Annotated in this window: 56 protein-coding genes (2 of these 56 only partly in view); 23 read left to right on the top strand and 33 right to left on the bottom strand. The window is 48.6% G+C overall.

Features of this window, described 5'->3' with window-relative positions:
• The 4 genes in view from H141_RS0105760 to H141_RS0105745 are tightly spaced (at most 6 nt apart) and all read left to right on the top strand, a layout consistent with a single transcriptional unit that may run on beyond the window.
• Positions 1 to 809, top strand: the 3' portion of a protein-coding gene (locus H141_RS0105760; RefSeq protein WP_019675296.1) for a hypothetical protein. 397 nt of this gene lie to the left of the window's left edge; the window shows 809 of its 1206 coding nt (coding positions 398–1206); its start codon lies off the left edge, out of view; the stop codon is at positions 807 to 809.
• Positions 800 to 1813, top strand: coding sequence for an HlyD family secretion protein (locus H141_RS0105755; RefSeq protein WP_019675295.1), 1014 nt, complete (start codon positions 800 to 802; stop codon positions 1811 to 1813). Before H141_RS0105760 ends, H141_RS0105755 begins: the two co-directional genes overlap by 10 nt.
• A 6-nt stretch (positions 1814 to 1819) precedes the next feature.
• The gene (locus tag H141_RS0105750) at positions 1820 to 3361 is read left to right on the top strand and encodes a DHA2 family efflux MFS transporter permease subunit (RefSeq protein ID WP_019675294.1); all 1542 of its coding nucleotides are present in this window, start codon (positions 1820 to 1822) and stop codon (positions 3359 to 3361) included.
• Positions 3358 to 4413, top strand: coding sequence for a carboxylate-amine ligase (locus H141_RS0105745; RefSeq protein WP_019675293.1), 1056 nt, complete (start codon positions 3358 to 3360; stop codon positions 4411 to 4413). Before H141_RS0105750 ends, H141_RS0105745 begins: the two co-directional genes overlap by 4 nt.
• Here H141_RS0105745 and H141_RS0105740 read toward each other — a convergent pair.
• Positions 4410 to 5051, bottom strand: coding sequence for a response regulator (locus tag H141_RS0105740; RefSeq protein WP_019675292.1), 642 nt, complete (start codon positions 5049 to 5051; stop codon positions 4410 to 4412). The genes H141_RS0105745 and H141_RS0105740 overlap by 4 nt on opposite strands.
• A 72-nt stretch (positions 5052 to 5123) precedes the next feature.
• On the bottom strand, positions 5124 to 7436 hold the full coding sequence (locus H141_RS0105735; protein WP_019675291.1) for a TonB-dependent receptor: 2313 nt from the start codon (positions 7434 to 7436) through the stop codon (positions 5124 to 5126).
• A 154-nt stretch (positions 7437 to 7590) separates the two neighbouring features.
• Here H141_RS0105735 and H141_RS0105730 point away from each other — a divergent pair, with 154 nt between their 5' ends.
• From H141_RS0105730 to H141_RS19890, 4 genes are all read left to right on the top strand, one after another.
• Positions 7591 to 8892, top strand: coding sequence for a GntP family permease (locus H141_RS0105730; protein ID WP_019675290.1), 1302 nt, complete (start codon positions 7591 to 7593; stop codon positions 8890 to 8892).
• 10 nt (positions 8893 to 8902) lie between these two features.
• A complete protein-coding gene (locus H141_RS0105725) occupies positions 8903 to 10072 on the top strand; it encodes an E22 family MetX-like putative esterase (protein WP_019675289.1) in 1170 nt (389 codons plus the stop codon).
• Between the two features lie 163 nt (positions 10073 to 10235).
• Entirely contained in the window at positions 10236 to 10988 is a 753-nt protein-coding gene (locus H141_RS0105720) for a substrate-binding periplasmic protein (protein ID WP_240473095.1), read from the top strand.
• A 101-nt stretch (positions 10989 to 11089) separates the two neighbouring features.
• Positions 11090 to 11992 (top strand): hypothetical protein, encoded by a 903-nt coding sequence (locus tag H141_RS19890; RefSeq protein WP_019675287.1) that lies wholly within the window; start codon positions 11090 to 11092, stop codon positions 11990 to 11992.
• Positions 11993 to 12239: 247 nt separating this feature from the next.
• Here the strand turns inward: H141_RS19890 and H141_RS0105710 are convergent, their stop codons facing one another.
• The 10 genes from H141_RS0105710 to ilvC form a co-directional block, all read right to left on the bottom strand.
• Positions 12240 to 12713: a type II toxin-antitoxin system YhaV family toxin gene (locus tag H141_RS0105710; RefSeq protein ID WP_157610774.1), complete on the bottom strand. Its 474-nt coding sequence runs from the start codon at positions 12711 to 12713 to the stop codon at positions 12240 to 12242.
• A gap of 2 nt (positions 12714 to 12715) precedes the next feature.
• Entirely contained in the window at positions 12716 to 13048 is a 333-nt protein-coding gene (locus H141_RS0105705) for a type II toxin-antitoxin system PrlF family antitoxin (protein WP_019675285.1), read from the bottom strand.
• 388 nt (positions 13049 to 13436) lie between these two features.
• A complete protein-coding gene (locus H141_RS0105700) occupies positions 13437 to 13859 on the bottom strand; it encodes a hypothetical protein (protein WP_157610771.1) in 423 nt (140 codons plus the stop codon).
• A gap of 2 nt (positions 13860 to 13861) precedes the next feature.
• Complete coding sequence (locus H141_RS0105695) at positions 13862 to 21826, bottom strand: RHS repeat-associated core domain-containing protein (protein WP_083923034.1); 7965 nt, start codon at positions 21824 to 21826, stop codon at positions 13862 to 13864.
• Between the two features lie 561 nt (positions 21827 to 22387).
• Positions 22388 to 23425 (bottom strand): ABC transporter ATP-binding protein, encoded by a 1038-nt coding sequence (locus H141_RS0105690; protein ID WP_019675282.1) that lies wholly within the window; start codon positions 23423 to 23425, stop codon positions 22388 to 22390.
• 2 nt (positions 23426 to 23427) lie between these two features.
• Positions 23428 to 25062, bottom strand: coding sequence for an ABC transporter permease (locus H141_RS0105685; protein WP_019675281.1), 1635 nt, complete (start codon positions 25060 to 25062; stop codon positions 23428 to 23430).
• A 42-nt stretch (positions 25063 to 25104) separates the two neighbouring features.
• Positions 25105 to 26124, bottom strand: a complete 1020-nt coding sequence (locus H141_RS0105680; RefSeq protein WP_019675280.1) for a Fe(3+) ABC transporter substrate-binding protein — start codon at positions 26122 to 26124, stop codon at positions 25105 to 25107.
• A 93-nt stretch (positions 26125 to 26217) separates the two neighbouring features.
• A complete protein-coding gene (locus H141_RS0105675; RefSeq protein WP_019675279.1) occupies positions 26218 to 27030 on the bottom strand; it encodes a TlpA family protein disulfide reductase in 813 nt (270 codons plus the stop codon).
• A gap of 11 nt (positions 27031 to 27041) precedes the next feature.
• Positions 27042 to 27473, bottom strand: coding sequence for a methylglyoxal synthase (locus H141_RS0105670; RefSeq protein ID WP_019675278.1), 432 nt, complete (start codon positions 27471 to 27473; stop codon positions 27042 to 27044).
• A gap of 166 nt (positions 27474 to 27639) precedes the next feature.
• On the bottom strand, positions 27640 to 29121 hold the full coding sequence (gene ilvC, locus H141_RS0105665; protein ID WP_019675277.1) for a ketol-acid reductoisomerase: 1482 nt from the start codon (positions 29119 to 29121) through the stop codon (positions 27640 to 27642).
• Positions 29122 to 29343: 222 nt separating this feature from the next.
• Here ilvC and ilvY point away from each other — a divergent pair, with 222 nt between their 5' ends.
• Positions 29344 to 30228, top strand: a complete 885-nt coding sequence (gene ilvY / locus H141_RS0105660) for an HTH-type transcriptional activator IlvY (protein ID WP_019675276.1) — start codon at positions 29344 to 29346, stop codon at positions 30226 to 30228.
• A gap of 66 nt (positions 30229 to 30294) precedes the next feature.
• Here ilvY and H141_RS0105655 read toward each other — a convergent pair whose 3' ends face one another.
• The 8 genes from H141_RS0105655 to zapE form a co-directional block, all read right to left on the bottom strand.
• A complete protein-coding gene (locus tag H141_RS0105655) occupies positions 30295 to 30705 on the bottom strand; it encodes a ClpXP protease specificity-enhancing factor (protein ID WP_026349261.1) in 411 nt (136 codons plus the stop codon).
• An 8-nt stretch (positions 30706 to 30713) separates the two neighbouring features.
• Positions 30714 to 31352 carry a stringent starvation protein SspA gene (sspA, locus tag H141_RS0105650; RefSeq protein WP_019675274.1) on the bottom strand — a complete coding sequence of 213 codons (639 nt, stop codon included), beginning with the start codon at positions 31350 to 31352 and terminating at the stop codon, positions 30714 to 30716.
• A gap of 77 nt (positions 31353 to 31429) precedes the next feature.
• Positions 31430 to 32167, bottom strand: a complete 738-nt coding sequence (locus tag H141_RS0105645; protein WP_019675273.1) for a cytochrome c1 — start codon at positions 32165 to 32167, stop codon at positions 31430 to 31432.
• Positions 32167 to 33441 (bottom strand): cytochrome b, encoded by a 1275-nt coding sequence (locus H141_RS0105640; RefSeq protein WP_019675272.1) that lies wholly within the window; start codon positions 33439 to 33441, stop codon positions 32167 to 32169. Before H141_RS0105640 ends, H141_RS0105645 begins: the two co-directional genes overlap by 1 nt.
• Positions 33441 to 34031, bottom strand: a complete 591-nt coding sequence (petA, locus tag H141_RS0105635; protein ID WP_019675271.1) for a ubiquinol-cytochrome c reductase iron-sulfur subunit — start codon at positions 34029 to 34031, stop codon at positions 33441 to 33443. The genes H141_RS0105640 and petA overlap by 1 nt, the downstream gene beginning before the upstream one ends.
• A 274-nt stretch (positions 34032 to 34305) precedes the next feature.
• Positions 34306 to 34698 carry a 30S ribosomal protein S9 gene (gene rpsI / locus H141_RS0105630; RefSeq protein ID WP_019675270.1) on the bottom strand — a complete coding sequence of 131 codons (393 nt, stop codon included), beginning with the start codon at positions 34696 to 34698 and terminating at the stop codon, positions 34306 to 34308.
• Positions 34699 to 34710: 12 nt separating this feature from the next.
• Positions 34711 to 35139, bottom strand: a complete 429-nt coding sequence (rplM, locus tag H141_RS0105625) for a 50S ribosomal protein L13 (RefSeq protein WP_019675269.1) — start codon at positions 35137 to 35139, stop codon at positions 34711 to 34713.
• A 216-nt stretch (positions 35140 to 35355) separates the two neighbouring features.
• Complete coding sequence (zapE, locus tag H141_RS0105620) at positions 35356 to 36447, bottom strand: cell division protein ZapE (RefSeq protein ID WP_019675268.1); 1092 nt, start codon at positions 36445 to 36447, stop codon at positions 35356 to 35358.
• 123 nt (positions 36448 to 36570) lie between these two features.
• Here zapE and H141_RS0105615 point away from each other — a divergent pair, with 123 nt between their 5' ends.
• From H141_RS0105615 to H141_RS0105605, 3 genes are all read left to right on the top strand, one after another.
• Positions 36571 to 37017: a Z-ring associated ZapG family protein gene (locus H141_RS0105615; protein WP_019675267.1), complete on the top strand. Its 447-nt coding sequence runs from the start codon at positions 36571 to 36573 to the stop codon at positions 37015 to 37017.
• Between the two features lie 91 nt (positions 37018 to 37108).
• Complete coding sequence (locus H141_RS0105610; protein ID WP_026349259.1) at positions 37109 to 38461, top strand: Do family serine endopeptidase; 1353 nt, start codon at positions 37109 to 37111, stop codon at positions 38459 to 38461.
• A gap of 92 nt (positions 38462 to 38553) precedes the next feature.
• Positions 38554 to 39639, top strand: a complete 1086-nt coding sequence (locus H141_RS0105605) for a trypsin-like peptidase domain-containing protein (protein ID WP_026349258.1) — start codon at positions 38554 to 38556, stop codon at positions 39637 to 39639.
• On the opposite strand, the gene murA is transcribed toward H141_RS0105605, so the two are convergent.
• Genes murA through mlaF form a run of 7 tightly spaced genes read right to left on the bottom strand, consistent with a single transcriptional unit; the run spans position 39636 to position 44190 of the window.
• Positions 39636 to 40895 carry a UDP-N-acetylglucosamine 1-carboxyvinyltransferase gene (murA, locus tag H141_RS0105600; RefSeq protein ID WP_019675264.1) on the bottom strand — a complete coding sequence of 420 codons (1260 nt, stop codon included), beginning with the start codon at positions 40893 to 40895 and terminating at the stop codon, positions 39636 to 39638. The genes H141_RS0105605 and murA overlap by 4 nt on opposite strands.
• An 8-nt stretch (positions 40896 to 40903) precedes the next feature.
• On the bottom strand, positions 40904 to 41161 hold the full coding sequence (locus H141_RS0105595; RefSeq protein WP_019675263.1) for a BolA family protein: 258 nt from the start codon (positions 41159 to 41161) through the stop codon (positions 40904 to 40906).
• 8 nt (positions 41162 to 41169) lie between these two features.
• A complete protein-coding gene (locus tag H141_RS0105590) occupies positions 41170 to 41463 on the bottom strand; it encodes an STAS domain-containing protein (protein WP_019675262.1) in 294 nt (97 codons plus the stop codon).
• A gap of 4 nt (positions 41464 to 41467) precedes the next feature.
• Complete coding sequence (locus H141_RS0105585) at positions 41468 to 42151, bottom strand: MlaC/ttg2D family ABC transporter substrate-binding protein (RefSeq protein ID WP_019675261.1); 684 nt, start codon at positions 42149 to 42151, stop codon at positions 41468 to 41470.
• Between the two features lie 2 nt (positions 42152 to 42153).
• On the bottom strand, positions 42154 to 42618 hold the full coding sequence (mlaD, locus tag H141_RS0105580; RefSeq protein ID WP_026349257.1) for an outer membrane lipid asymmetry maintenance protein MlaD: 465 nt from the start codon (positions 42616 to 42618) through the stop codon (positions 42154 to 42156).
• Between the two features lies 1 nt (position 42619).
• A complete protein-coding gene (gene mlaE, locus H141_RS0105575) occupies positions 42620 to 43399 on the bottom strand; it encodes a lipid asymmetry maintenance ABC transporter permease subunit MlaE (protein ID WP_240473097.1) in 780 nt (259 codons plus the stop codon).
• Entirely contained in the window at positions 43399 to 44190 is a 792-nt protein-coding gene (mlaF, locus tag H141_RS0105570) for a phospholipid ABC transporter ATP-binding protein MlaF (protein WP_019675258.1), read from the bottom strand. The genes mlaE and mlaF overlap by 1 nt, the downstream gene beginning before the upstream one ends.
• Positions 44191 to 44477: 287 nt before the next feature.
• On the opposite strand from mlaF, the gene H141_RS0105565 reads away from it, so the two are divergent.
• The 11 genes from H141_RS0105565 to H141_RS0105515 are packed head-to-tail and all read left to right on the top strand — an operon-like array spanning position 44478 to position 52214.
• The gene (locus H141_RS0105565; RefSeq protein WP_019675257.1) at positions 44478 to 45455 is read left to right on the top strand and encodes a calcium/sodium antiporter; all 978 of its coding nucleotides are present in this window, start codon (positions 44478 to 44480) and stop codon (positions 45453 to 45455) included.
• Positions 45456 to 45481: 26 nt separating this feature from the next.
• Entirely contained in the window at positions 45482 to 46450 is a 969-nt protein-coding gene (locus tag H141_RS0105560) for a KpsF/GutQ family sugar-phosphate isomerase (RefSeq protein WP_019675256.1), read from the top strand.
• 1 nt (position 46451) lies between these two features.
• Positions 46452 to 47006, top strand: coding sequence for a 3-deoxy-manno-octulosonate-8-phosphatase KdsC (gene kdsC / locus H141_RS0105555; RefSeq protein WP_019675255.1), 555 nt, complete (start codon positions 46452 to 46454; stop codon positions 47004 to 47006).
• A complete protein-coding gene (lptC, locus tag H141_RS0105550) occupies positions 47003 to 47560 on the top strand; it encodes an LPS export ABC transporter periplasmic protein LptC (RefSeq protein WP_019675254.1) in 558 nt (185 codons plus the stop codon). The genes kdsC and lptC overlap by 4 nt, the downstream gene beginning before the upstream one ends.
• Complete coding sequence (lptA, locus tag H141_RS0105545) at positions 47547 to 48041, top strand: lipopolysaccharide transport periplasmic protein LptA (RefSeq protein WP_019675253.1); 495 nt, start codon at positions 47547 to 47549, stop codon at positions 48039 to 48041. Before lptC ends, lptA begins: the two co-directional genes overlap by 14 nt.
• The gene (gene lptB / locus H141_RS0105540) at positions 48038 to 48760 is read left to right on the top strand and encodes an LPS export ABC transporter ATP-binding protein (RefSeq protein ID WP_019675252.1); all 723 of its coding nucleotides are present in this window, start codon (positions 48038 to 48040) and stop codon (positions 48758 to 48760) included. Before lptA ends, lptB begins: the two co-directional genes overlap by 4 nt.
• A gap of 46 nt (positions 48761 to 48806) precedes the next feature.
• Positions 48807 to 50303: an RNA polymerase factor sigma-54 gene (locus H141_RS0105535; protein WP_026349255.1), complete on the top strand. Its 1497-nt coding sequence runs from the start codon at positions 48807 to 48809 to the stop codon at positions 50301 to 50303.
• A 26-nt stretch (positions 50304 to 50329) separates the two neighbouring features.
• The gene (hpf, locus tag H141_RS0105530) at positions 50330 to 50617 is read left to right on the top strand and encodes a ribosome hibernation promoting factor (protein ID WP_019675250.1); all 288 of its coding nucleotides are present in this window, start codon (positions 50330 to 50332) and stop codon (positions 50615 to 50617) included.
• Positions 50618 to 50624: 7 nt separating this feature from the next.
• Positions 50625 to 51098, top strand: coding sequence for a PTS IIA-like nitrogen regulatory protein PtsN (gene ptsN / locus H141_RS0105525; RefSeq protein WP_019675249.1), 474 nt, complete (start codon positions 50625 to 50627; stop codon positions 51096 to 51098).
• Complete coding sequence (gene rapZ, locus H141_RS0105520) at positions 51095 to 51952, top strand: RNase adapter RapZ (protein WP_019675248.1); 858 nt, start codon at positions 51095 to 51097, stop codon at positions 51950 to 51952. The genes ptsN and rapZ overlap by 4 nt, the downstream gene beginning before the upstream one ends.
• On the top strand, positions 51942 to 52214 hold the full coding sequence (locus H141_RS0105515) for an HPr family phosphocarrier protein (RefSeq protein ID WP_019675247.1): 273 nt from the start codon (positions 51942 to 51944) through the stop codon (positions 52212 to 52214). The genes rapZ and H141_RS0105515 overlap by 11 nt, the downstream gene beginning before the upstream one ends.
• Before the next feature lie 11 nt (positions 52215 to 52225).
• On the opposite strand, the gene H141_RS0105510 is transcribed toward H141_RS0105515, so the two are convergent.
• The 6 genes in view from H141_RS0105510 to H141_RS0105485 are tightly spaced (at most 10 nt apart) and all read right to left on the bottom strand, a layout consistent with a single transcriptional unit that may run on beyond the window.
• Complete coding sequence (locus H141_RS0105510; protein ID WP_019675246.1) at positions 52226 to 52627, bottom strand: Na+/H+ antiporter subunit G; 402 nt, start codon at positions 52625 to 52627, stop codon at positions 52226 to 52228.
• A 10-nt stretch (positions 52628 to 52637) separates the two neighbouring features.
• The gene (locus H141_RS0105505) at positions 52638 to 52907 is read right to left on the bottom strand and encodes a K+/H+ antiporter subunit F (RefSeq protein ID WP_019675245.1); all 270 of its coding nucleotides are present in this window, start codon (positions 52905 to 52907) and stop codon (positions 52638 to 52640) included.
• Positions 52901 to 53437, bottom strand: a complete 537-nt coding sequence (locus H141_RS0105500) for a Na+/H+ antiporter subunit E (protein ID WP_019675244.1) — start codon at positions 53435 to 53437, stop codon at positions 52901 to 52903. The genes H141_RS0105505 and H141_RS0105500 overlap by 7 nt, the downstream gene beginning before the upstream one ends.
• Entirely contained in the window at positions 53434 to 54957 is a 1524-nt protein-coding gene (locus tag H141_RS0105495) for a monovalent cation/H+ antiporter subunit D (RefSeq protein WP_019675243.1), read from the bottom strand. Before H141_RS0105495 ends, H141_RS0105500 begins: the two co-directional genes overlap by 4 nt.
• Entirely contained in the window at positions 54957 to 55310 is a 354-nt protein-coding gene (locus H141_RS0105490) for a Na+/H+ antiporter subunit C (protein WP_019675242.1), read from the bottom strand. The genes H141_RS0105495 and H141_RS0105490 overlap by 1 nt, the downstream gene beginning before the upstream one ends.
• Positions 55310 to 57671: the 3' portion of a monovalent cation/H+ antiporter subunit A gene (locus tag H141_RS0105485; RefSeq protein WP_019675241.1), read on the bottom strand. It continues 434 nt past the right edge of the window; the window shows 2362 of its 2796 coding nt (coding positions 435–2796); the start codon falls outside the window, past its right edge; its stop codon occupies positions 55310 to 55312. The genes H141_RS0105490 and H141_RS0105485 overlap by 1 nt, the downstream gene beginning before the upstream one ends.

Genomic DNA, 57671 nt, shown 5'->3' with positions numbered 1-57671 from the left:
TAGCCCAACGCCAGCAGCTTTGGCAACAAATGCTGCACCCTGAACAGAGCAGCAACCCGGGCAATACCGGTGGAACAGGTGAAATAATTATGCTGGACTACCAGCCATTGGTGCAGCGCACCGCCATGAGCTTTATTTTAACCGCTCAGCTTGGCGTGCAGCCGCTCTGTGTTAGTGCTTTGTACCGCAAAGGCCGTCAGCTGTTTTATCGGCTGGATGGCCGTGAGCGCAAAGTAAATCGAATATACAACCGGCTCATTTTGGCGGCCCTGCCTCAGGCCGTTGCGCAGCAAGCCAGACGATTGCTGACCGATGCCGACGTTAGCTGGCTCGGCCACCCGGACTGGTATTATTTTGTCTCCAAAGCCAGCATGCTGTTTATGCAAGGCCCCTGGTTACCGCCGGTCAGTCTTGTTAACAGTCCGGCGCCTGACACCTTGCTGGCAGACCATGTTTGTAAACCCTTATTCGATTTTGCCGGTCGCGGCGTAGAGCTGTCTCCCACTGTGGCCTATCTGGCGTCCCTGCCATCTGCAGCTTATATGCTGCAACAAAAAGTAAACTATGCGCCCTGTGTTACCACACCGCAGCAGCACCAGCTGAAAACCGAGATCCGGGTAATGAGCTTGTGGCCAGACAACGCAGCAGAACCGGTGGCAGTAGCAATGATGGCGCGTTTAACTGCCGGGGGTTACATCGGCATGAACCACCAGCAAACCGAGCAGCACACAGCAGGCGGTGCCACTGTAGCACTGTGTGCTCAGGAAGCTGGGGAAGCTGGGGAAGCTGGGGAGAAAGTATGCGCATAAAATGGTGGCTACTGCCAACGCTGCTGGCAAGCCTGATGTTAAGTGGTTATGCCCTGTGGGAGCAACAATGGCGCCGCACGCTTCGCACTGACATGGCTTATGTTGAAGCCGATCTGTTGTATATTAAAGCTCAGCAAAGCGGCATAGTGTTGGCACGTTACGCGCTGGAACTGAGCCAGATCGCAGCCGGCCAGCCCTTGCTGCAACTGGACGATGCCACCGAGCAACACCAGTTAGCCAAGCTGCAGGCTGAGCAGTTGCAATGGCAACAGCAACTGGATGCCAATGCCAACCAACAGGCGATAATCCGCCATCAGCTGCAGCAGTTAAAGTTTGATATTGCCCTGGCCCAATCAGAACTCGAGCTGGCGGAAGCCGATTTATATCGCCAGCAGCAACTGCAGCAACAAGGTCTGGTGCAGCAGCGCGACTTGCAGCAAGCCTCGCATCGCGTGCAACGGGCCAATATAGTGCAACAAAAGCTGCAGGGGCAGCGACAGGGCCTGACATTGCAACAACAGCAATGGCAACTGCAGGCTGCCATTCTGCAGCAGGACCTGGCAAAAAACAGCCTGGCCCAACAAGACAGCAGCAGACGGATCAGCCAGTTCCGACTGTTAGCGCCAGCCAGCGGTACTTTATCCAGCATTAGCGTTCAGGCCGGCGAACTGGTTAACGCCGGCGATAATATTGCCACACTGGTGCCCACAGAGGCGATCTGGATTGAAGCCTATTTCAAAGAAAGTGTTATCGCCGGCATCACGCCGGGCCAACGCGCCGAAGTGCGGATCGACGCTTTTCCTGAGCAACGCTTTGCCGGCGAAGTGATTGCGGCCTCACCACTGGCCGGCGCTAAACTCAGTTTAATCAGCCCTAACTATACATCGGGAAATTTTATTCGGATTGAACAACGGGTACCGGTGCGGATCCGGCTTAGCGACAGCGAATTGCCCGTGCTGCGCCCGGGCTTATCAGCCCGGGTTACTCTGACCAGAGCTGATTAACTGCCGATGCAACTATCCCGTCAGAGTATTGCTGCTGTTGCCATTATGCTGGGTGCCTTTATGGCGCTGGCCGGTATTAATATTACCAATACAGCTACTGAACTGTTGCAAGCCCGGATAGGGGCGACGCTGCGTGAAATGACCTTAATCACCTCCAGCTACATTATTGCCGAAATTGCCGCTATGCCGCTGATGCCATTGCTGATGCGCCGCCTTGGCCTGAAACGGCTGGTCGTGCTGGTGTTGTGTGGTTTTATGCTGGCATCCATTGCCTGTGCTCATGCCAACAGCCTTAATACCTTAATTGCCAGTCGTATTGTGCAGGGTGCCTTTGGCGGCATTTTGCTGCCGCTGGTTCATACCTCTATTAAGTTGCTCCTGCCGCAGCAGCAACATGCTGCTGCCTTCGGGGTATTTTCTGTGTTTGCCTCACTGGCACCGGTCGCCGGCCCCTCCTTTGCCGGCTTACTTAGCGCCGCCGACTATCCCTGGTTATTTTATATTAACATTCCACTTGGGATGGCAGCGTTAACCGGCCTGCTCTTCGCACTGCCCGGACCAAACAACCATGGCCAGGTGACAGAGCACCGTAACAACTTTCTGGATGCCTTTGGCATAGGCTTACTCTCACTGTCGCTGGGTAGCCTGGTGTTTGCGCTGGAGCACGGTGTTGAACGTGAATGGCTTAGCGACCAAACGATTCGCTTCAGCCTGGTATGTGGTTTTGTCGGCCTGATTTACATTTGCTATCTGCAAACTCAGCTGCGCCAGCCTGTATTAAATGTGCGCTTGCTGGCCTCGTTCCGCTTTGCATTAATCTGCCTGGCCAGCTTTATGGCCGGTATCGTTATTTACGGCTTTGTTTACCTGATCCCTTATTACCTGATCTCAGTGCACAGTTACAGCCCGGCGCAGGTAGCGCAGGTTATTTTAATGGCAGCAGTGCCACAACTACTGATGTTACCACTGATGATTAAGTATGCACCGCGGCTAAACCCCTGGCTGGCTATCGTAGCAGGTGCTTTGCTGTGTGCAGTCAGCACTGCATTATGCAGTCAGATGACCACAGACTTTGCCGGTGAGCAATTTCTCTGGCCCCAGCTAATTCGTGTTGTTGCCGTACCATTACTTATTATGCCACTTACTCTGCTATCAATGCAGGTGGTGTCTGATCAGGACGCGCCTTCTGCTGCTATTTTGTTTAACGTTGCCCGGAATCTGGGCGGCGCGGTTGGCGTGGCAGGGCTGGTTACCTATGTCGAACATTATAAAGTGGTATTTTTTCAACAAAGTCTGCTGTTGTTTAATCAGCATACAATGGCACTGAGTAACCACCAGCAAAAGGATCCAACAGCATCTCAGCTGACAGAGCAGCTTAGTCAGCACAGCAGTATCTGGGCTTTTAATGGCGCCTTTGCCCTGCTCAGTATCAGCCTGCTATTAATGGCAACGTTGTTTCTGGCGCTATATCTGTTTGGCCGCAAACACAACTCACTCTCACTTTCCCCACAACTCTCTCCGCCTCAGGCAAGGACCGGCAGCACATGAGCGTACAATTCACTTTTGGTAATGAGGAAGAGTTTTTACTGCTGGCGAATAAGCAGCCCTTTGTTATGCCGCTTAACCAATTGCGGGCAGAGCCAGACTGCCCGGCCGGACAATGGTCGCACGAGGCTCATCAGGGCATGCTGGAGCATGCCACGCCGGTTTGTTTTAGTCTGCAAAGTTTGCATCAGCATATTCTGCAATCGCGCGCGTTTCTGGCGCGGGTTAGCCAAAGCATGCAGCTGGAGCTTTACTGTGGCGGTACCCACCCCAGCCTGGACTGGCCCGCGCTGCAAATGACCCCGGACTATCAGGCAGTAGTTGATGAATATCAGGATACGGTAAAGGCGCTAACCTTATTTGGCATGCACACCCATATCGGTATCAGCGATAACAGCTTGCTGGTGCAGGTGTTTAATGGATTGCGGCCTTACCTGGCACCGCTGCTGGCGTTAAGTGCTAACTCACCGTTTTATCGTGGCCGCGATACCGGCTTATGCTCTTACCGTGCCATGCAATTTCTGCTGATGCCACGCACCGGCACACCACCACTCATCCGTTCGGTACAGGCCGAGCAGGCCCGGATCCAAGAATTACTGCAACGCGGCTGTATTCATAAAGCGGCCAGTATCTGGACCGACGCCAGGCTGCATCCGCTATACAATACTATTGAGGTTCGTATATGTGATATGCAAACTGCGCCGGAAGACGCCGCCGCCCTGGCGGTTCTCACTGCCGCTATTGCCATCTGGCTGGCACAACAGCTTGCAAACGGCCAGCAGCCTGATCATGGCGATGACTGGTTGCTACGTGAAGATCGTTGGCAGGCAGCAAGGCGAGGATTAGCTGCAACTCTTCAGCATAAAGACGCCGCCGAGGCCGTCACAGTGTTTTGGCATCGGATGCTGGATAAGCTAATGCCATTGTTGCAGCAACATCAGGTAGCACTGGTGGCAGATACCATTAAAAGCATGCTGCAGCATGGTGGGGGCGCGGCGATCCAGCGTCAAAATATGAAAACTAACCAGCAACCCCAGATGGCACTGGTTACTTAAGCAGGCAAGCGCAACTTTTCGAACATAATACCGGCTAATGTACGATTATTGACGTTAAGCTTGCGCAAAATAGCCGATACATGCTGCTTAATGGTGGTTTCCTGCACGTTCATTTCGTAGGCAATTTGTTTATTCAGCAAACCATCGGCAATCATTTTTAATACACGAAACTGCTGGGGGGTCAGCTGCTCTAACCGCTGGGCAAAATCGTTGTCGATAAGTGGCTTAGCATTTTTAACATCGTCTGCAAGGCCAGGCGGTAGCCAGGTGTCACCATTTAATACGGTGCTGATAGCATCAGATAACAGTTCTAATGGCACTGACTTAGGAATATAGGCGGCAGCACCTAACGTCAACGCCTGCTTAATAATGACCGGGTCTTCTTCAGCTGACACCATAATCACCGGTACGTCAGGGTATTCAGTGCGAAGCGCACTCAGGCCGGTAAAACCGTCAGAGCCCGGCATTTTTAAATCAAGAAATATAAAGTGGGTATCAGGGTGCTGGCGCAGTAATGGCCAGATTTGTTCCATAGTCTGAGCCTGCAGTAACAAAGCTTCGCTGCCTAGTATGGCTGAAGAGGCCTGGGCTAAGGCAACCCGGAATAAAGGATGATCATCGGCGATGATAGCTATCATAACGTTTACTTCTGAGCACTCGGGCCCACTATAATGAACCGGGGCTTACGCCCCGGCAAGGTTTTTAGCTTATCAGAAGCGGTAGGCTACCGTTAAGCTGATTTCACGTGGCGCACCATAATAACCAATCAGGGTATTATCACCACCTAAGCCCGGAATAAAACCACCCGGATTAGCTGGATCTGGTGCGATAAAGGCATAGTTACCGATTAAGTACTGCTCATCGGTCAGGTTCTTACCATGTAAGCCCACCCGCCACTGGCCATCCTTGCTCAGCCAGGTCACACCCAGATTCAGCAAGCCATAAGCATCCTGCGATAACAGGTTGTCCAGCTCCACCAGATCATAGTCACTGCGATAAGCATAGTTACCATTAAAGACGATATCACCAATATCGGTAATCATATCGTAACTAAAGCCCACTGTAGCGGTGGTTTCCAGCGTATTGGTGATGGTAAAACGATCAGAAATATCGACTGCACCTGCAACCGGGTCAAAAGTGAGCGCTTCTTTAAACTTAGCGTCGATCAAACCAACGTTGGCATAGATATTCAGATTGCGGCTGGCTAACCACACCACTTCCAGTTCTGCACCAGTCGCTTCTGAGCGGCCTATATTACCCAGGCGCTGGTTCAGCGCCGAAGCATCGTCAGGGTCCGGAATAACTGAGATGTACTGGCGATCTTTATGGTCCAGCATAAATAAGGTAGCGTTTACCCGCAGATTATCGTTCCAGTCACTCTTAATACCAATTTCATATGAATTAACCGTTTCAGGATCTGCTGCCGGCTCGGCAACGGTTGCCCGCGGGTTAAAGGTACCGGATTTAAAGCCCTGGCTAAAGCTGGCGAACAGCATCATATCGCTGCTGTGCTGATATTCGACCCCAATTTTTGGTGTCAGCTTGGTCCAGCTTTCGTTGTCATCCAGCACCACTGGCGTGGTTAAGCCATCTGGCCGCACATAGCCTGGGATCCAACCTGACTCAGGATACACCGTAGCGAAAATCAAACCATTGCGCACTGTGGCCTCTTTTTCATCTTTGGTGTAGCGTAAACCAGCGGTAACTGACCATTTGTCATTTAAGTCATAACTGCCCTGAGCATAGGCCGCGGTGCTGTCGCCGTTACTGCAACCACCCACCTCGCGGGTCAAACCCGGCAAACCCAACGATTGGCCTAAAACTTCCAAAACAGCATCGAATACGCCGCAAGAATCAGAAGTGTAGTAGTACAAACCTGAGACCATTTTAAAACCGTCAGTCTGATAATTTAACTGCAGTTCCTGGGTAAAACTTTCATCATCATAAATTGCCGGTACATCAAAAATTTTCAGCGAGGTATTGTCAAAATCGATGTTGGTTGGCGAATAACTGGTCCGCTTCGAAGTTATCGACTTCAGAGTATAGTTATCGTTGATATCCCATGAAGCAGTTAAACTGATGCCATCCGTCTCAACTTTATTCCCGGTAGGCATACTGGTGTATGAATCGTAGACGCTGTCTGGCACCGGCGCATCGGTTAACAAACTGGGCAGTAACCGGTAGCCGCCTTTGGCGTTGGAATCGTCTTCTGTTTTATCGTAGTTAAGCCGGAAAAATAAATTATCCTGCGGCCGGTATTCCAGGGTCAGACGCAGTGCCTGTAAGTCTTTGTTGTAATTCTCACCGTCCTGGCCGGGCAAGGCCGAGGTCAGAAAATTACCGTAGCCGTCACGTTGTAAATTAGCATAACCCACGCCCAGGTAAAGGGTATTGGCAATCAGTGGGATCTGCCCCGTAACTTTTACATCCCGCTGATTATAACTACCGACGGTGCCGCTTACCGAAAACTCAGTATCACCGGTCATCTCGCGGGTAACATACTTCAAGGCACCGCCAATGGTATTTTTACCATACAGGGTACCCTGGGGGCCGCGTAGCACTTCAATCCGTTCAACGTTCAGGATATCCAGCACTGCACCTTGTGGCCGGGCCACATAGACATCATCAATATAGATACCGACGCCCGGCTCATAACCCCACAATGGGTCTTCCTGGCCGACACCACGGATAAATGCAGTCAGAGTAGAGTTGGTACCCCGACTGGCCTGCAAGGTGGTATTTGGCGAAAACTGCTGTATTTCAACTACTGAGGCCAAACCGCGCTCTGCAATATCAGTAGCACCTATCGAAGTAACCGCCACCGGCACTTCTTGCAGGCTTTCCACTGTGCGACGGGCAGTAACTTCAATACGTTCCAGTTTTAATTCAGCTTCAGCTCCGTCCTGTTGCTGTGCCATCGCCGGCACCGCCAGATAGCTGCTGATAGCCAATGCTAACAGGCTGGGTTTAAGGGCCGAACGGGTAAACTTGTGCTGTGCATCATTGTTATAGTTATTGGCCATCTTTGGCTCTCCTGCTGATTGATTGCAAAATGTGGTACTAACCAGTGGTGTTACTGTAGGCCTAAACGCAGAATTTTTAACCTGTACCTTAGTACTATGGTGACAATCGCCAAGCTGTATCAGACTAGCTGAAAATGATAACAAGGATTTGCCGATGTTAAGTATCTTTGGCTTGCTACTGGGTTTAGGTCTGCTGATCGTGTTCACCATGCGCGGTTTTAATTTATTTATCACAGCACCGTTGTGCGCCCTGCTCGTTGCGGTCACCAATGGTATACCATTTTGGCAAGTTGCTGATAAAATTGATTTTGTTCATGGCTATATGAATGGTTTCGCCGGGTTTGTTGCCGCCTGGTTTCTGATGTTTCTGCTGGGTTCTATCTTTGGAAAACTGATGGAACACACCGGTGCAGCCGACGCGGTGGCGCTGGCGATTGTTAAGCGGCTGGGCCATACCCGGGCGGTACTTGCCATCGTGCTGGCCTGTGCAGTATTAACCTATGGTGGAGTAAGTTTGTTTGTGGTGGCTTTTTCCGCCTACCCGATGGCGGTCAGCTTGTTTAAAGGCGCCAATTTACCCCGGCGTTTTATTCCGGCCGCGTTAGCGCTGGGTTCGGTAACTTTTACCATGACATCAGCCGGCTCGCCGGAAATCCAGAACTGGATCCCAATTGCTTACCTTGGCACCACTCCTTATGCTGGCTGGCAGGTCAGTATAGTGGTGGCGTTGTTTATGGCGGTCGGCGGTTACTTCAGCCTGATGTGGATGATTAAAAATGCGGTGAAAAATGGCGAGCAGTTTATTCAGCGCGCCAGTGACCCGACTCTGACCGATAAGCCACTACCCCATTGGATAACCGGGTTAATTCCATTGCTGGTGGTGCTGGTTACCTCATTTTTACTGCACGATGCTTTGCAACAAGCAGCATTAATCATTGCGCTGGCGGGGGGCGTGGTCAGCTTATATCTGCTGAATTTCCGCTTTCTGGTTAATCCGGCCGCCGCCACCAATGAAGGTGTGCTGGGCGCTTTACTGGCTATTGGTAATACCGCGGCGGTGGTTGGCTTTGGCAGCGTGGCCAAATTAACCCCGGCCTTTAGCAGCGTAGTTGATTATATGACTCATCTACCCGGCCCTGAATTAGTCGGCGCAGCAGTAGCCGTCAGTGCTATTGCCGGTTTAACGGGCTCTGCTTCGGGTGGTCAGGCGATTGCCCTGCCGGAAATTGCCCCTACCTATCTGGATCGCGGCGTCGATGCCGAACAGCTGCACCGGGTAGTTGCTATTTCATCAGGTGCACTCGACTCTCTGCCGCATAATGGCTACGTGGTAACCACTATTCGTGCTATCTGTGGTGAAACCCATCAGAACGCTTACTGGCCGATGGCGGTGGTAAGTGTGCTGATGCCAGTGCTGGGTGTAGTGCTGGCCATCGTGTTGTTTCAATGGTTTTAAGGATTAAAGAATGAAACTATTCAGTACATTTTTATTACTGACGTTGTTGCTCGCTGGCTGTGACAGCCAGGCCATGCTGGTAAATAAGCAGGCTTTTGAAATTGAGCATTTTAAAACAGAAAATGGTGCAATAATCAGCCCGGTCAAAGTCGGCTGGGAAGCCTATGGCAAACTTAATGATGATAAATCGAATGTCATTCTGGTTACCCACTTTTTCTCAGGCAGCTCGCATGCAGCCGGTAAATATCAGGCAGCTGACGCTGCACCCGGTTACTGGGATGCTATTATCGGCCCCGGTAAAGCCATTGATACCAACAAATATTATGTGCTGAGTGTCGACACTCTGGTTAATGCCAATGTGTTTGATCCCAATGTCATTACTACCGGCCCGGCTACCATAAACCCGGCAACCGGCAAGCCTTATGGTTTAACTTTTCCGGTGGTAACCATCGGCGATTTTGTTGAGGTACAAAAAGCGCTGCTCGACAGCCTGGGTATTGACAAGCTGCATGCGGTAATCGGCGGTTCAATGGGTTCGTTTCAGGCAATTGAATGGGCCAGCCGCTACCCACAGCGGGTTAAGCGGTTAATACCAGTCATAGGCACTGCTTATATTGATGCCTGGGCAGCAGTGCGTTTAGAACGCTGGGCCTACCCGATTAAACAAGACCCGGCCTGGCATGGCGGTGATTATTATCAGCATGGCCAGCCAGAGCAGGGGTTAACCACGGCATTGGCTTATATTATTCAGGACGCGGTCTACCCCACCGGCTTTAATATGCGCTATCCGGCGCCGGCAACCGATAAAGCACCACATCAGGATATTCTGGCCAGTTTTTCTGCCTGGGACCAGTTAATGGCTCACGCTAAACTGCGTGCTCAGATGCAGGATGCTAACCATATTTTATACCTGGTGCGTGCCTCCCAATTATACCGGGCCGGTATGGGCGATAACTGGCAGCAGGCCCTTAGCCGGGTGCAGGCCAAAACCCTGTTTCTGCCAGCCACCGGCGATCAATTATTACTGCCTGAGATGGCTCAGGCCAGCGTCGAAGCTATGCGCGCCGCCGGCAAACAAGTGGAATATGCTGAAATACCGGGTATCTGGGGTCACCTGGATGGCGTAGTCGGCATTACTGCGGTAGCCGACAACATCCGTTCATTCCTCGAGCAAGAATAACCCCACAACCCATTACCGTTCCTGGATGGGATGCCGCTTCGACAGGGTGTCCCTTTTTTAATCTGATAAATAATTGATATTGTATTGATTTATTAAAACAGCCGCTTATTTTGGCAAATATCTATGTAACACTCTAATTATATTCAGTAATTAAGAGTGTTTAATGGTGATGTTTTGCAGGCTTTTGCTGGTTTTTTTGCTGGTACCCCTGATGGTTGCCGCCGGTGCCAGAGCCGAAGTTATCCGGCTGGCCAGTAGTAATTATTATCCGCATTATGGCGAGCAACTGGCCCAGCAAGGAGCCACTATCGAAATTATCCGCCAGGCCTTTGCATTGCAAGGCGTGCAGCTGGAAATAGAGTTCTTACCTTTCGCCCGGGCTTTATATGAAAGCCAGCAAGGCAATTACAGCGGTTTGGTCGCTGCCTGGTACAGCGATAAGCGAGCCGAGCATTTCTATTTTTCCCAGCAGTTATACGCTAACCAGATTGTTTTTTTTAAGCGTAAAAATGACAAAATCAGTTATCAGAATTTTCTTGATCTTGCCAGACAACAGCGGCGGCTGGGTGTGGTTCAGGGTTATGCGCAACCGGCCGGATTAATGGAAAGCGGTATCAAAACTATCCAGGTCGCCACCGACCAGCAGGCGCTTGCCATGCTGGCGTTGCAACGGGTAGATTTAGTGCCGGCTGACTTGCTTAATGCTTTATATTTACTGGAAAATAAGCTGCCACAACATCGCCAACAACTAGACTGGTTAACCCCGGCACTGGAACAACGGCCGATGTATTTGGTGTTATCCAAAAAAGACCCGGCCAATCAGCAGCGGATAGAGCGCTTTAATCTGGGGTTGCAGCAATTAAGAGCGTCTGGCCAGTATCAGCAAATTCTCGACTCCTTGCTGCCGCAATATTAAGCGTGGTGGCTCCCAGCCCCTAAAATTCGGCAGACTTTGCTTGCTCTGCAGCAACCTTTTCAACTATAAGAGTAATTGACGGCGCCAGCAGGAAATTTTTTATGAATCGAACAGTCCGGATTTTGTGCTGGCTAACCCTTTGCTGTCATCTGCAATTAGCCGCGGCAACCGAGCTGGCAATTACCGTACCCGGACCACGCTCAGAGTTCGACATTTCCCACGATTATCACATGCGGCTATTAGACATTGCACTTACCAATGCAGATGTCGATCTTAGCAAAGTCGTGATTCAGCAGATCCCGGCCCTGTCCGAGGGCAGAGCTAAAATCGAATTAAAAAAAGGCACCTTAATAAATGTCTATTGGTTAGGAGCTGAACAATCATTAGCCGAAGATTTAATACCTATTGAAGTACCAACTACCCGCGGCCTGATTGGCTTTCGAAAATTCATTATATCCAAAGATCAGCTGGCCGATTTTAGCAGAATTAACTCACTGAGAACCCTTAGCAATAAAGTGGCATGTCAGGGCCAGCACTGGGAAGATACGGCTATTTTGAGCCAGGCAGGTCTGCAGGTTACCACCTCTGTAAATTATGAAGCGCTGTTTAAAATGGTTGCGCTGGGTAGGTGTGATTATTTTCCGCGCGGCTACCACGATGTGTTACTGGAGCTTGAGCAAAGAAGCGCGGCCTACCCGCAGTTGATGCGTTTTGACGATATTATGTTGCACTACCCTTTCGCTGTGTTCTTTTATGTGTCGAAATCAGCCCCGGAGTTAGCAGCAAAACTGCAACAAGGTATGGTAATGGCAGCACAACAGGGGCAAATCAGCGGCTTAATGCGCCAGCATCCACTAACAAAATCAATTTTTCCGCTGCAAAACGGTAAACCGAAACTCTATCTGAGCATACCCAACCCAACCATGAAGTTTCACGATATCAATAATCCGGATTACTGGATAACGCCCGCCGACTTTGGGATAACAGAGTTAGAGACTAAATAGCGTCAGCGACATTAAAGGAAATATCGGGGCGGAGCTAATAACATGCTGCGCGACCAGGCAGATAAAGACGGGGCAAGCGGGCCATCAGGTTTCCTCCTTGAAATACCTGATAAAAGCTCGCCTGCTAAGAGCCCAAAATCAATGTCACTGGCCCATTGATCGCGATTAATTAGCTACGAATTAAACTTTAGTTCAGCTGTTGAAAAAGGCAAAAGGCAAGACTTGACCCCATGCCCTGTTTAGGTTTCTAAGGCGAGAGTTGCGCGTCCTTGGCAGCTTTTAAAAGAGCACCCCAATCATCCGGGGGATTACCTGACCTTAGCATTTTTGCGAACACTTTGTAAGCATCCGTTTTACTGTCGTAGGCTCGCTTATTTTCTTCATCATTGACCCACGCATAGACGATAATTTTGGATTCAAGATGATATCGAAAAAATAGCCGATACTGCTGAAAAAACTTGGCCCGAAACCAATGCTTATTATTACCGCCTAAGGTCTTCCCCTGGCGATAATCGGCTAGCGTTGGGTCTTGAGGTATAATCTCAAAGGCCAGCTTATAAATAGCCGCTAACCGCTTAGCGTCATTTTTCTTGGTGTAGCCTTGCGGATCTTTTGCTTTTAATGCCTCTACTTTATCTGTCAGTGTCTGGTACTGCTCTGCAAAAAGAGGGTGGGTAAAGAGCGTCCAGCCGTTAACTACCATCGGGACCTTATCAGACAAGTTTATTCATCTTTATCGGCTAGCGGTGCATCCAAATCAATATCAACATCTGCAACCAGCGACGCCACCCTTTGGCGCATACTGGTGGTCAGCGGTTGTAACTTCTCAGGATGTCTCTGCATATCAACAGCCAGAAATGATAAAAATTGGTCAAGAACCGGATCAGCTTCAACCGTTTCGGCACGCTGCATAAGCACACTGCCATCAGATTGGATGACATATTTAATCTTGTCTTTTTTACTCAGATGCAACGCCTGACGAACAGGACCCGGTACTGTTGTCTGAAAACGGTCAGTCAGTGTTGATTCTGCTTCCAAAGCCATTTGTGCATGCATAATGCTCTCCACGTTGGTTAATAGAGTTATCTTAGTCGGAAAACGAGGGTAATGCAAATGCATTACCTTTTGGTGGTGAGCTTGAAAATACTCTGGTCACTTAATGCTGAAGGATAAAACTTACCATAGACCTCAGCCAGTTTTTGAATGCGAGACATGGGAATAGATTTGCGTTGTCTAAATATCAGCATGTCCCGTTAGGGCGTAGTACACCGGGGGCAACTCTAATGCTTTTTGCTATTCTGCTTACCCGAGAATACTGCAAGCCAAGTAATCACGAGATTCCTTAAGAAAAGGCAAAACGCAAGACGCGACCCCATGCCTCCCTAAATCAGGATTGGAGGCGAATTATCACCTTAGACTTGACCAATACTTCGGCCCAAACATCTTAATCACTCAACACTAATCGAATACTCGGATAACCATTATTGCCAATTATCGGCGTAATCGAATTAAAACAGTCTCGATCACTAGGTGGCTTACTGTTACAAGACTCAAATACACCCACAATACTGTATACCCTATGATGTGTAATATTCAGTTGCTCAGCAAACTTTTCGGGAATATCTACTTTCACCATATTAGCTGGTTCAAAGTAATCATTTGAAAGGGACAACCAATATTGTCCATAATACCCTCTACTTTTGGTATCCAAATATCCTGTCACTATTACTACTTTTTCATGATAGCGCTCAGGCGTCGCAACCAGATTTATCACAGATACCATACATCTCTGCTCATCAAGGCCGCCACATCCATCCCCTAACGTGTAAAATGAAGTAACTAATAGAAACGATAGTAATATTCTCATAATTAATGGCACCCTTGACCTGGATATGTGATGTTTGAACAGTGTAGCGATGTACCTCTCCATTCAGGTGGTGTTCTTAAATAGCCCGCCGTATTAAACTTAAGAACACCATATTTGCCAGGAAGAGCGAGATACCCTCCGATTGGCCGTTGAAGCAATTCACTCTTGTTTAAATAGTAGTTATAGTCGTCATTACTAAACGTTAAATCGCTAAGAGCTGGAGTACCATGGGTATGAGCCAAGGCCGTTGCATCTTTGTCGTTCAGATAACGTGATGCCACCCCACCTCGTTGATAATCAGTATATATTTTACTGATACCAATCACACCATCGCGATTAAAGATTGTAGCACCCAATTCAATATCGTATTTAGCTGATAAATCCGCTACTGCCAAGCCAAAAGCTTTCGCTGCATCGTCTTCATGTTTCCATTCAGCAGCTTGTGCCGCTAATTGTTCATCAGCACTTTTAATTGCGTTGTCGAGCTTATTTCTTCGCTCACCATTAAACGCCTGCGAGAATGCGCCAGTTACTGCACCATTAGCAAACTTTCCGCCACTGATCTTTGACGCTGTACCACCTATAGCTGCAGCGGCAACAATGCGATGTGCTGTATGCGATGCCTCACCGCCACCTATTTTATTGATGCCTCGTTTAAACGCCGCGCTAAACCCTGCTGCAAAGAAGCCATGACCAAACTTACCTCCTTGCAGGCTATTCATCATGCCGCCTACCACTGCGTTGCCCATTACATTACCAAAAGAGCCTGCAGGCCAGGCCTCTCCAACTCCGCTAAAAGCTGCAGCGCTAAATGCCCCAATAACCGCACCTTGCAGAATGTTACCACCATTGGCCGCAGCGCCTGCCGCCCCCGCTATCGCACCTATCAACATTGGCGAACAGGCTGGACAAGCTATAGAGCCTACGACTGCAACTATAGCGCCGATAAAAGGCTTAATATCGTTCCAGAGTTTCTTCCAAAAATACCCACTAGGGTCGGTATAACTTAGCGGATTATTTAGCACATAACTATAGCGGTTATGGCTTTGGCTATTGCTGGGTGCCTGCACAAAGGGGTCGGCTTGCAGGAAGCGGCCGATATGGCTGTCGTATATTCTGCCGCCCATATGGACAATACTGGCGTGGTCTACCTGCAAATGCCCGGTAAAGCCACGGCTGGTGCGGTTTAAAATATTAGCTAGCGACAGCGCTACCGGTTGGTGCGCTGCGGTGTAAACCTGGCGCCGTTTACCAAAGGCATCAAAGCTTAGCTTTTCCAGCTGCAGCCCCGCCGTATTAGTTATTACATCAACACTGCCTAAATGGTCGGTGTATACATAGCTGGTATGCAAGGTATTGCCGCTGCGCTCAACAATGGCATTACCCAGGGTGCGCCGGTAACGTCTGGCGCCGTCTTCCACTATCAGCTCTACCCCGCCATGCTGGTAAAAGATTTTGGTACTGCCTTGCTCTGTTACATGGCGCTTTACCAGGCTGCGGCTACCGTCGTAACTATAAAAGCTATCACCCGGTGAGCTGCCATTGGCTGCATTGGTGTTGAAGCTGCGAATACGTGATGCCTTGCCGGTGGCGTCGTACTCTATTTGCCGCACCAGTGCACCATTATTGTACTGGTGTGTCTGGTTGCCCATGGCGTCGTAACAATAGCCCTGAGTACCTATTTGGCTTACCGCCCGCGGGCCACTGTTCCGGCCACACTGGCCGGCTTTGGTGCCGTATTGGTAGGCTGCGCCGCCTTGCACATCCGACTTGGTTTTAATATTGCCATTGGCAAAATAGCTCAGGCTTAAGGTGACAACGTTATTGTTTTCAACCTGTTCCAGCCGGTTCAGGCTGTCATAGCTAAAGCTCTCAGCAAAGCTTACCGGCGCGCCGCCATCCAGTGGCAGTAGCTTATGGTTTTCGTCGCGACGCGAACGTAAATTACCCATACCATCAAACTCGTATTCCCAGGCTTGTAACCCACCTTCAGTAGTGATAGTTTCCAGCATGCCCGATGCATCATTGTGCGTGCGCCAGGTGGTGCGGTTATTCCCTGCCACAGTTTCAGTAACATTGCCCAGTGCATCCATCGCCACAATATTCTGAAAGCGTACACTGTGCTCGCCACTGGTGCCGTAGCGCGCTTCCCATTTCGCTTTTAAATAACCGTTCTGATATTCATACTGCACCCCGAAGTCGTTACCGCTGGCGTCAAATACCTGAAATACCCGGCTGAACTCATCATAAGTGGTGCGCTCGACCAGTATTTCACCATCTATATATAATTCACTGCGCTCCAGCCGGCCTAGATTGTCGTAATCCATTAGCCGGGTTGGGCCGTTGGCAACTGTTTCAGCCACCACCAGGTTGCGCACAGTATGCCCGGTTTGATCACTGTAGGCCCACTGGGTATCACGCAGGGTATTGGTGCCATGGGTAATGGTTTCCTGCATCTTACGGCCAAAATTATCATACCAGGTGGTAGTAAGGTGATTTCTCGGGTTAGTTTGGGTTTTCAGCTCGCCCAGTGCGTTATACGTATATTGCCAGTTACCACTGTCGGGATCTTGCATGGTTTGTTTATGACCACGGCTGTTGTAAGTCATTATTACAGCTTGACCATCGACGCCGCTAACTCGAAGTAAATTACCGGTAGCGTCGTAGTAGTAACCTAAGCTACCTGCTGCATCTGTTGCCCTGACCAGCTGGCCGAATGCGTCTTTGGTTTCAGTTTTGGTTTGCGCCTGTTCACCGCTCCAGAAGTTACTTATAGTAGAGGTTACAGCCAACTTATGATAAGCGATGTCGGTTCGGGTGTTATCTGCGGCCAGCAGTTGCACCGGGCGACCAAAGTCATCATAGGTGGTAGTGTGCCACTGGCTAGTGGCTGAACTAAACGCTGGCTGCGATACCCGGTACGGCCGGCCCATGGCGTCATACTCAGTGCGTTTTACTACGTAACTACCGCTGGCAAAGGCTTCGACTACACTGGCTAATTCACGGCCGGCGGCATCCGCAATTTTCCACTGGGTCGGTGCGCCGCCTTGTTTTACGCGCTGGTAGCTGTAGCCCGTTACGCCTACAGAGGGTAAACCAACCGCAGCAGCAGTATAACCACGGGTAATTATGCTGTAACGGCCACTAACCTGATTACTGTCTGTTTGCTCACGGCTAAATACCGGCTGGCCAAAGGCGTTATAGCGCAGCACGGTGCGAATACCGTTTTCGGTTACCGTTTGCGGTTGGCCTAAGGCATTAAAGTTACTGTAACTGGCAACCTCTACACCATTAATCTGTTTAGCCTCTAGATAACGGCCGGCGGCATCGTACACATTAGTGCTGCTACGCGAAAATTCGAATGCTTTTTCAGCACCAACTTTACTGCTAATGGTGGTCGTTTGTATATTGCCAAACGCATCATAGCTATAGCTGGTTTTGCTGTACTCCTGCTCTGTGCCCTCCGGCTCAGTAATTTCGTACTCCAGTAAGCCATTACTGAAATAAGAAAACTCTGCCACCCTGCTAACGCTGGCAGCGGGATCTGGCGTCATATTTACTGATACATTAAAAGGGCCACCCGGCTCAGTACAGGTAACACAAATATCAGAAGTGTACAGGTTGCCTGTGCCTTGTTCATGCCTAACCGTGGTTTCAGAGACCCGGTTTAACAACCACTTATCTATATTTTCATGCCGGAACTGATTGCTGGTGGTTACCGTTCTGACCAGCCCTGTGCCGCTATCAGAGGTTGCCACTAAGCTTTGCTCCAGCACAGCGTAACGGCCATCACTCTTGGCTACATAGCTATTGTCCGTGGCCACCGTTGAAACATACTCGGCGTTGCCATAACCATATTCATCGTAGCTAACCACGTAGCGAGATTCAGCTGAGCGCTTAAGGTAAGGAAACACTGTTTTGCCGTCATTTAACAGCAGGTTTTCGTACATGTTCTTCGCCAGGCTAAGCGTTTTATCACCGTATTGTTGTTTGGTGTATAACGGCATACCTATGTACGGATAACGTTGCGAATATTTGGTGGTGGTTTTTACCCCGGTTTGTAAATCGGTGGTAATCAGCTTTTCAAAACCGAGCATGCCACGGCCACTGGCCTGAATGCGGCCGGCTTCATATTGGTAGGCAACACTCACCTTACCCTGCCCGGTATCTGAGGACACATGAGACACTAACGGGATGCCGCCGGAAAGCTCAAAAATAGGCGCACTGGCAGTTGATTCGGTCGCATAACCAATGCTGTATACCGCGCCATTGGTCATATAGGCATAGTCTATTTCTGTCGCTAAACCATGGCCTGACACTATGCGTTTTAATTTACCTTCCCGCCCGTCTAACACCTCGAAACTGGTCTCAACAGCATATTGCTCCGCCGTGACGGATTGAATGATGTTGCAGGGTCTGTCATCAGTTGGTTTGCAAGGGGGCAGACAATCTGGCTTACAGGGCTCACCTGCAATCGTTACACCATAGTCGTGCCAATATATATGGCCTTTGTCGAAGTCAGTTACCACCATCGCAGGTTGCGCCCAGCCACGCATATCGGCGAACAGCACACTCTCTGAAGCAACAGTAATTGCCGGGCCGTCAATAGCCACCGGTGCGCTGGTATAAGGGTAACTTAACATGCGCCAGCGGGTGTCGTAATAAACGATATCGCTTACGCCATTACCAGTAATATCAACCAGTTGCATAAAATGTACATCTTCAGGCAACGGCACACTACTTGGCAGTACTGTATGCTGTTGTTTCAGTTTGCTTTGCGAGTTGTATTCTATGCGCCAGTGGTAAGGTGCGCTATGGGTAGCGTAATACAGAAAGTCGGAGATACCATCACCATTCAAATCGCCAATTTGCAAATTAGTGGCGGTATTGTGGCCGGTACGTTTATCACCAATATCTTGGTCTGCCAGGGTTAAACGTAATTTGCCAGCGGCTGTTCTTTCGGCAATGAAAATACCCCAATAATCAAATACTTGAGTTTTGTTGTCATCCATGTGCCTATCACGCATTCTTACCAGCAAGTCGTTAAGTCCATCACCATTTACATCGTATGAAATTGAGCTTTCAATATTTTTCGAATTCTGCATACATACGAACGAACCCAGTGCCGTTGAGCCGCAATCACTGCTGAGTCCGGTATTAAATTCAACCGTTTCAGGCGCACTAAAGCCACCTTTGGTGTTAGTAAGCAGGGTAAAATCGCCTGTTAAGATATCCAACAGCCCATTGCCGTTAAAATCATGCAGCGCTATTTCTTTAGTGGTGACACCGATCGCCGTACAGTCACTAATGGCTTCGGTGCATAAATACCACTCGGTGGTGTAATACAACAGGTCGGCTTTGCCATCAGCATTCAGATCCGCAATGCGGAACACCGGTGCTTCAGTGCTGCTGCTGAAGGAAATACTTTTATATAATTTATCGGTGTCAAAGCTATGCCCCCGATTTTCTTTATAATATACCGTGTATAAACTATTCTTTTTATTGATATAGACCCAGTCTGCCAGGCCGTTGCCTGTCATATCTGCCGGTTGGCTAAACACAATACCATCTTCTTTGGTTAACGAAGATCCGGCGGATGCTGTTGTTTTAAAAGCAGGGCTGTTTTCAGCAGCATCAAACCACTCCAATAACAGCGGTTTTAAGCAGTTCGATGTATCAGTGCCGCATTCGGTTATCTGGTAAATACGCTGCATACCCGATAACGGTGCGGTTTCATAGGCCAACGAAACCTGGTACACCTGCTGATTGTTGTGATTTTTTACTGTTACGCTATTAAGTTGCGATGTTGGCGTGATAGCCCTGTCGAAAATATAGATTTGCGGCCGGTCGGGTTGTTCCAGAGTGTCGTAACTAAAGGATACGGTATTGCCACTGTAGGTTACCGTACTTAACAGCTGCTCGTTGCCGGCAAACTGATACTGATATTTAATCTTGTTACTGGCAACGTTGAGTAAATCAGTTACTTCGCTAATGGCCCAGCTGATGGCAGGGCCACTTTCAGCAGTAAAACGGCTATTTTCTGTATTGCCATAAAAGCTCACTGAACCATCTGGCCGGCGCACTTCAAAATATTCCGGACCGCCGTATAAGTCGCCAAGTGCAGTAACTTTAACCTGGGTATCAATCTCAGTTGCATAAACTGAGCCCGTTTCACCATAGTTACCTTCTACCACTATTAAACGCTGGCCATCGAGACAAAAGCGATCGTTGTCAGCTAAGGTTATCGCTTTAAATTCGCCATCCTGTATTGGTGTCTGCCGGCAGCGCGAGATACTCGACATGCCGCCAATACTCCAACCCGCCCCCAATGGCCCATTTCCAGCGCTGGAATGATAGTTAAGAGACAGTTCAGGTGTATTCCCTGCGATACCTGTCGGCAGTTGCACCGGCAGGCTGTAGGTTGCCGCACCGCTCTCATCAACCCTGAATGCACCTGAGGTACCACCAATAACGGTGGTATCGGCAACAATAGCTTGTGTTGATGGTGCCACGGGATCATCGATTGAAGCTTGCGGGAGGGATGATGCAGCTTCAACAATTCGAGTCGCTTCCAAAAAGGAATTAGGATCAGCTGGAAAACGCTTGCCAGCTAAATCTGTGCAGTGCCACTTTGTTAAGTGCTCGCGAGGTTCTAAATAAGTCCAGGGCCCTGAACTACCGGAAGCTGCTCGGTTTGGATCTGAGTCCACTCCCGCAGTTACTGCTGTGCAGGCAGACACATTACTTATATCCCAGTAAAATGAGGTTGGTTTGCCAATTTCAACCGTTGCCGGTACCCATTCAAAACGGTTTACCACAGGCTGGGGTATCGCTTTTATTGATTGATTAGCTGTTATAAATTCATTGCTGTTCGCAGGAAAACGATTACCTGCTAAATCAGTGCAATACACCTTACTAGTATGTTCTCTGGGTTCAGCGTAAGTCCAGGGGCCCGACTCACCGGAGGCCGCTCGATTTGGGTCCGCCCCCACACCAGCCGTAACGGCATAGCAGCCTGTAACGTTCTCTATATTCCAGTAAAATGTCGTGGATTCCCCGACATATACCGTTGCCGGGATCCATTCAAATTGGCGAACCACCGGTTGTGGAATAGCTTTTACAGAGTGCGGCGCAGTTAAAAACTCGTTGCTATTTGCTGGAAAGCGATTACCTGCTAAATCTGTGCAATACATCTTACTAGTATGTTCTCTGGGTTCAGCATAAATCCAGGGCCCTGACACACCGGATGCCGCTCGATTTGGATCCGCACCTACTCCCGCCGTAACTGCATAACAGCCCGCTACGTTTTCGACTTCCCAGTGAAATGAGGTTGGCTGCCCAACATATACTGAGCTTGGTTCCCAGGCAAACTTAACAACTTTGGGTAATTTTACGTAGCTAACATTCACCGCACAATTCGCTGTAACCGGGCCTGTGGTATAGCTATTACCTGACAGACTGCCATTACAGCCTGTGACGTTGGCAATTTTATATCCAGCTTGCGGTGTTAAAGAAAATGTAGCTTTTGCACCGTAAAACAGGTTACGTGACATAGGTGAAATACTGCCACCACTACCACTTTTAGCAGATATTGAATAAATAATTGGACTGAAATCAGCGCCAACGAAACAGTTCGCTGTTATAGGGCCAGTGGTATAGGTGTTGCCAGAAAGAATACCGTTACAACCGCTGGTACTGGATATTTGATATCCAGGCTGCGGTGAAATCGTGAATGTGGTTGTATTACCTTGATTTACAGTACGGGAAGTTGGTGAAATGCTGCCGGCGCTACCAGATCCCGCTGATACCGTATAGCTTGGTTCCACTACTGTACGGGTAGCTGTTAGAAACTGTGAAGCATTTGCCGGAAAACGCCCTCCGGCCATATCAATACAGTACCATTGGGTAGTGTGGGTACCTGCAGTGTTATATGTCCAGGGGCCCGACACCCCACTTGCAGCTCTCATCGTACCAGGCTCATGGCCAGTCCAAGGGTAACAACCCTGCACGTTTTTTACATTCCAGTAAAAAGTGGTTGACTGCCCAACAGTAATCCGGCTTGGTGACTACTCAAATCGCTCAACTACCGGCGCTGCGTAAGCATTAGATAGCCCTGCAAAAACGGTATTATTTAGCGCAAACAGTGATACTGCTATGACTAGCAGCCAACTCTTTTTAATCAACATAAACCTGGCGAACCCCATCGTATTTAGTTAACTGATGATTAATAAAACACCATCAACGCAAAAAAAAGCAGCATCATACACTTACTTGCCAACATAAAGAAGCAACTTAATAACATTAAATGCATTTTATGTTACTAAATGATATTTATGTTCTGAAGCACCTACAAAAGGATTGATAGAGCAAATAACCAGTAGTGTTGGGCTTAAAAAGAAAGAGTATAAGCTGGAACCTTTAGAGGCAGATCCATATGTTAACGAATCTAAAGGCTAGTGGCATTGACTAAAACTATTGCAAACTATCGCTCCCCTGCTGCTGCCGCATCAGTGCGGCCGGGATCTTTACTAAATACGCGGAAACAGTACTAAATGGTCTAAATCGAGGCGGATACCTATTTGCTCACCAATGGCATGGTTGTGATGGCTTAGCGCGAGGCAGTAGACCTGCTCGCCGCCGCTGAGCGCCAGGGTATACAGGATATGGGAGCCGCGGAATGACTTTTCCAGCACTTTGGCGGTAATGCCGCTGGCATCGTCATGCACAATATCATCTGGGCGAATCAACACATCAACGTTGTCGCCGCTAGCGGCATTTTGCAAATATCGCTGGGTAAAAATACCGAGGCAGGTTTGTACCCTTGTGCTATCTAGCATTTCCCCGGGTAACATTACCCCACGGCCGACAAAATCAGCGACAAAACGGCTGGCGGGCTTGTGATACAACTCATAAGGAGTGGCCCACTGTTGTAACTTACCGTGCTGCATTACGCCCACCATATCGGCCATGGTAAAGGCTTCGAACTGGTCGTGGGTTACCATTACCGCGGTAATTTTCAGCTGTTGTAATATTTGCCGGATGTCGCGGGCCAGCGCTTCGCGCAGTTCTGCATCCAGGCTGGAAAAGGGTTCATCTAATAATAATACTTTAGGCTCTGGCGCCAGGGCCCGGGCTAACGCTACCCGCTGCTGCTGGCCGCCCGACAATTGGTGCGGATAGCGGTTGGCTAAATCCGGTAAACCCACCAGTTGCAGCAGTTGTTTTACTTTAGCCTGTTTTTGGTTGCTACTCTGGCCCTGCAAGCCAAAGCTGATATTGTCGGCTACAGATAAGTGCGGAAATAGCGCAAAGTCCTGAAATACCATGCCCACCCGGCGCTGCTCAGTGGCTAACTGCCTTTGCTGATCGCTGACAATTTGCTGTTGCAGGCTTATACTGCCGCTGGCCGCAGGCTCAAAGCCGGCTATTGCCCGCAGTAAGGTGGTTTTACCACAGCCAGAGGGGCCGACTAAACAACCAATCTGCCCTTCGGCGAGCGCCAGGCTGACATCTTTGACAACGACATGCGGGCCATAGGCGACTGCCAGCTTATCCAGAACTAACATGCTTAAGATCCTCTGCTGGCATCCAGCGTCCGCGACAACAAAATAACCGGAATAATACTAACACAAACAATAGCCAGCGCTGGTAAGGCGGCGTCGGCCAGCCGCTCGTCTGACGCCAGTTCATAGGTTCGCACTGCCAGGGTATTAAAATTAAATGGCCGTAAAATAAGGGTTGCCGGCAGCTCTTTTAACACATCAACAAACACCAGCATTAACGCGGTCAGCACGCTGCCACGCAGCAACGGTACATGCACCCGGCGCAGCACCTGCAACGGGCTGGCACCGAGCGAGCGGGCTGCATTATCCATACTGGGTTTAATTCGCTCCAGCCCCGCCTCCACGCTGTGTAACGATACCGCCAGAAAACGCACACTGTAAGCCAGTAACAACGCAAATAAGGTGCCCGATAACAGCAAACCTGTGCGGATATCAAACCATTGCTCGGCCAGTAAATCGATATTCCGGTCCAGCCAGGCCAGCGGGATCATCACGCCAATAGCAATAACGGTGCCCGGAATGGCATAACCGAGCGCCGCCAGGCGCACCGGCAGACGCACCAGCGGGTCGCGGCGCAGCCGGCTGGCGTAACCAAACAACAGCGCCAGCAAAACTGATAACACCGCTGCCAGTGCCGCCAGACTAAAGCTATTCCAGATCAGCCGACCAAAATCTGTGGTAAACAAAGTTGGCCAGTTTGGTAAGGCCCAGCTGGCCAGCTGGCTGGCCGGTACAATAAAGCCCAATAACACCGGCAATAAACAGCTAAGTGCCACCAGCAACTGCCGGGAGATGGATAATGGCCGCAACGGACTGATTTGCTGGCGCTGGCCCTGAAAAAAATAGCGGATTTTACGCCTCGACCATTGCTCCAGCACCAGTAATACCAGCACAAAACTACTCAGCAACGCGGCTAACTGGGCAGCCCCGCCCTGGCTCCCCATGCCAAACCAGGTTCGGAAAATACCGGTGGTAAAAGTCGCGATACCAAAATACTGCACTGTGCCATAGTCGGCAAAAGCTTCCATCATAGCCAGTGCAGCTCCGGTAAGCAGCGCCGGCCGGGCTAAAGGTAATGCTACTTTCCAGAAATGCTGGCGCGGGCTGAAACCCAGGGTGCGGCTGGCCTCCAGCATACTGCTGGATTGTTCGCGAAAGGCGCTGCGGGCCAGCATATAAACATAGGGATATAGCACCAGCGATAACATCAGGATGGCGCCGGTTAATGAGCGGATCTCCGGAAACCAGTAATCGCCATAAGCCCAGCCAAAATAATCGCGCAACCCGCTTTGCACCGGCCCGGCAAAATCGAGCATGCCAGTGTAGGTATAGGCGATAATATAGGCCGGCATCGCCAGCGGTAGCAGCAACAACCATTGCAACAGCCGACGACCAACAAACTGATACTGGCTTACCAGCCAGGCGGTACCAGTACCAATAAGCAGCGCACCAGCGCCTGTGCCAAAGGCCAGCAACAAAGAATTGATAATATAGTCGGCCAGTACAGTTTGGCGTAAATGGCGCCAAACCTCGACGTCCGGACTGAACACACTGCCAAAAACAACTAAAACCGGCATTGCCAACAGCAATGCCGGGATCAATATTGACCAACGCCAGATATCCGCTTTTAATGGCAGCATACTACCTCTTTGCTGAACCGCTGTACTGAACCTGACTGCTGATTAACGCCAGCCAGCCCGGTCCATTACCCGGATAGCTTCACCATTTAGCTCACCCAGTTTATCCATATTCAACTTATCTGCTTTAAACTCACCCATCTGTTGCAGTAAATCACTGGCTTGCACACCGGCAACAACCGGATATTCATGGTTTGTTTCGGCGTACCACTGCTGCGCCTGTTGACTCACCATATATTCCAGTAAACGCACTGCGTTTGCCTTATTTGGCGCATGAGCAGCAACACCTGCCCCTGAAATATTAATATGGGTACCCTTACCATCCTGGTCAGGCCAGAATACTTTTACTTTCTCTGCAGTTGCGCGTTGCTTTGGGTCTGCCAACATGCCACCCAGATAATAGGTATTGGCGATTGCGATATCACATACGCCATTAGCCGCTGCACTTATCTGGTCGCGGTCACCACCGCTAGGTGGCCTGGCAAAGTTGGCCACCAGGCCTTTAACCCACTGCTCTGCGTCTGCAGCACCTTTATGCGCAATCAATCCTGCAATCATCGACTGATTATAAATGTTGTCAGATGAACGAACACAAATACGGCCACGCCATTTTGGGTCAGCCAGGTTGGCATAAGTAGAAAGTTCTTCTGGCTTAACTTTACCCGGTACATACATTATCGGCCGGGCACGCATCGTTAAGCCATACCACTGTCCTGCCGGATCCCGCAATTCTTCTGGGATCGCGCTACTAAGTGCAGCAGATGAAATGCTTTGTAAAACGCCCTGGGTTTTAGCGCGGTATAAACGGCCAACATCCGTGCTTATTAATAAATCGGCCGGGCTGTTTCGTCCCTCGCTAGCCAAACGGCTAATCAATTCATCAGGCTTACCGGTAATTAAATTTACGGTAATGCCGGTGTCGCGGCTGAAATTATCCAGCAAGGGTTTAATAAGCTCTTCCTGCCGGGCAGAGTAAATATTAACTTCATCAGCAAAAACTTCGGCAGTACTGAATAATGCACTACCAAGCGCAGCAATGACTAATAAGGATGGTTTAAATCGCATAAAGGCCTACTCCAGCTTCAGGGATGTCCAAGGCTGCTATATAACCACAAACGCGAATTATTCTCAATGCGTTTGCGATCTATATTTTTGCAATTATTTGGTATTGATCCCCATTTGCTGCAGGCTTTGCGCCAGACTGGCAGCAGAAAGTTCTCCCATATGACTTTTCAGCAGCCGGCCATCGGCGTCAAAATACAAGGTTACCGGCAAACCATGAGCGCCTAGCTGGGTTGCAACCTCACCTTGTCTGTCCAGCAGTAAATGGTTAAATTGCAGCCCGGTTTGTTGCAAGTATTGCTGCACAATCTCCGGATGCTCACGCTGATTCAGCAACACAAACCGCACATCAGAATATTGCTGCTCAGCCTGCTGTAGAACCGGCATCTCACGCCGGCATGGCGGGCACCAGGTCGCCCACAAATTCACTACTGTTAACCGGCCTGCGCCTAGTTCGGCCAGGTTGACGCTGTCACCATTAAGTTGCTGAAAACTGATAGCAGGCAATGCTGCCTTTTGCTGGCCGACATAAATAACTGAACTAAAAGCACCAAACAGCATGGTTACCGTTAATACCCCGGCCAGCAACGCCTGGCGCTGGTGCCGACGGCGCCATAACAACCACATCAGGATCAGCACTGCCGCCAGCAACGTAGCCCCACTATCAAAACCACGGTCGCGGATATCCAACATCTGCCAGATGGAATCGTAACTGTCAGCGAAACGGGCCACAAACACTAAGCGGCCAAACAGCAGGCTACCCAGTAAAATAGTTAACAGCGGATCGGTAACCGATACCTTATATTTGCGCGCCACCAGGGCTGCTACCAGCAAGCCGATTAGAACACTTATTAACAATAATAAAGGTGAAAGGGGTAACGCCAGGGGGCCAACGGTTACAGCGGTCATATCGTTATCACTTATTGTTTGTTTAAACGTTGATTATGGGCAGAAAAGTCCGGCACTTCGCGCTGGTAATCTTGCTGATATAAACTGGAGTGAATAATAAAATCCGCAGTAGCGCGGTTACAGGCCACCGGAATATTCCATACTACGGCTAAGCGGATTAACGCTTTTACATCGGGGTCATGCGGCTGGGATGATAGCGGGTCCCAGAAGAAAATCAGCCAGTCAATTTGCTGCTCTGCTATTAAGGCGCCTATTTGCTGATCGCCGCCCAGCGGACCACTGGCCATGCATTGCACCGGCTGCTGCAAGGCATCACTAATCAGCTTGCCGGTAGTGCCGGTAGCAAATAAATTCTTGTCGGCAAAAAACTGTTTGTGTTTACCAATCCACTCTAACAAGGTGGCTTTTTTGCCATCGTGGGCCACCAGCGCAATATTTTTCATAGCTAATCCTGCAGTTTGTCTGCTATTGACCTTACACCCAAAAAAAAGCCCCGACAAGCGGGGCAAAACAACCAAGGTCCACGTATAACATCGTTATTGGTCTGGTATTGGCCGGGGCACTGCCCAATGCTAATCACCATTAACCACATCATTCTTCAAAGGCAGTCTAGCTTGCCTCGACAATTCGTTTCATCGCGGTCATATAACCACGTAATTTTTTACCTACTACTTCAACTGGGTGTTGCCGGATAGCATCGTTTACCGCTATCAGCTTTAAGTTATCTACGCCGGTCTGGCTTTGGCTCAACCCTTTGCCGATATACTCACTGCTTAAGCTGTTTACCTTATCGCGCAGCAATGGCACAGCAGCATGAGCAAACAGGTAGTTGCCGTATTCAGCGGTGTCAGAAATAACCACATTCATCTCATACAAACGCTTACGGGCGATGGTATTAGCAATAAGTGGTGTTTCGTGTAATGACTCATAGTAAGCAGACTCAGCGATAATGCCGGCATCTACCATGGTTTCAAAGGCCAGCTCTACCCCCGCCTTCACCATCGCTACCAGCAAAATACCGCGGTCAAAATATTCCTGCTCAGTAATTTTCTCTTCCGATACCGGCGCTTGCTCAAAGCCGCTGTCACGGGTTTGTTCACGCCAGGTCAGCAGGTTTTTATCATCATAAGCCCAGTCAGCCATCATGGTGCTGGAGAACTCACCACTGATAATATCGTCCATATGCTTTTCAAATAATGGCCGTAAAGTAACTTTTAACTCTTCTGCCAGGTCATAAGCTTTAATCTTGGCCGGGTTGCTCAGCCGGTCCATCATATTGGTAATGCCACCGTGCTTCAGTGCTTCAGTTACCGTTTCCCAGCCATACTGAATAAGCTTAGCGGCATAACCGGCTTCTGTACCTTCAGCAACAAGTTTATCGAAGGCCAGAATAGCGCCGGTTTGCAACATGCCACACAGGATGGTTTGCTCACCCATTAAATCGGATTTTACTTCGGCAATAAATGACGACTGCAATACGCCAGCACGGTCGCCGCCGGTAGCCGAAGCATAGGCTTTCGCTACCGATAAACCCTGCCCTTTAGGATCGTTTTCAGGGTGCACTGCAATTAGTGTTGGTACACCAAAGCCACGTTTATATTCTTCCCGCACCTCGGTACCCGGGCATTTAGGTGCCACCATTACTACGGTGATATCAGGCCGGATTTGTTTGCCTTCTTCAACAATATTAAAACCATGCGAATACGCTAAAGTTGCACCTTGCTTCATCAGTGGCATTACCGCATCAACCACACTGCTATGCTGTTTATCCGGTGTCAGGTTTAATACCAAATCAGCCTGCGGAATCAATTGCTGATAAGTGCCTACGGTAAAACCATTGCTGCTGGCTTTTTCAAATGAAGCACGTTTTTCGCTAATCGCTTCTGCCCGCAGGGCATAGCTGATATTTAAACCAGAGTCGCGCATGTTCAGGCCCTGGTTCAGGCCCTGGGCACCGCAACCAACAATAACGATGTTCCAGTCTTTAATAAAATTACAACCGTCACTGAACTCGCTCTTATCCATAAAGCGACACTGGCCCAGCTGTTGTAACTGCTGGCGTAAACTTAAGGTATTAAAATAATTGCTCATACTATTTCTCAAAATTCGGTTTCGCGGATAAGCCAAGCTTACCTTACGCAACTCTGGCTTACCCATCTTTCGCTTACTCAGCATAGTGAGGTGCCATGACAAACAGATTACGTCGATGGCTCAGCAGATTGCGTTAATGAAGTAATAGTAGCCGCTGCATTTCATTGCGTGAAGTGATATATTTACAAGTCTGTATTTCACTTTTTGCAATTAAGGCAGATAATGGATATTCGCAGTGCTCAATTATTCCTGCATTTGGCATCCAGTCTTAACTTCGCCAAAACCAGCGAGCAAATGTATGTCAGCCCGTCTACCCTGACCCGGGTGATCCAGCGCCTCGAAGATGAGCTGGGTAGCTTGTTGTTTAACCGGGATAAAAGATCAGTGCAGTTAACCACTGCCGGAGTGAGGGTACAGCGGTTTGTTCGGTTATGGCTGGATGAATGGCACCAATTACAACTTGATTTACAACTGGCCAGTGCGGAGTTAACCGGTGAAATCCGTTTATTCTGTACCGTTACCGCCAGTTACAGTCACTTACCGGCCATTATGGACAAGTTCCGGCTACAATGCCCGAAGGCCGAGATTAAACTGACTACCGGCGATGCGGCAATGGCCTTTGAAAAAATTAAAGCCGGTGAAGTGGATATAGCACTGGCGGCCTACCCGGCACATTTACCTGCCACCATGATTTTTCAACGCATTGCCCAGCTACCGGTTTGGCTGATTGCCCCGGTTATCCCCTGTAAAGTTAATGATTTACTGGCCGGGGCGCCTATTAACTGGCATGAGATACCGCTGGTCCAGTCGGACCATGGCCCGGCCCGCTCCCGCTCTGACCAGTGGCTGAGCGATTGCAATATCAAACCTAAAGTAGCCGTCAAAGTAGATGGTCATGAGGCAATGGTATCGATGGTGGCGCTAGGTAGTGGTGTCGCCGTGGTGCCCGAACCGGTGATCAACCATAGCCCGGTGCGTGATCGGGTACGTATTCTGGATATCAGTTACCAGTTTCAGCCGTTCGAGCTGGGTGTCTGTATGCTTAGCAAAAAATTAGAGCAACCTTTGCTACAAGCATTCTGGCAATTGGCGGCGGCCAAAAAATAAAGCTGCCAGTGGCAGCTTTATTTATCGCGTCAGTTTAAGGCTTAACTAACCTCTGCAGATAACAATCTACTTAACAACTTTCAGATGGCTGCCTTTTTTTGGTTTCGGTGGCTCTGGCGTATCTTCATCATCAAAGGGCTCAGCGAACAACTCCGCGTCGTCTTCTTCTTCTTCCAGAGTAAACACCGTACCTGCACCATTCTCCTTAGCGTAAATGGCTAATACCGCCTTTACCGGAACATATAACGCAAACGGCTGACCACCAAAACGGGCATTAAAGGTAATAGCATCATTACCCAGTTGCATATTACCCACCGCTGAGGGCAGCACATTCAATACTATCTGGCCATTCTGGACAAACTGTTGTGGTACTTTTACTTGCGGATAGCTGGCATCTACCACCAAATACGGCGTACAGTCGTTATCAACTATCCATTCGTAAAACGCCCGCACAAGATACGGGCGGTTTGGTGACATTGCCGCCATTACAGCCGCATCCCGCGCCGGATTTCCCGCTCAGCTTCAGTAAGAGACGCCTGAAACGCATCGCGTTCGAAAATACGGGCCATGTAGTTTTTTAACTCTTTGCTGCCAGGTCCCTGAAATTCAATGCCCAGGGTTGGTAGCCGCCACATCAGCGCTGCCATATAGCAATCAACCAAACCAAATTCATCACTCATGAAAAATGGGGTTTCATTAAACAATGGCGCCAGCGACAATAAACCTTCTTTTAATTCCTGGCGGGCGTTAACAGCGTCATCTGCATTAGTCAGCACTTTCTCAGCCAGGCTGTACCAGTCGTTTTTAATCCGGTACATCATTAACCGGGCCTGGCCACGGGCTACCGGATACACCGGCATTAATGGTGGATGCGGAAAACGCTCATCCAGATATTCCATAATAATATCGGCCTGATACAGGGCCAGTTCACGGTCAAGTAATGTCGGTAAGCTGCCGTACGGGTTAACTTCGTACAAATCTTCTGGCAGGTTATCCTGAGCTACCTGAAGGATATCAACAGTTACGCCTTTTTCGGCCAGTACAATACGCACCTGGTGGCTGTACATATCATCAATGGCTGTGAATAATGTCATCACAGGGCGTTTATTGGCAATGATCGCCATTTATTCCTCCGGTAAAATAAAAAACGGCAAAGGGGCGCTAAGGCCCCTGGTATCTCAATACTAGTTAAATCAACTAATTAGTGAACATCTTTCCAATATTCTTTCTTCAATAAGTAAGCAAGTACAAAGAAGATTAACAAGAATATCATTACCTTGTAGCCAAGGGCATGGGCTTCCAGTTTGGTTGGCTCACCAACATATTCCATGTAGTTTACCAGATCCGCAACGGCTCTATCATATTCTTCTTCGCTTAACTCACCACTACCATCAGTTTTAATGCCGACATAAACCTCTTTAGGCTGACCATCGACCAGGCGGGTTTCAAAAGTTTTGCTGGGCACACCCTGCAATTCCTGTAGTACATGTGGCATAGCAACAAGTGGAAACACCTCATTGTTGACGCCAAACGGACGGGTATCATCGGTGTAAAACGCACGCAAATAAGTATATAACCAATCAGGACCACGCACCCGTGCCACGTTAGTTAAGTCCGGAGGTGCTACGCCAAACCAATTCTCACCGTCTTTTGGTGCCATATTATTAGTGATATGGTCACCGACTTTCTCGCCGGTAAACATCAGATGTTCCATACCCAGCTCTTCAGGAATATCCAGATCAGAGAATGTTCTGGAGTAACGCTGATATTGCATCTGATGACAGCCCAGACAATAGTTCTGGAACAGACGGGCGCCATTTTGCAAAGAAGCCTTGTCCGTTAAATCAATAGGTGCTTTATCCAGCTGCACAGCCGGACCGGCAGCCATTGCCAGCGAAGAGGCTAATAATGCAACAGCAGACAATAACGTTTTCATCATCAGGTAACCCTCACTGGTAATGGCTTGGTTTTTTCGTTCTTACTGTAGAAAAACAGCAGCACAAAGAAAGCAAAATACGTAAACGAGAAAATCTGAGCCAATAAGGTATAAATCCCTACAGCAGGTAATACCCCTAACACACCCAGCGCAACAAAGCTGACACAGAAATTAATCAGGTTAATTTTGTGCAAGCCACTACGGTAACGTACTGACCGTACTCTGCCTCTGTCCAGCCATGGCAGTAAGGCCAGCGCAACTATCGCAGCGAACATGGCAACGGCGCCCATAAACGGATGAGGAATAGCCCGCAAAATGGCGTAGAACGGCGTGAAGTACCATACAGGCGCAATGTGAGCCGGGGTCTTAAGTGGGTTTGCTGGCTCGAAATTTGGTGGCTCGAGGAAATAACCACCGCCTTCTGGCAGGAAGAAAATAACCCAGGCAAAAATTAACAGGAAGCCGGCAACACCCACTAAGTCTTTTACCGTGTAGTAAGGGTGAAATGGGATAGCATCCACAATCACTTTCTTGCCACCGCGGGTAAAGTACTGGTGGAAAGTAAATTTCTTATCAGCTTCAGTTTGCTCTACCGAACCATCGTTGTCTTTCTTAATATCGATACCATCCGGGTTGTTAGACCCCACTTCATGCAGTGCCATAATGTGCAGAAATACCAGGATTACCAGTACCAGCGGCAACGCTATAACATGTAGCGCAAAGAAACGGTTAAGCGTAGCGCCTGAGATAACGTAATCACCGCGGATCCACAGGGTTAAGTCTTCACCGATAAAAGGAATGGTACCGAAGATGCCGATAATAACCTGGGCCCCCCAGAACGACATCTGGCCCCAGGGTAATAAGTAACCCATAAAGGCTTCAGCCATTAATACCAGGAAAATCAGCATGCCAAAAATCCACAGCAGTTCCCGTGGCTTCTGATATGAGCCGTACATCATACCGCGTAGCATATGCAGATAAACCACGACGAAAAAGGCCGATGCACCGGTTGAGTGCATATAACGCAGCAACCAACCGTACTCAACATCCCGCATGATGTATTCAACTGAGGCGAACGCCCCTTCAGCTGACGGTTCGTAATTCATAGTTAACCAGATACCGGTAACAATCTGGTTAACCAGTACCAACATGGCCAGTGAGCCAAAAAAGTACCAGAAGTTAAAGTTTTTTGGTGCCGGATACTGCATAACATGCAGATTCATCTTATCCATAAAGGGTAAGCGGTACTCAATCCAGCTCATCAGATTTTTAAACATCAGACAGCCCCCTCATCTTCACCTATCACTATGGTGTTATCGTCGATGAACATATGTGGTGGCACCACTAAATTGGTTGGTGCCGGTACACCCTGGAATACCCGGCCAGCCATATCGAATTTAGAACCATGACACGGACAAAAGAAGCCAGAAATGATGCCTTCAACTTGCTCAGAGAAGTCGTTTGGCAGATAAGTAGGTGAACAACCAAGGTGGGTACAAATGCCAACCGCAACAAAAATATCAGGTTTAATTGAGCGATGACGGTTTTGGGCATACACTGGCTGTTGTGCCACGTCTGAACCCGGATCGCGCAGATTCTCTTCTGTTAACGCTAACTGCTCGAGGGTTTGCGACGTGCGTTTTACTATCCACACTGGCTTACCCCGCCACTCTACCCGGATTAATTGCCCTGGTTCGAGTTTGCTTATGTCTGCAGTAACTGCAGCACCGGCTTGTTTAGCCCGCTCACTCGGATTCCAGGACGCAATAAAGGGCACAGCCACTCCAACAGCACCCACGCCTCCCACTACTGAGGTAGCAATGGTAAGGAAGCGGCGGCGACCATGATCTACAGGCGCATTGCTCATCCACTCATCTCCACATTAACGCTTAACTTAAAATAAATTTAAGCGGCTGAATTCCAGCAATTATTATAAGTTTAAAAAATAACGCCGATCATAATGAAAAGCCCTGCTTTACACAAGGTTTAAGGTTAGATGAATAACTAATATATCAGGTTGCCACTGGTCTAAACAGCAACAAAGCGTTACAGTTCAGGGCTTACAGGCTTTCTGAATTCAGAAAAACAATAATTATAAAAAAACCCGGCATAAAAGCCGGGTTTTTGGTACCAGAAGCGAATTAACGCTTTGAGTACTGTGGACGTTTACGTGCTTTACGCAGACCCACTTTCTTCCGTTCAACTTTACGTGCATCACGCGTTACAAAGCCTGCTTTACGCAGTGCCGGACGCAGTGATTCGTCAAACTCCATCAGTGCACGGGTGATACCGTGACGGATAGCACCGGCCTGACCGCTGATACCACCACCTTTAACAGTGATGTACAGGTCGAACTTCTCAACCATATCAACCAGTTCTAATGGCTGCTTCACTACCATACAGGCAGTTTCGCGGCCGAAGTACTCGGTCAGAGCGCGCTGATTGATAACAATGTTACCTGAACCAGCTTTTAAGAAGACGCGGGCCGTTGAGCTTTTACGACGACCAGTTCCGTAGTATTGATTCTGTGCCATGTTATGCTCCGATTAAATATCTAAAATTTGCGGTTGCTGAGCAGTGTGTTGATGCTCTGCGCCAGCGTAAACTTTTAACTTACGGAACATAGCGCGGCCTAATGGGCCTTTTGGCAACATACCTTTGATGGCAGTTTCCAGAACCATTTCAGGTTTTTTCGCGATCAGCTTCTCGAAGCTGATTTCCTTAATACCGCCTGGGAAACCAGTGTGCGAGTAATACATTTTGTTTTTCGCTTTGTTACCAGTAACAGTTACTTTCTCAGCATTGATAACGATGATGTAATCACCGGTGTCAACATGAGGTGTATACTCTGGCTTGTGCTTGCCACGTAAGCGAGCAGCGATTTCAGTTGCGATACGACCCAGTGTTTTACCGTTTGCATCAACAACGTACCAGTCGCGTTCTACGCTTTCTGGCTTTGCAGTAAAAGTTTTCATCTAAACCTATTCCAAATAAACTTAAGTTACACCTGACATTGCGCAGGGCTGTTGCTAACAATGTCGTAATCGCACCCCTTCGAGTACAAAAACTACCGGGCTAACGGCAGTATGAGGCTGTAACGTAGGCCGGGCGCGGATTATATATTAAACAATTACAAAGATCAGCCCTGTTACTGAAAAAATATCAGAAATGTTGCAGATACTTCGATCCTGTCAGGGTAAATGCGGTGAAGCCAGGTAATCACGCGACTGCATTTCCTGCAAACGGCTGATACAACGTTTGAATTCAAACTGCAGCAACCCTTCGCTATACAGCTGCTCCAGCGGCACTTCAGCCGAAATAATCAGCTTCACCTGGCGCTCATAAAACTCATCTACCAGAGCAATAAAGCGCCGGCTGACATCCTCATTGTGGCGGCCCATAGGTTTTACCCCTGCCAACAGCACGGTATGATAGCAGCGACTCAGTTCCATATAATCGTATTGACTGCGGGCACTTTCGCATAAGGTATTGAAGCTAAACCAGACAATGCCGTCTGCTTCCGCCACGGCCTTTAATTTACGATTAGCGACTTCAATCTGACATGCTTGCTGGCGCGGCTCGACTGACAATGCCATAAAGTACTGTTGTAAGTTTTGTTCTGCCTGCTCATCCAGCGGATAATGGTAAATTTCAGCTTGCTCCAAAGTTCGCAGCCGGTAATCAATACCGCTGTCAACGTTGAAGATTTGGCAGTGTTGTTTAATCAGGTTTATCGCCGGTAAAAACCGGGCCCGTTGCAAGCCATTGCGATACAGGCCATCAGGTTCAATGTTTGACGTAGCCACCAGCGTAATACCGCGGGCAAAAAGTTCTTGCATCAGGGTACCTAAAATCATCGCATCGGTAATGTCAGATACAAAAAACTCGTCAAAACAAATAATATCGGTTTGCTGTTTAAAATTATCAGCTACCTGTTGCAGTGGGTTTTTCACCCCTTTCAGTTGCTTCATGTCTTCATGCACCCGGTGCATAAAGCGATGAAAATGAATCCGCATTTTTCGTTTGGTTGGTAAACACTCATAAAAGGTATCGACCAGATAGGTTTTACCACGGCCTACTCCGCCCCAGAAATACAAACCGGTTAAAGGCTTAGCCTGCGGCGAGCCAGCAATCAATTTCTGCCACCACGACTGGCGCTGCGGTAACATCCTGATAAAATCATCGTACAGCCGCTGCAACTGCTTAACTGCATGCTCCTGCGCCGTATCATGATGAAAATCGGGCCTGGTTAAGTCTTGCTGATATTTTTCTGCTGGTGTCATGGGCTCTGGCTGGAAACTTAGTTGGTTTAGCGGACAAAACAGGCAATAATAATAACATGCCTTACCACTCAAGCTAAGAAGTTAAGGTACACTGGTGACAGAATTTACTATTTAGGAGTTGATATGGATCTCACATTCGCCCTGGCGGGTCTGGCAGTTGGTTTAATAGTGGGTGCAATTCTGGCCAGATTATACAGTTTAAAGCAGTTCAACAGCCATAAACTGCAACAGGAGCTTGACGCCAGTCGCCAGCAGCTTAATCAGTATCGGCAGGATGTGTCGCAGCATCTGGATGTTACCAACCAACTGATGACCCAGCTGCAGGACAACTACTCACGTATCGCCCGCCATGTGCAGCAATCAAAAATGCAGTTAGTTGAGCAACCACCAACAGCTAAAAATTCAGATTTAAATTACTTGTCTACTGATGCTGCTGCCCATATAAAGCAGTCGTTGCATCAGATTGACGAAAAGCGCCGGGTTTATTCTGCGGTTGATGAACAACCCCGCGATTACTCCGGTGAAGCCAGCGGTCTGATCAAAGAGAAAAAAGTCAGCAAGACCGAGTAATACTTCGTTACACAACGCTTGAATTAAACGCTGAACTTTTTCTACGCCATAACGTTCTTAGTCGCATGTTTGCAAAGGAGACTTTTACGCGATGAAGATGAAATTGTCTGTGTTACACGCTGCCGTGCTGGCAGCAACTTTAGCTGTTCCGGCCAGCTCTGTGCAGGCCGCCCTGCCTTTTTTGAATTCTGACAAACAAGAAATGCCGACGCTGGCGCCGATGCTGGAAAAAGCTACGCCTGCGGTAGTTCATATCTCGGTTGAGGGCAGCCGTGAGGTTCGCCAGCGAATTCCTGATGCATTCCGCCACTTTTTCGGCCAGCGCGATCAGGGTGAATTACGCCAGGAACGACCGTTCAGCGGTTTGGGGTCAGGTGTCATTATCGATGCCGATAAGGGCTACATTGTTACCAATAACCATGTGGTACAAGACGCCGATAAAATCCTGATAAAACTCAAAGATGGCCGCAGCTTCAGCGCTAAAAAACTTGGCGCGGATCCACAAAGCGATATTGCCTTATTGCAAATTGAAGCAAAAAACCTGGTGCAAATTCCACTGGCAGATTCCGACAAATTGCGGGTAGGCGATTTCGCTATTGCTATTGGTAACCCCTTTGGCCTGGAACAAACCGTAACTTCAGGCATTGTCAGCTCCTTAGGCCGCAGTGGTTTAAACATGGACGGCTTTGAAGACTTTATTCAAACCGACGCTGCCATCAACAGTGGTAACTCCGGTGGTGCACTGGTTAATCTGCGTGGCGAACTGATCGGCATTAATACCGCCATCCTTGGACCTAACGGTGGCAATGTCGGCATAGGCTTTTCTATTCCATCGAATATGATGAAAAACCTGGTAGACCAGATTATTGAATTTGGGGAAATTCGTCGGGGTAGCCTTGGTGTCCGCGGCAATGATGTTAACTCAGAGCTGACCGAAGCATTGAACTTAAACGTCAGCCGCGGTGCTTTTGTCAACGAAGTTATTCCCGATACCGCTGCCGCTAAAGCCGGATTAAAAGCCGGTGATGTTATCATCAGTATGAATGGCAATCGGATTCAAAGCTTCAACGAGTTAAGAGCGAAAATCGCCACCCTGGGCTCGGGGCGTAAAGCTGAGTTGGGTATTCTGCGAGATGGCAAAGAGCGCAAAGTAACAGTAACCCTGCAAGAGCTGGCAAGTGGCCAGGTTGCCGCTACTGAACTGCACCCGATGTTGCAAGGTGCAACGCTGAATAACAGCGATAAGGGGGTAGAAATCACTGAATTGGCTAATGGCTCGGTTGCTGAGCAAATTGGCTTACGTCAAGGTGATATTATCACCGGTGTAAACCGGCAGCGGGTAGCTAACCTGGCAGAGCTAAGACGTATTCTGGAGGCTCGGCAAGGCGTTGCAGCGCTTTATATTCGCCGGGGCAACGACGATCTCTACATTCTGCTTCGTTAGCTGTCATTGGCTTAAGCAGTAGCTAAGTGGCTACTGCTTAAGCACAATAAGTGCTATGCTAGCTTCACTTATTGATCTGCTACCAGACTGCTGTGCGAAATATTTTCCTGTTTGTCCTTAAAAGTGTTGCTTATGGCCTGGCGCTGGCGCTGGTCGTGCTGTTGTTTTTGCCGAATTTAACCGGTATTAGTCTGCCGAGCTGGCAAAATAACGCCGAACAAGTTGATCCAGCACCGGTTTCTTATGCCAGAGCAGTCAGAAGAGCAGCGCCAGCGGTAGTAAACGTTTACACCCGCAGCAGAGTTATTGACCCTCGCGGCTTGCGCCCACGTTCTATTGAACGGCAGGAATTGGGCTCCGGAGTCATTATGAGTGCTAAGGGTTATATTTTAACTAACCATCATGTGGTATCCGGTGCTGACCATATCGAAGTGGCGCTGCAGGATGGCCGCTGGCTGGAAGCGGTGTTAATAGGTCAGGACGTAATTTCTGATTTAGCGGTGCTTTATGTCGAGGCAGATAATCTGCCGGTGATCCCGCAAGATACACAACTCGACCCACAGGTAGGTGATGTGGTGCTGGCAATAGGTAACCCGCTTAACCTCGGGCAAACCATCACCCAGGGCATTATTAGTGCCAACGGCAATACTGGCCTGAGCTCACGAGGTTACATCGACTTTATGCGGATGGATGCGGCCATTAACAAAGGTAACTCCGGCGGCGCTCTGGTTAATACTAATGGCACTCTGGTTGGGATTAACGCTGCAGCCTTTCAATTGCAAAACCAGGATATTCAGGGCATTTTTTTCGCAGTACCTTATCAGCTGGCACATAATATTATGCAAAAGTTGATTAAACATGGCAGAGTTACCCGTAGCCATTTGGGTGTATCTGGTGATGCGGTAGTAAATGCTGCAGGTGACAGATTGGTCTCCACCGGCCAGAAGATGTATGGTCTGGCGCTAACCGCGATTAATCCAGGCGGTCCGGCTGACGACGCTGATTTACAAATTGGTGATGTTATTTTGAAAATTGCCGGTGAACAATTCTCCGATACCCGCCAGGCATTGAACCTGATTGCTGAAACAGCACCAAATACCGAATTAATGCTGACCATTGATCGCAATGGCCAGATTATGGAAGTGCCTACTGTGGTGCGGGAACTACGCCGGGGTTAAACGGCGTCTATCCGCTCTATTTTAGCACCCAGTTTCTGCAGCTTATGCTCTATTCGCTCATAACCACGATCAATGTGATAAATCCGTTCTACCAAAGTTTCGCCATCAGCTACTAAACCGGCAATAACTAAACTGGCTGACGCTCGTAAGTCAGTAGCCATAACCTGGGCAGCCATCAGCTTCGGGCTGTGCTGGCAAACGGCGGTATTACCTTCCAACCGGATTTTTGCGCCCATCCGCTGTAACTCGGGTACATGCATAAAACGGTTTTCAAAAATGGTTTCGGTTACAACGCCTACCCCTTCAGCTACCACATTCAGCACCGTAAACTGAGCTTGCATATCAGTTGGGAAACCAGGATGAGGTACTGTTTTCACATCAACTGAGGCCAACTTCCGGCCGGTCATATTCAGCCGGATCCAGTCCGGCCCGGTCGTGATGTCTGCGCCTGCTTCGCGCAGCTTTTCCAGCACAACTTCTAATTCTGACGGATCAGCACTGGTACAGGTTACATCACCACCGGTCACCGCAGCTGCTACCAGAAAAGTGCCGGTTTCAATCCGGTCAGGTAGCACCCTGTGGGTACCACCATGCAAGGCAGTAACACCTTCAATCCGGATAGTATCGGTGCCTGCACCAATAATTTTAGCGCCCATAGTATTAAGATAGGCTGCTAAATCAACAACTTCAGGTTCGCGGGCTGCATTTTCAATAGTGGTAACACCATCAGCCAGCACCGCCGCCATTAACAGGTTTTCAGTACCGGTTACGCTAACCATTTCCATTATAATATGGGCGCCTTTTAAGCGGCTGGCGCGCGCCTTGATATAACCATTTTCAACCTGAATTTCAGCGCCCATTTTGCGCAGACCATCAATATGCAGATTTACCGGGCGGGCGCCAATGGCACAACCACCAGGTAAAGATACTTCAGCCTGGCCAAAACGGCTGAGCAAGGGCCCCAATGCCAATATAGAGGCCCGCATCGTTTTCACCAGCTCATAAGGAGCATACTGATTATTAATCTGGCCAGCATCAACGGTAACACTATTGGTATCAACCGTCAGTTTGGCTCCAAACAGCTGTAACAGCTGATATGTGGTTTCAATATCTTTCAGTTTTGGCACGTTGGTGATAGTACTGGGTTTTTCAGACAGGATACTGGCGAATAAAATGGGTAAAGCTGCGTTCTTTGCACCTGAGATTATTACCTCACCTTGCAAAGGACCACTGGCAGTAACGCGGAATTGTTGCATATTATGTCTTACACAGGTGGGTTTAAAAGTTTTTCTCTGCGCCATTGTTCCGGCGTAAAGGCCTTAATACTGACAGCGTGAATACTGCCGTCAGCAATTGCACTCATCAGGGGTGCATAAATCATTTGCTGTTGTTTTACCCGACTAACATCGGCAAAACAGCTGCCTACTGCGGTTACCGCATAATGCGACCCTTCAGCAGAAACATATACCTCAGCCAGCTGCAGCTGTTCTGTTAACAGCTGTTCAATTTGTTTAATCTCCACACTACACCTTAATCTGTTATCGGTAACAAGCTCGTCACTGCACTCACTTTAGCCAAAGCGAGCAATTGTGAGGGGACCTTAATAAATTCCACCTGCAGCTCCTGCTTACGAGCCTGACCGAGTTGCTGAATTAACCAGGCTAATCCAGCTGAGTCTACATTGCTTAGGGCAGAAAAATCAAAGATTACCTTGCCATTGAGCGTATTTAACAGTTTAAAAGGTGAATATAGCATTAATGTGTCCCGGTTCAGTTCTCCACTGAACCGTAAAGTACTATCTTCTTTACTAATATTAAGTGCCACGGTGTTACTCCGGCACTTTAATCGGTTCTTTGGCTTTCTCAAGCAACAGTTCAGTGACCCGGGCAACGCCTTGCTGGCGGATCAGGTTACTAAGTTCGGCCCGCTTACTGTCTAATAATGAAATACCTTCTGCAACCATATCGTAAACCAGCCAATACTCTGAACCCCGGTTACGACGAAGTTTAAAGTCAATGGTGATATCTGGCTTGCCTGGGTCAATTACCCGGGTTTTAATGGTCATGATGCTTTGATTTTCGGGCGGACGTGCCGGTTGAATAATCACTTTCTGATCCCGGTAATAGGTTAAGGCGCCTGCGTAAGAAGCCACCATATAATCTTCAAAAGCCACCACAAAATTATCAAACTCTTCCCGCGGCAACTCACGCAGATTTACCGAGCGGCCGATCACGGTCAACGCGGCATAACGGCTGTCGATATATGGCACCAGCTCTTCATTGACGATTAACCGTAAGTACTCTTTATCCTGAGCAATTAACTCCTGGTCTCTGGCAATCCGCTGGAAGGTTTTGTCAGCAACAACCTCCATCATTTTAAATGGATCGGTGTATTGCTCTACCTTTTCGACCTGTTGCGCCGCTGCTTTTTCTGCTGGCTCATTACCAAACGCAGCAACCGGTACCAAAGCTAACGAAACCAGCAGTAAGGCACTGCCTGATATATATTTCAAGGTTAATTCCCCCGGTTAAATAAGAACTGGCCTATAAGCTCTTCAAGCACTATCGCTGAGCGCGTGTCCTGAACAGAATCACCATCGGCCAGAATTTCGACGGTTTCATCGATAAAGCCCGGCTGTAAACCGAGATACTGCTCACCCAGCAAGCCTGATGTTAAAATAGCAACTGAGCTGGTCTCAGGGAAGTTGCTGTACTGTGAGTTAATTTCCATTTTAACCACCGGCGTGTAGTACACCCGATCCAAATCAATAGACGCTACCCGTCCCACCACGACACCACCAACTTTAATTGGTGAGCGCACCTTTAACCCACCAATATTGTCGAACTTAGCATACAGCACATAACTCTCGCCTGAACCACTAACACCTGCGTTGGCTACCTTCAACGCCAGCATGAAAAATGCAGCTGCTGCCAGCACAATAAAAGTGCCTACTAAAATTTCTATTTTCCTTGTGGTCATTTTATCCACCAAACATTAATGCAGTTAATATAAAGTCAAAGCCCAGTACAGTAAGTGACGCCGTTACTACTGTCTGAGTTGTTGCCCGGCTAATTCCCTCAGAGGTGGGTATCGCATCAAAGCCTTTATGTAATGCTATCCAAATCACAATAACAGCAAAAACAATGCTTTTTATTACCCCGTTTACCACATCCTGATATAAATCGACGTTGGCCTGCATGGTCGACCAGTAACTGCCGGCATCAACACCCAACCAATCAACACCAATCAAATGGCCACCAAGAATACCTACCGCGTTAAACACCAGAGCCAATAACGGCATGCTGACCACCCCGGCCCAGAAGCGTGGTGCGATAATCCGGCGCAGTGGGTCTACCGCCATCATTTCCATACCTGACAATTGCTCAGTCGCTTTCATCAGGCCAATTTCTGCAGTTAATGCACTGCCTGCCCGCCCGGCAAACAATAACGCGGTTACTACAGGGCCAAGCTCTCGCAGCAAGCTCAATGCAACCAAAGGCCCAAGCATCCCTTCCGCACCAAACTTAACCAGCACTGTGTAGCCTTGCAGCGCCAGCACCATGCCGATAAACAAGCCTGACACCACAATAATCAACAGTGATAACACGCCAATTACGTAAAGTTGCTTAATAAATAATGGAAAGCCTTTGCGAAAATCAGGTTTACCTACCAGCGCCCCGAACAACATTATCCCTGAGCGGCCAAAGCCCGCAATGTTGTTTATGGTGTCTCGTCCCAGGTTTTGCAGTTTGTCTGTAATCACCCGGCAAACTCCATTAATTCGTCTTCGTAAGCTTCAGCCCGATAATGAAATGGCACTGCCCCATCAGCTTCACCCTGTAAAAACTGTTGCACCAACTCAGATTTATCCTGACGCAACTGAGCCGGGGTACCATGCCCAATGACCTTTTTCTCTGCCACTACATACACATAGTCAGCAATACTCATTACTTCTGTCACGTCATGCGACACTACTATTGAGGTTAAACCGAGCGCATTGTTCAGCTCTTTAATTAACCGGACAATTACGCCCATTGATATGGGATCCTGGCCAGCAAAAGGTTCATCGTACATAATAAGTTCAGGGTCCAGCGCTATCGCTCTGGCCAGCGCAGCCCGTCTTGCCATACCACCAGACAACTCTGCCGGCATAAGATCACGCGCACCGCGCAAACCAACCGCCTCAAGCTTCATTAATACGATAAGCCGGATTAATGACTCGGGCAGCCGGGTGTGTTCGCGGATTGGGAAGGCCACGTTGTCAAATACAGACATTTCGGTAAACAAGGCACCGCTTTGAAACAACATGCTCATTTTCTTGCGTGCCTGATACAAATCAGCCCGCGATAAGGCCGGAATATCCTGGCCATCAAATAAAATATGGCCACTATCAGGTTTCAACTGGCCACCGATGAGTTTAAGCAGCGTCGTTTTGCCAATACCACTTGGCCCCATTATGGCCGTTACTTTGCCACGATGCACCTGCATACACATGTCGTCATAGATCAGGTTCTGGCCCCGAGAAAAGCTTAAGTGCTGGATATCAACCATAATATCGGACAAATTGGACTCCACCTGAAAACAACCGCTACCGCGGTTTTACCGAACCTGGCATAACACCTGACAATATACATACAAGGCTGTATGTATGCAATCAAATACCGCTATCCCTTAACGTTGTAATATTGTAAAGGTATTGCACTATAAAGTCGTTACAAAAAATCGTAACAAAGTGTGCGAAAAAATCGAAGTGAGCTGAACATACAGGTTTTTTTGCATTTACCGGCAATAACGCGGAAAATACTATTACTTTTACCAGTGAATTACAGGATTGTAGTTTGTCACCTCTTATACTCGCTATTTTTTTTGTGGTCGTTGGTCTGGTTTTACTGATTTGGAGTGCCGACCGCTTTGTTTATGGTGCATCCTCGATTGCCCGCAACAGTGGCATCTCACCTATGGTGATTGGCCTTACCATTGTCGCTATGGGGTCGTCTGCACCTGAAATGCTGGTATCGGCAACAGCAGCCTGGCAGGGCAAGCTTGATACCTCTGTTGGCAATGCTATTGGCTCTAACATCACTAATATTTTATTAGTCATCGGTGCAGCGGCATTGCTGAAGCCGATTGCAGTATCGTCACTGACGTTACGCCGTGAATTCCCACTATTATTGGTCTGCACCCTGTTTGGCTACTACCTGTTATCAGATGATCTGTTGACCCGTATAGAAGGCATTATCCTGCTGATTGCCTTTGTCAGCTTTCTGGCGCTGCTGGTGTACTGGGGCAAACACGCTACCCCGGACGATCCATTGATAGCGGAAATTAACGCTGAAGTTCCCACCGTCAGTATCTCAACCCTGAAAGCCATTATATGGGCAGCAATTGGTTTAATTTTATTGCTGGCAAGTTCGCAGTTGCTGGTGCATGGCGCCGTTACTATCGCCCGCTATGCTGGCCTGAGCGATTTGGTAATCGGTCTGACTATCATCGCAATTGGTACCAGTTTGCCTGAGCTGGCTGCCAGTATAATTGGTATTTTAAAGGGCGAAGATGACTTAGCACTGGGTAACATTATCGGTTCTAACATATTTAATATCCTGGCTGTTTTGGGTTTAGGTGCCGTTATAGGTCCAGACATCATTGACCCCAACGCAGGGGGACGTGACAGCTATGTCATGATTGGCGCTACTGTTTTAATGTTAGTAATGTCAGTACGACTGACGCGCATGCAACGGATTAACCGGGCAGAGGGTGCTATACTGCTGGCATGTTTTGTCGGCTATCAATATCTGTTGTTTTCTCAGATTGCATAATTCTTATCCTTATTATGGCAAGTAATATGACCAGCACTTTTTGTAACCGGGCACTGGAAGTTCTGCAAATTGAAGCAGAAGCGGTTCGTCAGCTTGCGCAATATATCAATGCTGATTTTGACCAGGCCTGTCAGCTGCTATTTCACAGCAAAGGCAAAGTTATTGTTATGGGGATGGGTAAATCAGGCCACATCGCTAACAAGATATCTGCCACTCTGGCTTCTACCGGTACCCCGGCTTTTTTTGTCCATCCTGCTGAAGCAAGCCATGGTGATCTGGGAATGCTTACCGCCGGCGATATTGTGCTGGCCATTTCCAACTCTGGCGAAACCGCCGAAATATTAACCATTTTGCCGGTAATCAAAAGACTTGGCATTACCTTAATCAGCATGTCAGGCAATCCGGCCTCTACCCTGGCAAAGCTATCTGATGTCCATTTATGTGTCAGAGTAGAGCAGGAAGCCTGCCCGCTGGGGCTGGCACCCACCGCCAGCACGACCGCAACCTTAGCTATGGGTGATGCGCTGGCTGTTGCCCTGTTGGATGCCCGGGGGTTTTCTGCTGACGACTTTGCCTTGTCGCACCCGGGTGGTAGCCTCGGCCGCAAATTATTACTGCGCCTGAGCGATGTGATGCATAAAGACACCCAGGTGCCGGTGGTGCCGCGCCAGGCAACCATCAAAGAAGCCCTGTTGGAAATTTCAGAAAAAGGCCTTGGTATGACGGCAGTGGTTAATGCCGATCACAGCCTGGCTGGTATATTTACCGATGGTGATTTGCGTCGCATTCTTGACCTTAAGCTGGATATCCACAGTACCGCGATAGAACAGGTTATGACCTCACCTTGCACCACCGCCAACGCTGAAATGCTGGCCGGTGAAGCCCTTAAGATTATGCAGCAAAAGAAAATCAATGGTTTACTGATAGTCGATCAGAATCAGATCCCGGTTGGGGCAATGAATATGCACGACTTATTGCGGGCAGGAGTACTGTAGCATGTCACTCTTTGCCAAACTTTATCAGCCCGTCAGCAACGCTATTATCGCCAGGGCCAGCAACATTAAATTGCTGATATGTGATGTGGATGGCGTATTTTCCGATGGCCGGATTTATCTGGGGAACAACGGCGAAGAATTGAAGGCTTTTCACACCCGTGACGGCTACGGTATCAAAGCTCTGCGCCACGCCGGCATTGAAGTTGCAGTTATTACCGGTCGCACCTCTGCTATTGTCGAGCAACGGATGCGTTCATTGACGGTGCCCTATGTTTATCAGGGTCAGGAAAATAAACTGGCTGCTTTCGCCACCTTACAGCAGCAACTGGCACTTAACACAGACCAGATTGGCTACATTGGCGATGATTTAGCAGACTGGCAGGTTATGCAGCATTGCGGCTTATCAGTTGCAGTGCAAGATGCCCATCCTTATTTGCGACTGCACGCAGACTACACCACGTCTTTGCCAGGAGGCTTCGGCGCATTGCGCGAGCTGGCCGATTTACTGCTGATTAGTCAGCAGCAGTTTCAGCAATTTGATGGCAGCAGCTCATGAAAAAAACCCTGTTCCTGTTAGTGTTTGCCCTGGTGCTGACCGCAACCTATCTATGGTTCAATCCAACTGAGCAAACCGATCCTAATTACGCAGACCGTGAACTGATGCCCGATTATATTGCCGAACAGGTTACGCGCACCCTTTATGACGAACAGGGCTATGTCGCGGACCTTATTCAGGCCGGCAGGCTGGAGTTTTTTGAACGGCTGGGGTTTACTCAGTTCGAACAACCTAAATATACCCTGTTCGATCAGGAGCATCAGGCCACATGGGAAGTGACCAGCCAGTTTGGTATTTGGTTACCTGACGACAAAATTATTCTGGAGCAGGATGTCAGGATCAGTAACGTTAGTGGCAGCGAGTTGCTCGACCGGATCGATACCGCCAATCTGGAGCTGTTGTTACCGTCTAAAAAAATCCAAACAGCAGCAGCAGTTAAAATAATCGGTAAAGGTTTTCACATTAATGGTATAGGCTTGCAGGCAGATTTAACTGAGCAAAATCTGCGTATCATCAAGCATCTGGAGACGGTATACACCAATGAACAGAATTAAGTTTTTATTTCTCAGCGTTCTGCTATCGACAAGCAGTTATGCAATTGAAGCAGATTACAGTCAACCTATCGCCATTACCTCTGACGATAATGCAACATCCATCAGAGAAAACGTATCGGTTTATACCAGTAATGTTGAGATCCGTCAGGGCAGTTTACATATTAAAGCTGATCGGCTGGAAATAAATGCCAGTGGCGGCAAAGGCAATGAAGTATTCCTGACCACAGGCTCGCCAGTGCGCTACAGCCAGCTGCTGGACGGTGAACTACCAGTAACTGCAACGGCTGCAGAAATACGTTATGATCGGGCCAGTCGCATGCTGACCTTAAGCGGTAACGCAGAACTGAGTCAGAGTGGCAGTCAGGTGCAGGCCGCGGTGATCCGTTACAATATTGAGACTCAGGAAATTGTGGCTGAAAGTGGTGAACAGAAAAAGCGGGTTACCACTATTTTCACTCCGGAGAACAAGGAAAATCCATGAAGTTAGTGGCAGCACATCTGGCTAAAAGTTATAAAGGCCGGCAAGTGGTAAAGGATGTCAGCCTGGAAGTCAGCGCCGGTCAGATTGTTGGTTTGCTGGGGCCAAACGGAGCAGGCAAAACCACGACCTTTTATATGATTGTCGGCCTGGTGCCATCAGACAAGGGTAAAATCACTCTAAACGACCAGGATATCACCTTTGATCCCATTCATGCCCGCGCTCGCGCTGGTATTGGTTATCTGCCGCAGGAAAGCTCTATTTTCCGCAAATTAACGGTATACGATAACTTGCTGGCCATATTACAAACCCGCAAAGAGCTTAGTAATGCCAAACGGGAAGAGCTGGCAGACGATTTACTGGAAGAATTTCATATCGGCCACATCAAAAACAGCCTGGGCATGAGCTTGTCGGGCGGTGAGCGGCGCCGGGTGGAAATTGCCAGGGCATTGGCCGCTAATCCGGCCTTTATTCTGCTGGATGAACCCTTCGCCGGTGTCGACCCTATTTCAGTACTCGACATCAAAAAAATTATTCAGCATCTGGGGCAGCGCGGCATTGGCGTGCTGATCACCGATCATAATGTCAGAGAAACCCTTGATGTCTGCGAGATTGCCTACATAGTCAGTCATGGTGAACTTATAGCTGCCGGACCACCACAGGAAGTATTAGTTAATCAGCAGGTTCGTGATGTATACCTCGGCGAGCAATTCAGGCTATAGTTAAGAAAAACAACAAACGCCTGCTTCAGGAGAGAATTAGACGTAAATGAAACCCTCTTTGCAACTTCGGCTTGGCCAGCAACTTACAATGACACCCCAGTTACAGCAAGCCATTCGCTTACTGCAATTGTCAACCATTGAGCTGCAGCAGGAAATACAGGAAGCATTGGATGCTAATCCGTTGTTAGAAAGCGAAGATGAGTTTGAAAGCTTCTCTGCCGATCCTGACAGCAGCGACGTCAATGACAACGATGTCCGCTCCGCTTCTGATGAAAATAATGACACTGCCCAGGAAAACCTGACTGAAATAGCCGAACGTGACAGCAGTGAGTCTATTGCTGAGCAAGGCCTGCAGGACGACCTGCCACTGGATAACAACTGGGACGACCTGATTAGTGCTGCGCCCGTCAGTGCCGGCTCGCCCCCCGATGAAGAAATGGTTTTTCAGGGGGAAACCAGTGAAACACTGCAAGACTATCTACGTTGGCAAATGCAATTAACCCCCTTTTCTGAAACCGATTTAGCCATTGCCGAAATTATTATTGAAGCCATTGACGAAAGCGGCTTGCTAACCATAGACGTAGCCGAAATTCTGGAGTCACTTGGCCTGCCAGACGTCGAAGCAGATGAAGTTGAAGCAGTCATTAAACGGATCCAGTTATTTGACCCTGTTGGCGTCGGTGCCCGCACTATCGCCGAGTGTCTGCTGGTGCAGTTGCGTCAATTTGACCCGCAAACCCCGTTTTTACAGCAGGCTCAACACGTAATAAAGGAACATACCGACTTTTTAGCCAACCGGGACTTTCGTTCTTTAATGCGGGTGACTAAACTAAAAGAAGACGAGCTGAAAGAAGTGATGCGGCTAATCCTCAGTTTAAATCCCAGACCGGGTGCTGACGTTATCCGACAGGAACAACAGTACGTCATTCCAGACGTTTCGGTAAGTAAAGTAAAAGGTCGCTGGCACGTTGAACTTAACCCTGATGCCATGCCCAAAGTAAGAATAAATCAGCAATATGCGGCGATGTCACGAACCGCTAAGAATACTGCCGATACTCAATTTATCAGGTCACACCTGCAGGAGGCTAAATGGTTTCTGAAGAGCCTGGAAAGCCGCAACGAAACATTGTTGAAAGTTGCCAATTGCATTGTGCAACAACAACAAGCTTTTTTTGAGCATGGCGAAGAAGCCATGAAACCTATGGTTTTAAATGACGTAGCTGAAATGGTTGGTATGCACGAGTCAACAATTTCCAGGGTAACGACTCAGAAATTTATGCACACCCCAAGAGGAATATTTGAACTTAAATTCTTTTTTTCCAGTCATGTCAGTACAGAGAGTGGTGGTGAATGTTCCTCCACAGCGATTCGCGCCTTTATTAAGAAACTGGTGGCAGCTGAAAATCCGGCCAAGCCACTAAGTGACAGCAAGATGGCGGATATATTGTCGGACCAGGGCATCAACGTAGCGCGGCGAACTATTGCCAAGTATCGGGAAGCTTTGTTTATTCCGCCATCGAATCAACGCAAGACCTTGGTTTAGGTCAGCAAAACAGAAGGAAAACGTCTATGCAAATCAACTTAACGGGTCGTCATGTAGAAATTACCACTGCATTAAAAGAGTACGTAGACAATAAATTCGCCAAGCTGGAAAGACATTTTGATCATATTAACAATGTACATGTGATCCTAAACGTGGAAAAATTGAAACAAATTGCTGAAGCTAAGCTGCATTTGAACGGTGGTGAAGTTTTTGCGGCATCAGAAGATGAAAATATGTACGCGGCCATCGACCAGTTGATAGACAAGCTCGACAGGCAAGTTATTAAACATAAAGAAAAAGTAGCCCGACACTAAATTAATTATGATCAACTTAAGCACTATGCTAGCCGAGAACTGCACCAAGAGTGCAGTTCTTTTTAACAGCAAAAAACGAATACTCGAATATATTGCCGAGCTGGCACATCAGCGCTTACCGGAAATAAGTGAGTACACCATTCTTGAAGCGCTGATGACCCGCGAAAAGCTCGGCTCTACCGGCATCGGTGGCGGGATTGCGATTCCTCATGGCAAGCTGAAAACAGTTACCCAGCCCATTCTGGTATTTGTAGTTTCCAAAGATGCTATCGCATTCGATGCGATTGATAACCAGGCAGTAGATATATTCTGTGCCATCCTGATCCCTGAACAGCAATGTCAGGCTCATTTGACAACGCTGGCAGGTATCGCCCGCTTGCTCAGTCAGAAAGAACTTACCCGTAAAATTCGTCATGCTGAATCTGACGAGCATTTATACAAATTGATCATCGACGCCAGTGAGGTAATGAGCGCATCATGAAACTTTTGGTTGTCAGCGGTCGTTCGGGTTCCGGCAAGTCAGTTGCTTTAAGAGTGTTAGAGGATCTTGGGTATTACTGTGTTGATAATATTCCGGTAAATCTGCTACCAACATTGGCTACTACAGTTATGGGCCAATATGAACGGGTTGCAGTCAGTATTGATGTCCGCAATTTACCGCAAGACCCTGATGAGCTGGCTGACATTTTGTCATATTTGCCGCGCAAATTAGACCTGACGATTCTTTATCTTGACGCCGACCATTCCAGTTTAATAAAGCGTTTCAGTGAAACCCGGCGGCTGCATCCACTGTCACATCAGGCGATGTCACTGGATGAAGCTATTTCCCGCGAACAACAGTTGCTGGACCCTATTTCCAGCCGTGCCGATTTATATATCGATACTACAGAGCTGAATGTCCATCAGCTGGCAGAACAATTACGCGAGCGGATCCTCGGTCAAAAAACCGGGCGGCTGGTGATGTTATTTGAATCATTCGGCTTTAAATATGGTATTCCGAAAGATGCTGATTTCGTGTTTGATGCCCGTTTTCTGCCTAACCCACATTGGGAGCCAGAATTAAAACCACTGACCGGGCTGGATCAGCCCGTAAAAGATTATCTGGCATCACAAGCCGTTGTTGCTAAATACACCTGGCAGATAAACAGCTTTATCAGTAGCTGGTTACCTCATCTGGAGCGGAATAACCGCAGTTATCTGACCATTGCTATTGGCTGCACCGGCGGCCAGCATCGCTCAGTCTACATAGCTGAGAATCTGGCAGAAAGTTATCGTAGTCAACGGGAAGATGTGCAAATCCGGCACCGCGAGCTGGTTCGTCATCATGGCCACTAAGCTTAGCCGTAATGTCACTATTGTTAATCAGCTTGGGTTACATGCCAGAGCAGCAACTAAACTCGCCCAGCTGTGCCAGCAATTTCATGCACATATTGAATTAGTGCATGAAGATAAAACGGCTGACGCCTGCAGTGTATTGGCCCTGCTGATGCTTGCCAGCAGTAAAGGTAAAACCTTGCAGGTCACTGCCGAGGGCAGCGATGCCGAAGCAGCGCTGAATGCCGTAGTCTCTCTTATTGAGCAAGGCTTTGGTGAGTAACAATTGCCAGCCTAAGACTCTCCACTCTTTTTATTAGCCTCCGGCATAGCCTTGTTCGTATCCGGACTGCCTTCCTGTTGTCCCTGCTGAAGTTCACGCTCGCCACGGGTGCGCTCTATGGCTTTTAACTGATGATGTAACGCTGTTTTAATCAGCATATGGGCGCTGATGGGTGCGGTTATCAGCAGGAAAATCGTGATCAGTAACTCATGCACACTAACATTTTGCTGTAAGCTGAAATAAAAAATTGAACCGAGTAAAATCCCCCCCATTCCCAGCGTCGTGGCCTTGGTAGGGCCATGCAAACGCATAAAAAAGTCTGGCATTCTGCTTAAACCTATTGAACCAATTAATACAAAACTGCCGCCTAACAACAAGAAAAACGCAACAGCCCATTCCATCCAATTTTGCATTTAGCTATTCCTATTCGATTATATCGCCGCGCAGCAAAAACTTACAAACTGCGACGGTGCTGACAAAACCTAACATCGCGATCAGCAGTGCTGCCTCGAAATATAGTGGCGAGCCCATTAACAGGCCATATAAAATAATCAGCGCGATACTGTTAATAAACATGGTGTCCAGCGCCAGGATCCTGTCAGGTAAACTAGGGCCAATTAATAGTCGCCATAAGTTGAGCAACAAAGCCAGGCTAATCATGCCAAACACCAGAAATATTACCTGTTCTAACATTGAAATATCTCCTTTAACGGTGTTTCATAGCGGTTTTTAATGGTGGCGATTAACTCCGCTTCATCTTCCAAATTAAGTACGTGAATTAACAGCCAGCGCTGGGTTATCTCTGCCCCCTCTGGCTGGGTATCCGCACAAGGATAAACATCTGCGCTGACCGTACCCGGTGTCATTGATACTGTGCTGGCCAGAATAGTAATAGGCAGATCATGCTGTAAATCTAATGGCATCCGCACAAAAGCCGGATTAAGCCTGCGCTGTGGGCCTAAAATGAGGATGGCTACCTGAGCATTAGCAGTAATAATGTCGCCAAAAACCGTCAATATATACCGCAACGCCAGCAACGGTCTCTCAATCAAAGGCTGAGGGTCCCGGAATCTGGCACTTATAAGTGGAATAATCAACGCCAGAATAGTGCCGAAAAACAAATGCACCACCGCAACGCTTTGATTCAATAATAACCACACCACCAGCAATAACAAACTACGGTAAGGTGTAGGTAACCAGCTAAAACGTGGCGTTACTCTCATGGTTGTTCTCCAACAGTTGCTGCATCACCCAGAATAATCGCAATACTGCTTTGAATATCGCGCATTTGCTCAGCTGCTGCAAAGGATAGCTCAGTCAGTGGGCCGGCAAACACCACCATCAATGGCGCCGCTAACAACAACCAGCCTAAGGCAAACACTTGCAACGGCAGTACCCGCTCTGGGCCGGCATCATTACCATTAACCCGCCAAAACAGAATACTGCCTGCACGGGATAATCCAATCAGCACCATTAAACTGCTTAGCAGTACCACTGACCATAACAACATCTGCTGCATTGGTGAACTTGCCGCCTGCAGAATCATCAGTTTACCGACAAAGCCCGACAATGGTGGCAGGCCGGCTACTGCAACAGCGGCGACCATAAACATGGTACCCAGCAATACGGGTTGAGCCATCCGCCTTCCTGGTACTAATCTGTCGCCGGCTTTACCACGCTGGGCACCGATTAAATCTGCCAGTAAGAACAGTGCTCCACACACTAAAGTTGAGTGCACGGTGTAAAATAGTACAGCTGACGTAGCCGCAGAGCTTTGTAGTGCAACCAGGGTAACCAGGGTACCTACCGACACAATCACCAGGTTAGCGACCAGCTTCCTGAAATCCTGGCTAGCCAGTACTCCTATAGCACCAAGCATAATAGTGGCCAGCCCCAGCGGCCATAACCAGTCAGACGCCATTCCGGCTAAAGGCCCTGCGTGTTCACCGAATATAGTGGTGTAGACTCTTAACAAGGCGTATATGCCAATTTTGGTCATTACGGCAAACAGAGCTGCTACCGGCGGTGACGCGGCTGCATAAGTTGCCGGTAACCAAAACTGCAATGGCAAAATAGCTGCTTTTAACGCAAATACGATTAACAGCAATAAGCCGCCAGATTTAACCAGCATTAAGTTTTCAGCTGGCAACTGCGCTACCTGCACCGCCATATCAGCAATATTAAGTGTACCAAGCGTGCCGTAGAGAATGCCCAGCGAGAACAGAAATACAGCAGAGCCGGCCAGATTTAATACCACATAATGCACTGCTGCCTTGGTTTTGTTCTTGCCGCCGGCATGAACCAACAAACCATAGGAGGCAATTAGCAGTACCTCGAAAAATACAAACAGGTTAAATAAATCACCGGTTAAAAATGCACCATTAATCCCCATCAGTTGAAACTGAAACAGTGGATGGAAGAACGAGCCTCTTTCGTCTTCGCCGGCACTTCCATAGCAAATAGCACCCAGAGCCAGTATCGAGGTTAAACACACCATACTGACACTAAAAATATCAGCCACCAGGATAATCCCAAAAGGTGGTTGCCAGGCGCCTAATGCATAAAAAGCAACCCCTTCAGCCTGCGTTTGCAGTAGCAGACATACTGTCAGTATCAGCAAAATTACAGTTGAGATCATGCTGACCCAGCGACGACGCATTGGCGAGTAATGAATCGGTGGCAGCATAATCAGCAGCGCAGTAAATATTGGCAGTAAAATTGGCGCGATAATCAGATGCGACATTAACGGCTCTCCTTGCGGCTACTTTCATTTTCCGGCAATTTGCCATCGACATGGTCATTACCCAAATCGGCACGGGCCCGAATCGCCAGGATCACCAGATAAGCAGTCATGGCAAAGCCTATTACTATCGCAGTCAGCACCAACGCCTGTGGCAAAGGGTCGGCATAATTGTCGGTCGTGCCCAGCACCGCGGCACCCTGTAAGGTCAGCCTTCCTGATGAGAATAAAAATAAGTTAACGGCGTAAGCCAGCATCGTCAGCCCCACCACTACCGGAAACGTGCGGCCACGCAACAACAAAAACACGCCACAGGCGGTCAGGAAGCCAATACAACCTGCAAGTAAGCTTTCCATTAAATGCTCTCCGTATGCACTGGACGATGACTGGTGGTCATCTTACCCAGACTGGCCAGAATCAGCAGGGTAGACCCCACCACCGTAACATATACCCCGGCATCAAAAGCGATTGCACTGGCCAGCTCTATCTCTCCCAGTAGCGGGATATCAAAATAATCGAACCATGACGTTAAAAATGGTTTATTGAACAGCCAGCTGGCTGCGCCAGTAAGCAGAGCAATCATCAGGCCGACAGCAACCACCCGCTGATACTCGATATTCATCCGGCTTTTCACCCATTCAACCCCATGGGCAATGTATTGCAGAATTAAAGCAACGGCAGTAACCAGGCCAGCAATAAAGCCGCCACCAGGTAAGTTATGGCCACGGAAGAAAATAAATACCGACACCATCAAGGCCAGTGGTAATAAGCCCTGCGACACAGTCGCCAGCAATACCGGATGACGCTCTAATGCCCAGGGCCGTCCCTCACCATCGCTACTTGGTTTAAATACCGGGATCCGGGTCAGTAATTTAAAAATACCCAGCGAAGCAATACCCAGTACCGCTATTTCACCAAACGTATCGAAGCCTCGAAAGTCGACCAGAATAACGTTAACCACGTTAGTACCGCCGCCGCCGGTTTTAGCATTAGCCAGGAAATAATCTGAAATGGTATTAAATGGCCGGGTCATAATTGCGTAGCTAATACTACCAATTACCACCCCGACCATACTTGCCAGACTAATATCTCTGATAACCCGGGTAGGGCTGGATTGCTTAGGCGTTTTATGCGGCAGGAAAAACAACGCCAACATCAGCAGGATGATGGTCACCACCTCCACTGATAGCTGAGTTAATGCCAGATCAGGGGCCGAGAAGCGGGTAAAGGCAATTGATACCATCAGGCCAACCACAGAAATCATCAGTAAGGCCACAACCCGCTGCCGGTGAAACACTACAGTAGCAAAAGCACTGATCAGCAACATGGCAGCCCCGGTAGCATTAACAGCGTCAACCGGCAGTTCAGGCCGGCCACCAAACAAGGTATCAAGCTGTAACAGCGGCATCCCAGCCAGCACGACGATAGCCATTAATAAAAACACCAGATAGCGTTGCAGCGAGCCATTATCCAGCCAGCCGTAGAACTGTTGACAGCGTTTGGTCAGCACTTTCATCGCCAGTTCAAAGGTATTAATCGCATCAACACCAGGCAAGGTGTTCTGAAAATCGAACAAATGTTTACGGTTAATATAAATTAACGCACCACCGGCCAATGCCACCACGCTCATCAGCAGGGGTAAGTTCAGGCCATGCCAGATGGCGAGGCTGTACGCAGGTACCTCAGTGCCCAGTACGGCAAAAGAGGCAGCATGCAGCAGATCACCAACAATGTAGCCCGGAGCTACCCCGACCAGAATACAAAGCACCACTAGCACCTCAACCGGCATTCGCATATAGCGTGGCGGTTCATGCGGAGTTTTGGTTAAACCTTTGGGCTTACCATTAAAAAACACGTCGTGGATAAAACGCATGGAATAGGCCACCGAGAAAATCGCAGCCACTGTCGCCAGCACCGGGATTATCCAAGACAATGAGCCCAGCAAATGCTGATGCAGGGTTTCTGCAAAAAACATTTCTTTGGATAAGAAGCCATTTAATAATGGTACCCCCGCCATCGCTGCCGCGGCTACCATCGCCAGGGTGGCGGTGATCGGCATAAAGTGCCACAAGCCATTTAGTTTTCGCATGTCGCGCGAGCCTGATTCATGATCAATAATACCGGCCGCCATAAACAGTGACGCTTTGAACGTGGCATGGTTAATAATATGGAATACGCCGGCAACAGCGGCTAAGTCGGTGCCCATACCAAACAGCAGGGTAATCAAACCCAGATGGCTAATGGTGGAATACGCCAACAAGCCTTTTAAATCATGCTTAAACAGCGCCAGATAGGCCCCGACCAGCAAGGTTGTTAAGCCGGTAATACTGACCAGTAAAAACCACAAATCGGTGCCAGCCATAGCCGGATAAAACCGGGCAAGTAAGAAAATCCCGGCTTTTACCATGGTTGCTGAGTGTAAGTAAGCACTCACTGGAGTAGGTGCTGCCATCGCATTAGGCAACCAGAAATGAAACGGAAACTGGGCAGATTTTGTGAAACATCCCAGCAAAAACAACACCAGAACTAATGGATACCAGGCATGCTGCTGAATAACTGCACCGCTGGCCAGAATAACGTCTAAATCGTAGCTGCCGGTGATCTGCCCCAACAGCAGCAATGCAGCCAACAGGCATAAGCCGCCCGCGCCGGTAACAGCCAGTGCCATTCTGGCACCACGTCTGGCCTCTGATTTATGCCACCAGTAACTAATCAGT

Origin of the sequence: Arsukibacterium perlucidum DSM 18276 (assembly GCF_000382165.1) — a bacterium.
GTDB classification, from domain to species: domain Bacteria; phylum Pseudomonadota; class Gammaproteobacteria; order Enterobacterales; family Alteromonadaceae; genus Alishewanella; species Alishewanella perlucidum.
This window is presented reverse-complemented; position numbering and strand designations above follow the sequence as displayed.

What these genes read in the sequence shown, in the direction of transcription:
- H141_RS0105755 (WP_019675295.1), top strand. Translation starts at nt 800, where the DNA reads ATGCGCATAAAATGGTGGCTACTGCCAACGCTGCTGGCAAGCCTGATG.
- H141_RS0105750 (WP_019675294.1), top strand. Translation starts at nt 1,820, where the DNA reads ATGCAACTATCCCGTCAGAGTATTGCTGCTGTTGCCATTATGCTGGGT.
- H141_RS0105745 (WP_019675293.1), top strand. Translation starts at nt 3,358, where the DNA reads ATGAGCGTACAATTCACTTTTGGTAATGAGGAAGAGTTTTTACTGCTG.
- H141_RS0105740 (WP_019675292.1), bottom strand. Translation starts at nt 5,051, where the DNA reads ATGATAGCTATCATCGCCGATGATCATCCTTTATTCCGGGTTGCCTTA.
- H141_RS0105735 (WP_019675291.1), bottom strand. Translation starts at nt 7,436, where the DNA reads ATGGCCAATAACTATAACAATGATGCACAGCACAAGTTTACCCGTTCG.
- H141_RS0105730 (WP_019675290.1), top strand. Translation starts at nt 7,591, where the DNA reads ATGTTAAGTATCTTTGGCTTGCTACTGGGTTTAGGTCTGCTGATCGTG.
- H141_RS0105725 (WP_019675289.1), top strand. Translation starts at nt 8,903, where the DNA reads ATGAAACTATTCAGTACATTTTTATTACTGACGTTGTTGCTCGCTGGC.
- H141_RS0105720 (WP_240473095.1), top strand. Translation starts at nt 10,236, where the DNA reads ATGGTGATGTTTTGCAGGCTTTTGCTGGTTTTTTTGCTGGTACCCCTG.
- H141_RS19890 (WP_019675287.1), top strand. Translation starts at nt 11,090, where the DNA reads ATGAATCGAACAGTCCGGATTTTGTGCTGGCTAACCCTTTGCTGTCAT.
- H141_RS0105705 (WP_019675285.1), bottom strand. Translation starts at nt 13,048, where the DNA reads ATGCATGCACAAATGGCTTTGGAAGCAGAATCAACACTGACTGACCGT.
- H141_RS0105700 (WP_157610771.1), bottom strand. Translation starts at nt 13,859, where the DNA reads ATGAGAATATTACTATCGTTTCTATTAGTTACTTCATTTTACACGTTA.
- H141_RS0105695 (WP_083923034.1), bottom strand. Translation starts at nt 21,826, where the DNA reads ATGAGAGCTGCAAGTGGGGTGTCGGGCCCCTGGACATATAACACTGCA.
- H141_RS0105690 (WP_019675282.1), bottom strand. Translation starts at nt 23,425, where the DNA reads ATGTTAGTTCTGGATAAGCTGGCAGTCGCCTATGGCCCGCATGTCGTT.
- H141_RS0105685 (WP_019675281.1), bottom strand. Translation starts at nt 25,062, where the DNA reads ATGCTGCCATTAAAAGCGGATATCTGGCGTTGGTCAATATTGATCCCG.
- H141_RS0105680 (WP_019675280.1), bottom strand. Translation starts at nt 26,124, where the DNA reads ATGCGATTTAAACCATCCTTATTAGTCATTGCTGCGCTTGGTAGTGCA.
- H141_RS0105675 (WP_019675279.1), bottom strand. Translation starts at nt 27,030, where the DNA reads ATGACCGCTGTAACCGTTGGCCCCCTGGCGTTACCCCTTTCACCTTTA.
- H141_RS0105670 (WP_019675278.1), bottom strand. Translation starts at nt 27,473, where the DNA reads ATGAAAAATATTGCGCTGGTGGCCCACGATGGCAAAAAAGCCACCTTG.
- ilvC (WP_019675277.1), bottom strand. Translation starts at nt 29,121, where the DNA reads ATGAGCAATTATTTTAATACCTTAAGTTTACGCCAGCAGTTACAACAG.
- ilvY (WP_019675276.1), top strand. Translation starts at nt 29,344, where the DNA reads ATGGATATTCGCAGTGCTCAATTATTCCTGCATTTGGCATCCAGTCTT.
- H141_RS0105655 (WP_026349261.1), bottom strand. Translation starts at nt 30,705, where the DNA reads ATGTCACCAAACCGCCCGTATCTTGTGCGGGCGTTTTACGAATGGATA.
- sspA (WP_019675274.1), bottom strand. Translation starts at nt 31,352, where the DNA reads ATGGCGATCATTGCCAATAAACGCCCTGTGATGACATTATTCACAGCC.
- H141_RS0105645 (WP_019675273.1), bottom strand. Translation starts at nt 32,167, where the DNA reads ATGATGAAAACGTTATTGTCTGCTGTTGCATTATTAGCCTCTTCGCTG.
- H141_RS0105640 (WP_019675272.1), bottom strand. Translation starts at nt 33,441, where the DNA reads ATGTTTAAAAATCTGATGAGCTGGATTGAGTACCGCTTACCCTTTATG.
- petA (WP_019675271.1), bottom strand. Translation starts at nt 34,031, where the DNA reads ATGAGCAATGCGCCTGTAGATCATGGTCGCCGCCGCTTCCTTACCATT.
- rpsI (WP_019675270.1), bottom strand. Translation starts at nt 34,698, where the DNA reads ATGGCACAGAATCAATACTACGGAACTGGTCGTCGTAAAAGCTCAACG.
- rplM (WP_019675269.1), bottom strand. Translation starts at nt 35,139, where the DNA reads ATGAAAACTTTTACTGCAAAGCCAGAAAGCGTAGAACGCGACTGGTAC.
- zapE (WP_019675268.1), bottom strand. Translation starts at nt 36,447, where the DNA reads ATGACACCAGCAGAAAAATATCAGCAAGACTTAACCAGGCCCGATTTT.
- H141_RS0105615 (WP_019675267.1), top strand. Translation starts at nt 36,571, where the DNA reads ATGGATCTCACATTCGCCCTGGCGGGTCTGGCAGTTGGTTTAATAGTG.
- H141_RS0105610 (WP_026349259.1), top strand. Translation starts at nt 37,109, where the DNA reads ATGAAGATGAAATTGTCTGTGTTACACGCTGCCGTGCTGGCAGCAACT.
- murA (WP_019675264.1), bottom strand. Translation starts at nt 40,895, where the DNA reads ATGCAACAATTCCGCGTTACTGCCAGTGGTCCTTTGCAAGGTGAGGTA.
- mlaD (WP_026349257.1), bottom strand. Translation starts at nt 42,618, where the DNA reads ATGACCACAAGGAAAATAGAAATTTTAGTAGGCACTTTTATTGTGCTG.
- mlaF (WP_019675258.1), bottom strand. Translation starts at nt 44,190, where the DNA reads ATGGTTGATATCCAGCACTTAAGCTTTTCTCGGGGCCAGAACCTGATC.
- H141_RS0105560 (WP_019675256.1), top strand. Translation starts at nt 45,482, where the DNA reads ATGACCAGCACTTTTTGTAACCGGGCACTGGAAGTTCTGCAAATTGAA.
- kdsC (WP_019675255.1), top strand. Translation starts at nt 46,452, where the DNA reads ATGTCACTCTTTGCCAAACTTTATCAGCCCGTCAGCAACGCTATTATC.
- lptC (WP_019675254.1), top strand. Translation starts at nt 47,003, where the DNA reads ATGAAAAAAACCCTGTTCCTGTTAGTGTTTGCCCTGGTGCTGACCGCA.
- lptA (WP_019675253.1), top strand. Translation starts at nt 47,547, where the DNA reads ATGAACAGAATTAAGTTTTTATTTCTCAGCGTTCTGCTATCGACAAGC.
- lptB (WP_019675252.1), top strand. Translation starts at nt 48,038, where the DNA reads ATGAAGTTAGTGGCAGCACATCTGGCTAAAAGTTATAAAGGCCGGCAA.
- H141_RS0105535 (WP_026349255.1), top strand. Translation starts at nt 48,807, where the DNA reads ATGAAACCCTCTTTGCAACTTCGGCTTGGCCAGCAACTTACAATGACA.
- hpf (WP_019675250.1), top strand. Translation starts at nt 50,330, where the DNA reads ATGCAAATCAACTTAACGGGTCGTCATGTAGAAATTACCACTGCATTA.
- ptsN (WP_019675249.1), top strand. Translation starts at nt 50,625, where the DNA reads ATGATCAACTTAAGCACTATGCTAGCCGAGAACTGCACCAAGAGTGCA.
- rapZ (WP_019675248.1), top strand. Translation starts at nt 51,095, where the DNA reads ATGAAACTTTTGGTTGTCAGCGGTCGTTCGGGTTCCGGCAAGTCAGTT.
- H141_RS0105515 (WP_019675247.1), top strand. Translation starts at nt 51,942, where the DNA reads ATGGCCACTAAGCTTAGCCGTAATGTCACTATTGTTAATCAGCTTGGG.
- H141_RS0105510 (WP_019675246.1), bottom strand. Translation starts at nt 52,627, where the DNA reads ATGCAAAATTGGATGGAATGGGCTGTTGCGTTTTTCTTGTTGTTAGGC.
- H141_RS0105505 (WP_019675245.1), bottom strand. Translation starts at nt 52,907, where the DNA reads ATGTTAGAACAGGTAATATTTCTGGTGTTTGGCATGATTAGCCTGGCT.
- H141_RS0105500 (WP_019675244.1), bottom strand. Translation starts at nt 53,437, where the DNA reads ATGAGAGTAACGCCACGTTTTAGCTGGTTACCTACACCTTACCGTAGT.
- H141_RS0105495 (WP_019675243.1), bottom strand. Translation starts at nt 54,957, where the DNA reads ATGTCGCATCTGATTATCGCGCCAATTTTACTGCCAATATTTACTGCG.
- H141_RS0105490 (WP_019675242.1), bottom strand. Translation starts at nt 55,310, where the DNA reads ATGGAAAGCTTACTTGCAGGTTGTATTGGCTTCCTGACCGCCTGTGGC.